Genomic DNA, 54224 nt, shown 5'->3' on the forward strand with positions numbered 1-54224 from the left:
AGGACTCCAGGCCGCCCTGACCCTCGGACGGATGCACCGCTCGACTCTGCTCCTGGATTCGGGCGAGTACCGCAACGGCACCGTCCTGCACATGCACAACATGATCGGCGCGGACGGGATGCCACCGTCGGAGCTGCGCGCGACCGCCCGCGCCGAGCTCGCGGAGTACGACGACGTGGAGATCCGCGACGCGGCGGCGACGAGCATCTCGGGCGTCGAGGGCGCGTTCGTCGTGGGCGTGTCCGACGGCACCGTCGCGGAGGGCCGTCGGGTCGTCCTCGCCACGGGCGTCGCCGACGATCTTCCCGATGTCCCGGGGCTGCACGACCTGTGGGGCACATTCGCCTTCAGCTGCCCGTTCTGCGACGGACACGAGCATGCCGGCAGGGACATCGCCATCATCGGCGCCGCACCTCGGGCCGAGCACCTCATCGGCCTGTTGGGTCGGATCGCCGGGAACATCACCGTCGTACCCGTCGGGGAGGAGTTCGCAGACGACGAGATCCGAACTCTCGAGGCGAAAGGCGCGCAGGTGCGCCGCACGCCGGTCACCTCCGTCGAGAAGGTCGACGGAGGTGTCCGCGTTCACACGGACACCGACGAGAGCGTCGTCGACGGCGTCTTCATCTCCGCCGGGGAGATGCGCCAGCGGTCGCCGTTCGCCGCCCAGCTCGGACTGGGAATGCTCGACTCCGGGTGCATCGAGATCGACGAGTTCGGACGCACCTCACGCCCCGGCGTCTTCGCTGCAGGCGACCTCGCGCACCGCGCGACCCTTCCCGGGCCCATGGCCTCAGTGCTGCTGGCCGCGGCTGCCGGTCAGCTCGCAGCGGTCGGCATCATCCAGTCGCTGCTGGCCGCTGAGCATTGATCACGCCCGAATCGCGGATCAGACCGCCCCGACATCGACGGCGCCGCCGGTCGCCGCAGGCTCGGCATACGCGACCTCACGCCAGACATCGCCGACGCGCTCGAACGAGGTGACGCTCGACAGGGCGCAGCGTCGGGTGCGCGGATCGTGCCGGAGCGGAAGCCCCGCGACGCGGAGGTGGGTGATCCAGATCGGCGCCTGGTGCGACACCATCACGACGTCGCCGTCGGGCGCCGCGTCCCAGGCTTCGTCCATGACACCGAGCATCCGCTCCGCGATGGACGAGTAGGGCTCGCCCCAGCTGGGCAGCGAAGGCTGCCGCAGGTGCCACCAGTTCATGGGATTCATCAGCGAGCGACGCATCTGCGTCCCCTCGAACACGTTCGTCGGCTCGATCAGACGGATGTCGATCTCCGGCACGAGGTCGAAGCGCTCGGCGAACGGCTCTGCCGACTCCTGCGCGCGTTCGAGCGGCGACGCGTAGAGCGCGGAGACGGGACGGTCGAGCGCCGCCACATGGTCGGCGGCCGCTGCGGCCATCCCCCGGCCCGCGTCGCTCAGGTGGTAGTCGGGAAGACGACCGTAGAGCACGCGGGCCGGATTGTGCACCTCGCCGTGTCGGACGAGGTGCAGCCGGGACGCCGTCATCTCACGCCTTGCTGTAGCGCGAATCCCCGAAGCCGAGGATCAGGTACCCGATGTACGGGAAGAGGAACAGCAGGAAGAACGAGAAGACCCCGCCCTTGTTGAAGCGCTCGCCGAGCTTGAACGCGACGATGATCGCAAGGATCAGGTTCGCGATCGGGATGAGGTACAGCAGTGCGAACCAGCCGGACAGGCCGGCGATCTTCACCAGGAAGACGAGGTTCACGATCGGGATGATCGCGAGGATGCCGGGGTATCCGGCCTTCGTGAACACCTTCCACAGCCCGATGGCGACGAGGATGTAGAAGACGAGCGCGATCAGGCCCGTGGTACCGGAGAAGATCGATGCGTAGAGATCGGAGATGCCGTTGTTGTCCACGTGCACCCTTTCTGTGTATGAGCTGTGTCGTGGTGATCCTACTGACATGCCGGCCCGGGGGCGGGTGACCGGGCCGAAGACCTCCCGACCGCCCCCGTAGAATGGGCGGGTTCCCCATTTCCCAGATCAGAAGGAATACTCCGTGCTTCGCACCCACTCGGCAGGCTCTCTGCGAGCCGAGCACATCGGTCAGACCGTCACCCTCTCGGGTTGGGTCGATCGCCGTCGTGACCACGGAGGAGTCGCTTTCATCGATCTGCGGGACGCCTCCGGCATCGCCCAGGTCGTCATCCGCGACGAGGAGATCGCCCACCCGCTGCGCAACGAGTTCGTGCTGAAGGTGACCGGCGAGGTCTCTCTGCGCCCCGAGGGCAACGCGAACCCGAACCTGCCCACGGGCGAGGTCGAACTCATCGCGACCGACGTCGAGGTGCTGAACGAGTCCGCGCCTCTGCCCTTCCAGGTCTCCACGGCCCTCGCCGAGACCGAGACCGTGGGCGAGGAAGCCCGCCTCAAGTACCGCTACCTCGACCTGCGCCGCCCGGCCCCGGCCGCTGCCCTGCGTCTGCGCTCGAACGTGTACAAGGCGATCCGCGACGTGCTGCACGCCGACGACTTCACCGAGGTCGAGACCCCGACCCTCACCCGCTCGACGCCTGAGGGCGCCCGTGACTTCCTGGTGCCCGCTCGTCTGAGCCCCGGCAGCTGGTACGCCCTGCCGCAGTCCCCCCAGCTGTTCAAGCAGCTGTTGATGGTCGGCGGCGTCGAGAAGTACTTCCAGATCGCGCGCTGCTACCGCGACGAAGACTTCCGCGCCGACCGGCAGCCGGAGTTCACGCAGCTCGACATCGAGATGAGCTTCGTCGACCAGGAAGACGTGATCACCCTCATGGAGTCGCTCATCGTGGCGATGTGGGCGACGATCGGCGTCGAGGTGGCCACGCCCCTGCCGCGCATGACCTACGCCGACGCCATGGCCAAGTACGGCTCCGACAAGCCCGACCTGCGCTTCGGCCTCGAGCTCGTCGACGCGACCGAGTACTTCCAGAACACCCCGTTCCGCGTCTTCCAGGCCGAGTACGTCGGTGCGGTGCGTATGCCCGGCGGCGCCTCGCAGCCGCGCAAGCAGCTCGACGCCTGGCAGGACTGGGCCAAGCAGCGCGGCGCACGCGGCCTCGCCTACGTCCTGTTCAACGAGGACGGCACGCTCGGTGGCCCCGCCGCGAAGAACCTGTCCGAGGCCGAGCAGGCCGGCCTCGCCGCGCTCGTCGGTGCCGAAGCCGGAGACTGCGTCTTCTTCGCCGCCGGTTCGACCAAGGAGAGCCGTGCGCTGCTCGGCGCCGCGCGCGTCGAGATCGGCCGTCGGCTCGGCTACCTGAACCCCGACGAGTTCGCGTTCACCTGGGTCGTCGACGCTCCGATGTTCGAGCCGGCAGCCGACGCCGTGGCCTCCGGCGATGTCGCCGTTGGCGCGGGGGCCTGGACGGCCGTGCACCACGCGTTCACCGGCCCGAAGCCCGAGTTCCAGGACACGTTCGACACCGACCCCGGCTCCGCTCTCGCCTACGCGTATGACATCGTCTGCAACGGCTCGGAGCTCGGTGGCGGCTCGATCCGCATCCACCGCGAAGACGTGCAGAAGCGTGTGTTCGAGGTCATGGGCATCAGCGACGAGCAGGCCGACGAGCAGTTCGGCTTCCTGCTCGACGCGTTCAAGTTCGGCGCACCGCCCCACGGCGGGATCGCACTCGGCATGGACCGCGTGCTGCAGCACCTGACCAAGACCGAGTCGATCCGCGAGGTCATCGCGTTCCCGAAGTCGGGCAACGGCTTTGACCCGCTGACCTCCGCCCCGGCACCGATCACCGACGCGCAGCGCGCCGAGGCCGGTGTCGACTACGAGCCCGAGGACGACGAGGCCTGACGCCCACCGCCTCGCGCGAGCTCAGGCACACACGCCGGATCCCCCAGGCCGCGCGCCGCAGAGCATCTCGAGCCTAGGACGAGAGCGCCGCGAACGCGGGAACGATGTTCTCGTTCCACACGTCGACGCCGAGCTTCGCGATCAGCGCGATGACGACGACGAGGAAGACCACGCGGATGAAGGTGGTCCCGCGCGAGATCGCCATCCGCGAGCCGAGGTAGCTGCCGGCGACGTTCGCGACTGCGAGGATGCCACCGAGCAGCCACAGCACGGCGCCGTGCGGGATGAACAGCATGAGCGCACCCGCGTTCGTCGCGAGGTTGACGATCTTGGCCTTGGCGCTCGCCTGCAGGAAGTCGTAGCCGAGCAGCGCGACCAGGGTGATCACGAGGAAGGTCCCGGTCCCCGGTCCGATCATGCCGTCGTAGAAGCCGATGCCGAGCCCCGCGGCACCCGCCATGATGTGGTGCTTGTGGCCGTGGAACCGCAACTGGGTCGCGGCGCCCATCTGCGGACGGAACGCGGTGAACAGTGCCACGGCGAGCAGCGCGATCACGATGATCGGCTTGAACGCGGCCGGCGGTAGCACCGTCGCGACGGCTGCTCCGCCGAAGGACCCGATCAACGCGATGATCGCCATCGGCACGGCGGTGCGCAGGTCGGGTCTGGCTCGTCGGTAGTAGGTCACACTGCTGGTCGCGGTGCCGAACACCGAGGCGAGCTTGTTGGTGGCGAGCGCCTGCACCGGGGAGATGCCGGGGATCAGCAGCAGCGCCGGAAGCTGCAGCAGCCCTCCCCCGCCGACGACCGCGTCGATCCAGCCGGCGCAGAACGCGGCGATCACCACGAGCAGCAGCACCCCCCACGTGAGCTGCTCGAGTCCGAGCACGGCGCCGATATCCACCTCGCCATGATTCCAGAGAGTCGGCACGACCCCCGCATCCGCGCTCGCACCGGACGCGGGCGCTGGCAGACTGGAGGCATGCTCGACGCCCTCCCGCTGCCCCAGCCGCTCGAATCGCGTATCGGAACCGCGCTCCTGCGCCGTGCGACGGTCGACGACACGGATGCCGTGATCACACTGCTCGCCGACGACCCGATCAGCGCGGCCCGCGGCGATGTCGCGTCCGACGAGGATCGTCCCGCGTACGCACGCGGGCTCGTCGAGATCCTGGCAGAGCCGTCGAACGATCTGCTCGTGGTCGAGCTCGACGGCGCGATCGTCGGCACGCTGCAGCTCACCTCGATCCCCGGGATGGCGCGCCGCGGCGCGCGGCGGCTGCTCGTCGAGGCCGTGCGCGTGCAGAGCAGTCTGCGCTCGTCGGGCATCGGCTCCGCCGTGATGCGCTGGGTGGGCGAATCCGCGGCTCCCGCGGTCGGCGCGACGATGGTGCAGCTCACCTCCGATGCCGCCCGCACCGACGCGCACCGCTTCTACGAGCGGCTCGGCTACGTCGGCTCGCACCGCGGCTTCAAGTACAGCGTGCCGCAGGGCTGAGCTCCGCGGCCCTGTTCGGCCACCGGCTCGCCACCGTCCGTTCACCAGACCCGCGACGGGCGGCAACCTGCGCCTCATAGTGTCCTCTCGCAACCCGAAACCGGCTCACAGCGCCGGACACCGAGAGGACACTCATGGCTCGCTTCACCCGCCGCGCGCGCATCGGCGCCGGCATCGCCCTGGCCACCACGGCCGCACTCGCACTCACGGCCTGCTCCGGCGCAGCTGACGCGACCGGCGGAGGCAGCTCCGACGTCGACGCCTCCGCCGCGACCTCTGTCACCGACTTCGGCACCTTCGCCGACCTCGAGGCTGCAGCCAAGGCCGAAGGCTCGCTCAACGTCATCGCGCTCCCCCGCGACTGGGCGAACTACGGCGAGATCCTCGACCTGTTCGCCGAGAAGTACCCCGAGATCACCATCAACGAGGCCTCCCCCGACGTCTCGAGCGCCGAGGAGATCCAGGCCGCGAAGACCAACGAGGGACTCGACACCGCGCCCGACGTGTTCGACATCGGCCTCACGGTCGCCCTGCAGAACACCGACGTCTTCGCGCCGTACAAGGTGCAGACGTGGGATGACATCCCCGAGGAGCTGAAGGAGCCCACCGGCCTCTTCGTCGGCGACTACGGCGGGTACATGTCGATCGGCTACGACTCGTCGAAGTTCGACGCTCCGGCCGAACTCTCCGACCTGCTCTCGGCCGACTACAAGGGCGCCGTCGCGATCAACGGCGACCCGACCCAGGCCGGTGCGGCCTTCGCCGCCGTCGGCCTCGCCACCGTGCAGTCCGACGGCACGCTCGACGACTTCCAGCCGGGCATCGACTTCTTCTCCGAGCTGCAGAAGGCCGGAAACCTGCTCAAGGTCGACGTGACCACCGCGACGATCGCGAGCGGCGAGACCCCCGTCGTGTTCGACTGGGACTACCTGAACGCCTCGCACACGGCCGACAACAAGGACTGGAAGGTCGTCGTGTTCGACGGCACCGGTTACGCCGGGTACTACAACCAGGCCATCAACGCCGACGCCCCGCACCCGGCTGCTGCCCGCCTGTGGCAGGAGTTCCTCTACAGCGACGAGGTGCAGAACCTCTGGCTGAAGGGCGGCGCCCGTCCGGTGCGCATGGAGGCCATGACCGACGCCGGCACGATCGACGCCGACCTCGCTGCGGCACTCCCCGAGGCACCGGAGGAGACGGTCGTCCCGACCGAGGAGCAGTCGACGAACGCCGGCACGCTGCTCGGCGAGAAGTGGGCCTCGGCGGTCCAGTGACCACCCTCACCGCAACGGGGGCGGACGCCGCGGCATCCGCCCCCACCACCTCCGCCGGGTCCTCGCCGCACGCGAGGGCCCGGCGGTCCGCTCCGTCCTTCGCCTGGCTCGGGCTCGTCCCGTTCGCCGCATACGTCGTGCTCTTCCTGGCGGTGCCGACGATCCTGTCGATCGGCTCCGGCTTCTTCACGAAGGACGGCTCCTTCACCTGGTCGAACATGTCGGCCCTCGCCGATCCCGTCGTGCTGAACACCTTCGCGAACTCCGCCGGGCTCTCGCTGCTCACCGCCGTGGTGGGTGCACTCGTCGGTGCGCTCGTCTGCTACGCCCTGCTCGGCATGGACCCCGAAGGCCGAACGCGCTCGGCTGTGGACGCGGCGGCCGGCGTGCTGGCCCAGTTCGGTGGCGTCATGCTGGCGTTCGCCTTCATCGCGACCATCGGCATCCAGGGTGTCGTCACGGTCTTCCTGAAGGACTCGTTCGACGTCAACATCTTCGAGAACGGCACCTGGCTGTACGAGCTGCCCGGACTCGTCCTCCCCTACTTCTACTTCCAGATCCCGCTCATGGTCATCACCTTCATGCCCGCCCTCGCCGCGCTCAAGCCGCAGTGGGCCGAGGCCAACCTCACGCTCGGCGGCACCCGCGCGAGCTTCTGGCTGCGCATCGGCATCCCGGTGCTCGCGCCGTCGTTCCTCGCCAGCCTGCTGCTGCTGTTCGCGAACTCGTTCTCGTCGTACGCCACCGCCGCCGCCCTCGCCAGTCAGGGAGCGCAGATCGTGCCGCTGCAGATTCGCACTGCCCTCACGAGTGAGACGGTCCTCGGCCGCGAGAACCTCGCCGGCGCCCTCGCGCTCGGCATGATCGTGATCGTCGGGATCGTCATGGCCCTGTACTCCCTCGTGCAACGACGCGCGGCCAGGTGGCAGTCGTGAACCGGCTCGGTCCCTCCCTCGCGACCCGCGGGGTCATCGGCATCCTCGTCGGTGCGTTCTTCGCCGTTCCCCTGGTGTCGACGTTCCTCTTCACGCTGCGCGACCCCGAGGGCGGGCTGTCGTTCGCCCGCTGGATCGCGCTGTTCGACCCCGCGGCAGCCGCTACCCTGAGGCCGATCTGGGCGGGTCTGGGCAACTCCCTGATCCTGGCCGTCGTCACGGTGGCCATCGTGCTGCTCCTGCTCGCCCCCACCATGATCCTGGTGAACCTGCGCTTCCCCAAGCTCAAACCCGCCTTCGAGTTCGCGGTGCTGCTGCCCATCTCCATCCCCGCCATCGTGCTCGTGGTCGGCCTCGCTCCCATCTACCTGCAGATCGGTCGCGCCTTCGGCACCGGCACCTGGACGCTCGCCTTCGCCTACGGGATCACCGTGCTGCCGTTCGCGTTCCGCTCGATCCAGGCGTCGATCGATGCCGCCGACCTGCGCACCCTCTCCGAGGCCGCACGGTCGCTCGGCGCCAGCTGGCCGACGGTCGTCCTCCGGGTGCTCGCTCCGAACCTCCGCCAGGGGCTGCTCGCCGCGTCGCTCATCTCCATCGCGGTGGTGCTCGGCGAGTTCACGATCGCCTCGCTCCTGAACCGCCAGGTGTTCCAGACCGCCATGGTCGTCGTGAACAAACAGGATCCCTATGCGCCGGCGATCTTCACGCTGCTCGCGCTGGTGTTCGTCTTCCTCCTGCTCCTCGTCATCGGCCGCGTCGCCCGCGGTACCGGAAAGGCCCGCTCATGACCCTCGACCACGCGCTGCCGCGCACCAAGGACAACCTGCTGCTCTCGCAGGCGGGCGAGGGAACGCGCGTCGAGCTGCAGGGCATCGTCAAGAGCTACGGCGGCAATCGGGTGCTGCACGGTGTGGACCTGGACATCGCCCCCGGGGAGTTCGTCTCGCTCCTCGGCCCCTCCGGCTGCGGCAAGACCACGCTGCTGCGTGTGCTCGCCGGTCTCGAGGGTGGGGATGAGGGCGCCGTGCTCCTGGGCGGCGGAGACGTCTCTCGAGTGCCCACGAACAAGCGCGACATCGGGATGGTCTTCCAGTCGTACTCGCTCTTCCCGCACCTGCGGGTCGCCGAGAACACCGCCTTCGGCCTGCGCCGGCGCGGGATCGCGAAGGCGGAGGCTTCGCGCCGCGCCGTGGATGCCCTCGCGCTGGTCGGACTCGCCGACTTCGCCGACCGCTTTCCGCACCAGCTCTCCGGCGGACAGCAGCAGCGGGTGGCGCTCGCCCGTGCGCTGGTGACCGAGCCCAAGGTGCTGCTTCTCGACGAGCCGCTCTCCGCGCTCGACGCGAAGGTGCGCGTGCAGCTGCGCGACGAGATCCGCCGCATCCAGCTGCGACTCGGCATCACGACCGTGTTCGTCACCCACGACCAGGAGGAGGCGCTGGCCGTCTCCGACCGGATCGCCGTGATGAACGACGGTCGCATCGAGCAGATCGGTTCCCCCGAGCAGCTCTACACGATGCCCTCGACCGCCGGAGTCGCGGCTTTCGTCGGCCTGTCCAGCGTCGTATCCGGGGTCGCCGAGGGCGATCATGTGATGGTCTGGGGGCAGCGGCTTCCTCTGCAGTCACGGGCGGACGGGCCGGTCGATGTGTATCTGCGACCGGAAAACGTCTACTTCGCATCCGAGGCCGACGCCGCAGCCGATGCCCTGGTCGAGGAGAGCACCTTCCTCGGCAGCATGCGTCGTACGCTCGTCCGCACCGAATCTGGTGAGCTCGTCCGGGTGCAGCATGCGCCGGGCACCCACCCCGCGTTCGGGGATCGGGTGCGCATCGCGATCGCTCCCGAGCCTGTCGCCGTGCACCCGCGCGGCTGAACCCATCGCTCTTCCCCCGGGCCCGCCCCGAACGCTAGCGTGAGGCGCGAGGGGCGGGGCTCCCTCCATCCGAGAGAGAAAGGACGCCTCCTGGCAGGCAAATTCGAGCTGTACACCGACAAGTCCGGCGAGTACCGGTTCCGCCTGAAGGCCGGCAACGGCGAGGTCATCGCCATAAGCGAGGGCTACTCGTCGAAGTCCGCCGCTCTGAACGGCATCGACTCCGTGCGCCGCAACGCCGCGGACGCCGAGGTCGTCGAAGCCGACTGAGCTCGATACCCACGCTTCACGCCGAGACCCCCTGTCGCAGATGTCTGCGACAGGGGGTCTCGGTGATTTCGATGGGTCTCGGCGACGCGGGATCTCGGATCAGAGCACGCGCGAGAGGAAGTCCTTCGTGCGCTGATGCTGCGGGTTGCCCAGCACCTCGCGCGGGTCGCCTTCCTCGACGATGTGCCCACCGTCCATGAAGATGAGGCGGGATCCGACTTCGCGCGCGAATCCCATCTCGTGCGTGACGACGAGCATCGTCATCCCCTCGTCGGCCAATGAGCGCATCACCTGCAGCACCTCGCCGACCAGCTCGGGGTCGAGCGCCGAAGTGGGCTCGTCGAACAGCATCATGTCGGGGTTCATGCACAGCGCGCGGGCGATCGCCACGCGCTGCTGCTGCCCTCCCGACAGGTGCCCGGGGTAGGCGTCGGCCTTCTCGGCCAGGCCGACCCGGGTGAGCATGGCGTGCGCGATCAGCTCGGCTTCCTTCTTCGACCGCTTCTTCACGCGCTGCTGGGCGATCGTGAGATTGCCCAGCACATCGAGGTGCGGGAAGAGGTTGAAGCTCTGGAACACCATGCCGATGCGGGTGCGAACGCGGTCGATGTCGACGTCGGGGTCGGTGATGTCGATCCCCTCGATCAGCACCTTGCCGCCGGTCGGCTCCTCGAGCAGGTTCACCGAACGCAGCAGCGTCGACTTGCCCGAGCCCGAGGGTCCGATCACGCACACGACCTCGCCCTTGGTGACGGTGAGGTCGATGCCCTTGAGCACCTCGTTGTCGCCGAACGACTTCACGAGCCCCTGCACGTCGATCGCGGGGGCGTGGACATCAATCAGGTCGGTGATCATCGCTGCCTCGACATCCGTCGCTCCAGCCACGCGCTGAAGCGCGTGAGCGGAATCGTCACGATCAGGTACAGGATCGCCGCCATGATCAGCGGCGTTCCGTTCGCGTTCTGCGTGCTCGCATCGCGGGCGAAGGTCGTGAGCTCCTTCGACCAGATGAACGAACCCGCCACGAAGAGCAGCGACGTGTCCTTCAGCAGCAGCACGAACTCGTTGGTCAGGGGCGGGATGATGATCCGGAACCCCTGCGGCACGATGATCCAGAACGTCGTCTTCATGGGCGACATGCCGAGGGAGCGCGCCGCCTCGGTCTGGCCCTTCGGAACGGCCTGGATGCCCGCACGGATCGTCTCGGCCATGTATGCCGAGGCGACGAGGACGAGACCGATGAGACCGAGCACGACCGGTCCGCCCAGCTTCGTGCCGGGCACGCCCAGCGCGATCGGCAGGATGAACGCGATGCCGAAGATCGTGAGGATCGCGGGGAGCCCCCGGAACAACTCGATCCAGCACGTCGCGATCCACCGGAACGGCGCGATGGTCGACAGCTTCATCAGTGCCAGCACGACTCCGAGCAGCAGCCCCCCGGCGAAGGCAACGGCCGTGAACCACAGCGTGTTGACCAACGCGGTCGTGATGATCCCGGGGAACATCTTCGCCGCGACTTCAGGATTGAAGAACAGCGGGCCGATCTTCGCCCAGTCGGTGCTCACGATCGCCCAGACGGCGATCGCGATCAGCACCACGTAGACCGTGTAGCGATACAGCTTGCTCTTGGTGGTACGCCTCAACGCCATCGTCGAGGACCTCCCGCTCTACCGACCCCGCCGGTCACTTGGCCGCGAGGTACTCGTCGTAGATCTTCTGGTATCCGCCGTCGTCCTGGAGCTCCTTGAGCGCCTTGTTGACCGCGTCGCGCAGCTCGTCCTTCTCGCCCTTGGCGAAGGCGAAGCCGTACGACTCGTCGGTCGGGTACGTCTCGACGATCTTGTAGTCGGGGTCGTCCTGCTCGTGCACGTAGTTGACGGGCTGGTCCTGCAGGATGGCGTCGATCTGACCCGCCTGCATGGCCGGCCACAGCTCACCGTCCGAGGGGTACTGCACCAGCTGCGCACCCGGAGCGTTCTCGCCCGCGTAGGTCTCGCCGGTGGTGCCCTGCTGCACGCCGACGTTCTTGCCGTCGAGGTCGTCGATCGACTTGATGTCCGAGTCGGCGCGCACGAGGAGCGACTGCAGCGAGTCGACGTACGGGTCGGAGAAGTCGATGTTCGCCTTGCGCTCGTCGGTGATGGTCATCGCAGAGGCACCGATGTCGCACGTGCCGGCGGCGAGCGTGGTGCCGGACTGGAGCGCGTCGAAGCCCACGTCCTGCACGGCGAGCTTCAGGTCGATCTTCTCGGCGATCGCACTGAGCAGGTCGATGTCGAAGCCGGAGTAGCCGGTCTCGCTGGAGGGGTCCTCGACCTCGAACGGCGGGTAGGGGACGTCGGAGCACACGGTGAGCGTTCCGGCCTCGACGAGACCGTACTTGTCGTCGGCGGCGGGAGCGTCACTGCTTCCCGCGTCGGATGATCCGGTGGCGCAGCCGGCGAGCGCGAGGGTGGCCGTCGCCACGAGGGCGAGGCCGGCGATGAGGTTGCGACGAGGCATGTCGGCTCCTGTGAGTCGAGGGCACGGAGGCCCGCTGACGGGTAGGAGTTCATCTAAACATGCGGCTCGTCGCGTGACCAATGACATCGGCATCCGCGCGCATTACGTTTGTGTTGCAAGTACGCCCCGATCACACGTGGAAACCGAGTTCCTGGGTCGGTGCGACGCGGTGTCAGACCTCGAAGTCGACGGCGACGCGCGAGGCGACGACCGATCGGATGTACGCGGCGACCTCGGCGTGCGCGGGGTGCACCTGGTACTCGTCGATCGCCGCGACCGAGGCGAAGTCCGCGACGAGCGTGACGTCCCAGTTCGCCTCCGGATAGGCGACGTTCGCGCCGGCGGAGATGGAGAGGAGCTGCGGGACGACACCGTCGAGAGCGTTCAGCCGGCGAGCGACCTCGGCAGCCTGGGCACCACGCTCGGCGGCGTCTTCGGCGGCGAGCTTCCAGGTCACGACATGGCGGATGGTCACAGGGCTTCCTTCAGTTCGGTCGGGGATTCACCACGGAGTGCGTCTTCGAGCGCCTCTCGCAGCCGGTCGGGCGAGACGCGCCAATGCGCGTGCAGCTCGCCGTCGATCAGCACGACCGGGATCTTCTCCCACCACAGCTCGTACAGCGCGGGATCGTCCTGGATTGACGCCTCGACGATCTCGATCTGCTCGGCGGCGGCGTCGGGCAGCTCGGCGACGACGGCATCGATGACGTCGGAGGCGACGTCGCACAGATGGCAGTCGGGCTTGCCGATCAGAGTCAGCGTGGTCACGCCGACGGCACCTCGACCGCGCGGCCCTGGGCAATCCACTCGCCGGTGCCGCCCTCGACGTTCGTGGCGTCGTAACCGCGCGACTCCAGAGCCTCGACCACACGAGCCGAGCGCCCGCCTGCCTGGCAGATGACGTCGAACGCCTCGGCAGGCAGCTCTTCCAGCCGGTTGCCGATCTCGGACATCGGGATGTTGACGGCCCCCGGCACATGGCCGGCAGCGAACTCGTCCACCTCCCGCACATCGATGAGCGGGATACCGGTGCGCTCGGCGAGCTCGGTGACGGTGATCGACTTCATGACATCCTCTCGGCGGGACGGAGATGCGGCCGGAGACACAAAGCGCCCGTCCGAAGACAGGCGCTCGTGTCTGGTCGCTTACTTCTTGTTGCGACGCTGGTGGCGAGTCTTACGAAGCAGCTTGCGGTGCTTCTTCTTCGCCATGCGCTTGCGGCGCTTCTTGATGACAGAACCCACGGAAACCTCACTAAGTCAGTGGCTGGGTGTCGCCGAAATCGGACACCCGGGTACGGGCACGGAAAATGCCTCGGGTCAGTCTAGCAAACCCGAAGGCGTCGCCTGTCACACGCATCGACCGCCCGCAGGCGGCGGAGCACGAGAAGGCGATCGACGTCAGCCGACGTCGGCGATCGGGCGCTGCAGCGCATCAGCCACAGCGGACTCGGGTACGCGATAGCTGCGCCCGAAACGGACGGCCGGCAACTCCCCCGCATGGACCAGCCGATACACGGTCATCTTGGACACGCGCATGAGCTCTGCGACCTCAGCAACCGTGAGGAATCGGACGTCAGGAACCTCGGGCATCCCACGTACCCCTTTCTCGATGTGCACACTCTATGTGGTAGCTGGGACGCGTGTAAACCTCTGTGACTCGTGTGATCAGTGAGGTGCGACCGACCGCGAGAGCTCAGGTTCAGCCGGACTTCTTCGCCTTCGCCGACCGCTCCCTGGCCTCCCGCCATGTCTGACGCTCGATCTTGCGGGCCGACCGCAGAGCCTTCTCAGCCTCGCGCACCGCCTTCTGCGCCTCTTTGAGCCGACGATCCCCGGACACCTCGGCCGGGTCGATGTCGATCCACTCCGCCGCCTCGGCGTGCAGCTCTCCGCGGTCGAGGCCCGCGATGTACGCCGTGACCCCGTCGAGGGTCCGCTCGACGGCGAACCGGAACGGATCGGCCGTCGAGGTGAACACATCGTCTTCGATCGCGCGACGGAGCGCGGGGAACTCCTCGGCCGTGATCACCCGATCGAAGAGAGCGGCTTCGTTCGCGGCCACCTCATCGGGGGTGAGTCCCGTGCCGCGGGACTGCTCGGTGTAGCCGGCCTGCACGATCCCGCACCAGCGGGCATGCCCGGTCACCGCGAGCGCGACGGCCATGCGCTCTTCCGTCGTCAGCGCGGTGCCGTCGAGAGCGGCGAGCCCGGCATCCAGCCAGGCCGAGCTGTTCGGGGTGATCGGCGATCCGGTGATCGGCAGGGACAGCATCCAGGGATGGCGCAGGTAGAGCTTGACCTGCTCTTCATACAGGGCGATCAGTCGTCCGCGCCAGCCGTCGGCCTCGAGGTGGCTCTGCGGCGGCAGCCCTGTCGCCTCTTCCTGCATCAGCAGCAGCAGATCGTCCTTCGCCGTCACGTATCGGTACAGCGACATCGGCGTGAATCCGAGCCGCGCCGCGACCGCGGCCATCGACACGGCGCCGATCCCCTCGGCATCCGCCAGTTCGACGGCGGCGTCGACGATCTTCTCGACGCTCATCTCGCGCTTGGGACCACGCTGCGGGTTCGCGGCGACACCCCACGCCAGCGCGATCCCGCGTGGCAGCTCCGGCGGCTCCGTCTCAGTCATGCGCTCATCTTACTTCTGTTTATTATCTAAACAGTGTGTTACGGTCATACACAGTTGCGTTGGTGATACACAGTTTTCTACATACACAGAAAGGAGCGCCTGATGGAGACAGCCATCGAGGTGCAGGGGCTGCGCAAGGCCTTCGGGAACAAGACCGTCGTCGACGGACTGGATTTCGCGGTCGCCCGCGGCGAGGTCTTCGCCCTGCTCGGGCCGAACGGCGCCGGCAAGACCACGACGATCAACATCCTCACCACCCTCACCGCGGCAGACGCCGGCTCGGCGCGGGTCGCCGGCTGGGACATCGGGACGCAGGCGATCGAGGTCCGGCGACGGATCAGCCTCACCGGCCAGGCGGCAGCCGTCGACGATGCACTGAGCGCGTCCGAGAACGTCGTCATGTTCGCGCGGCTCGCCGGGCTCGGACGGGCAGCCGCGCGACGACGTGCCGCCGACCTGATCGACCAGTTCGATCTCACGGATGCCGCCTCCCGCATGGTGCGCACGTTCTCCGGCGGAATGCGACGTCGCCTCGACCTCGCCCTGAGCTTCGTGGTGACGCCGGAGGTGCTGTTCCTCGACGAGCCCACCACGGGTCTGGACACCCGCAGCCGTCGCAGGCTGTGGGACATCATCCGCATGCTGGCGAACGCGGGGACGACGGTCTTCCTCACCACCCAGTACCTGGAGGAGGCCGATCAGCTGGCAGACCGCATCGCCGTGCTGCACGACGGCAGGGTCGCCGCCCTCGGCACGCCTGCCGCCTTGAAGGCGCGCGTCGGCGGAGACACCGTCGAACTCCACGACCGCCGCGGCGAGCTTCACCGGCAGATCCCCACCGATGGCACGGTCGCCGACCTCCGGCGAGCGCTCGACCTGCTCGACGAAGACGGAGAGGACGGCACCGTGACCCTGCGCCGCCCCACCCTCGACGACGTGTTCCTCGCCGTCACCGCGGCCGCCCCCATCGACCACCCCGCGAAGGAGCTCGCATGAACATCACCCTCGCCGCCCCTCGCTCCGCGGCACCTGCCCTCCCCGCCCCTTCACCGCGCCCGCGCCTGCGAGGCCTCACCGCCGAGGCGGTGTTCGTCGGTCGCAGCCTGCGCCACTCGCTGAGGGACGGCGAATCGCTGCTCATGGCGATCATGCTGCCCGTCATGCTCATGCTCATGTTCACGTGGGTGTTCGGCGGAGCGATCGATCCGTCCGGCGCCTACGTCGACTACGTGGTGCCCGGCATCATCCTCACCTGCGCGGGGTTCGGAGCCTCCTCCACCGCCGTGTATGTCGCGAACGACATGCGCACCGGCATCATCGACCGGTTCTGCACGATGCCGCTGCGAGCGGGGGCGGTGCTGACCGGGCACGTCGTCGCGAGCGTGCTGCGCAACCTCATCGCCACGGCGATCGTGATCGGCGTAGGAGTGCTCGTCGGCTTCCGTCCGAGCGCGAACGCAGGGGAGTGGGTGGGGCTCGCCGCCCTGATCGCGCTGTACATCCTCGCGATCACGTATCTGTTCGCCGCCATCGGTCTTGCCGCAGGAAGCCCGGAAGGGGCGAACGGCTACGGCTTCGTGCTGCTCTTCCTCCCCTACCTGTCCAGTGCGTTCGTCCCGGTGGCGAGCATGCCGGAGTGGTTGCAGCCGGTTGCCGCGACTCAACCGATCACACCCATCGTGGAGACGATCCGCGGGCTGCTCACGGACGCTCCCGTGCAGGGCGAGGCATGGTGGGCGATCGGCTGGTGCGTCGTCATCCTCGCGATCGCGGTCGCCTGGGGCGCGTGGCTCTTCCGCCGCAAAGCCGGGCGACGCTGAGCGGACCGGCGGCAGCGGGCATCCCCCGCGAAGACATATCCCCGCGGAGCCCACATCCCAGCGGAGACATAGGCGTTCTGCGGCTTTCGCTCATCTGCCGCTGGGACTGTTGACGCAGGGCTCGTGCCGGCACCGCCGAGTCCGCCCCGGGTGTGGGGACCCGCACCTCGCCCCTGACGACAAGCCCCCTGTCGTCAGGGGCGAGTCGTTGCGGGTCTCCGCCAGCTGACGGGGAGATCGCGCATCACCAGAACGCTGTCGATCTGCGCGGCGCCCTGCGGAAGACCGTCGAAGAACGACGACCTGACCTCGTTCACGCGGCCCGCCTCCACGGCCCAGCGCGCCGCGGACAGTTCCACGGCCTCCGCTCCCCTGCCGTCGCGTCGCGGCGACCAGCCGGTGGCGCCCGCCCGGTAGAACCGTGAAGCGTCGCCCACTGTCGGGAAGAGCGAGCTCTCCCATTCCTCCGACACCTCGATGTCTGCGGAGACGCTCGCGTCGGACGCCTGCATCCGGACCTGGATTCGCGAGTCGGTCTCGTCGATGTCGAACCGCGCGCGCCGCTGCACGCCGGGGAAGAACCGACCCCCGCCGATGACGGGCACGATGTCCGAGGAGTGCCGCTCGATCACGTAGACGCCCGTGCGCGTGGTCCCGCCCTCGTCCCACTCGACCGCGAACCGGTGCGCGGCGTTCTCCGTGGAGATGCCCCACCGCGGTCGCAGCCATCCGGGACGCAGCTCCGTCAGCGCGATCAGGCACACCCCGCCGACCGCGCTCCCGTCGATGAGCTGCGGGCGGAAGGGGGCGGGGATCATCTCGCCGGCCACCGACGGATCGACCCGATACGTCAGCAGCAGACGGCGCCGCATACGGCCGCGAAGTGTGCGCATGAGGAGGTTCATGCCTAGAATTTAACAGCTTTGCTAAATAGCTACAAGCCTTTGATGCGGTCGTTCGGCGTCGCTCGAACCGTCACGCTCCGAGCCGCTTGAGCGCGTTCGCGACGACGTGCTTCGCGGAGGCGGCCGCCCGTCCGACGACCTCGGCGGCATGCGCCGCGCTTTCGGGAACCGCGTGGTAATCGATGTCGGGTGCGCTGTCGCCGTAGGCGTCGACCAGGAACGGCACCAGCCAGTCGTCCACGACTTCGAGCGGCTCGACCGCGAGGCTGTAGAAACGGCGCTGACCGTCTTCGCGCACGGTGACCAGCTCGGCGTCGCGCAGCACCTTCAGGTGCTTCGACACGGTGGGCTGGCTGATGCCCAGATCGGCGACGATCTGGCTGACGCTGGTGCCGGACTCCCCTTCGGTCGTGCGCCGCAGCAGGAGCTGGAGGATGTCTCGCCTCGTACCGTCTGCGATCACGTCGAAGATGTCCGTCATGAGTTCAGGGTAGTCGTCCCCGGCACGGAGTACCATGACGAAGGCTCGGCGACAGGCGCCGTGCGGTCGCTCGGCGCGACCGAAGGAGAAACCAGAGGGGGCAGCGATGTCGGGCATCGTTTCGGCGTCGTCCCCGCGGCAGAGCCTGAAGAGTGCGGCCGGATGGGTCAAGCACCTCGTCACCTCGTCGCCGTCGCGCTTCGCGATCGTCGTCTTCGCGCTGCTGATCCTCGTGTTCACGGTTCTCCTCTCCCTGCCGATCGCCTCCGCGAGCGGCACGGTCACGCCGCTGAGCGACGCCCTCTTCACCGCTGTCTCCACCATCTGCGTCACCGGACTCGCAACGGTCGACATGGCCAACTACTGGTCCCCCTTCGGACACGTCGTGGTGTTCCTCGGCGTGAACATCGGCGCCCTGGGTGTCCTCACCCTCGCGTCTCTCATGGGCATGCTGATCTCGAAGCGCCTCGGCCTGCGTGCCAAGCTGATGGCCGCCGGCGACACGAATCCGATGCGCGCGCACGGCGGCGTGGTCAACGAGAGCCAGACCGTGCGGCTCGGCGAAGTCGGCCAGCTGCTGACCACCGTCGCCGTCTCGGCGCTCATCATCGAAGCGTCGCTCGCGATCCTCCTCTATCCCGCGCTCGTGATGGCCGGGGTCGACCCGATCGCGGCGCTCTGGGAGGCGCCCTACTTCGCGGCGATGGCGTTCACGAACACCGGCTTCGCTCCCAACGACGGCGGCGTCGCGGTGTTCGCCGACGACTACCTGGTGCTCTCACTCCTCATGGTGGGCGTCTTCCTCGGCAGCATCGGCTTCCCCGTCATCTACACGCTCGCCAAGCACGTCTGGCACGTGAAGCGCTGGTCCCTGCACACCAAGCTCACCCTCGTCACGACCATCCTCCTGTTCATCCTGGGCGCGGCCGTCTTCGTCATCCTCGAGTTCAACAACCCGAAGACCTTCGGCTCCATGGACGCCACCGACACCACCTTCCAGGCGTTCTTCCTCTCGGCGATGACCAGATCCGGCGGTTTCAACGTGATCGAGATGGACGACCTGAACGGGTCCTCCCTGCTCGCGGCCAGCATGCTGATGTTCGTCGGCGGCGGCTCGGCGTCGACGGCCGGCGGCATCAAGGTGACCACCCTCGCCGTGCTCGCCATCGCCGTGTGGTCCGAGGCCAAGGGCCGTCAGTCCGTCGAGGCGTTCGGCCGCCGCATCCCGAGCGACGTGCAGCGCGTGGCCCTCAGCGTCGTCGCGTGGGGGGCCACGATCGTTGCGCTGTCGACGATCGTCATCGCCCAGATCACCAAGGCCGATATCAGCCACGTGCTGTTCGACGTGATCTCGGCGTTCGGCACGGTCGGCCTGTCGACGGGGCTCACCGCGGAACTTCCCGATTCGGCCTCGTACGTGATGGCCGCGACCATCTTCATGGGCCGCGTTGGTACAGTGACACTCGCCGCGGCGGTCGCCGCGACATCGCGAACGCAGTACTACTCACTGCCCGTGGAAAGGCCGATCGTTGGTTGAAGTCCTGCGGGGCGACGCTCCCGTCCTCGTCATCGGTCTCGGCAGGTTCGGCGCTGCCTGCGCCGGCGAGCTCGATCGCCTCGACCGCGAGGTGCTCGCGATCGACGACAACCTCGAACTCGTGCAGAAGTGGTCCGACCGGGTCACGCACACCGTGCAGGCCGACGCGAAGAACATCGACGCGCTGCGTCAGATCGGCGCCCAGGACTTCCAGGTCGCGGTCGTCGCCGTCGGATCCTCGATCGAGGCGTCGGTGCTGATCACCGCGAACCTCGTCGACCTTAAGGTGCCGCAGATCTGGGCCAAGGCCGTCTCCCAGTCGCACGGCAAGATCCTCGCCCGTGTCGGCGCCAACCACGTCATCTACCCCGAGCGCGAAGCGGGTGAGCGCGTGGCGCACCTCGTGAGCGGACGGATGCTCGACTTCATCCGCTTCGACGACGACTTCGTCCTCGCCAAGATGTACCCGCCGAAGTTCATCCGCGGCGTCGGACTGAACGAGTCCGGCGTGCGATCCAAGTACAAGGTCACCGTCGTCGGGGTGAAGAGTCCGGGCAAGCCGTTCCGCTATGCCGAGGCGAACACGATCGTGACGAACCACGACCTCATCATCGTCTCGGGCACCAACAGCGACATCGAGCGCTTCGCCGGCCTCGACCGCTGACGACGCGTCGTCCGGTCTGCCGACTCCCCCTCGCGGCGGATGTGAGGGTCCCCGTCGTCGTGATGGGATGGGACCCATGACCGACCACACCGCGGCTCCTCCCGTCCTCGCCCTTCGCGGGCTTCGCAAGCAGTTCGGGCAGAAGGTCGCCGTCGACAGTCTCTCCCTCGACGTGCCGGCCGGATCCATGCTGGGGCTGCTCGGCCCGAACGGGGCGGGCAAGACCACCACCCTCGCGATGGCCACGGGCCTGCTGCGTCCCGATGCGGGAACCGCCTGGGTGCTCGGTGCGGACGTGTGGCAGAACCCCGCCGAGGCGAAGGCGCGTATGGGCGTGCTGCCCGACGGCATCCGCATGCTCGACCGACTGACCGGCGCCGAGTTGCTGCGATACACCGGGCTCCTGCGCGGCATGGCCGAGGCGGACGTCGTCTCCCGGACCGTCGACCTGCTCGTGGCCCTCGGGCTCGCCGACGCCCGCGACACGCTCGTCGTCGACTACTCCGCGGGCATGCGCAAGAAGATCGGACTCGCCTGCGCGCTGATCCACGCTCCGCGCCTGCTCATCCTCGACGAGCCGCTCGAGGCCGTGGACCCGGTGTCGGGCGAGACGATCCGGCAGATCCTGCGATCGTTCGTCGACGGCGGCGGCACGGTCGTGCTTTCCAGCCACGTGATGGAACTCGTCGAATCGATGTGCGACAGAGTCGCCATCGTCGCCGAGGGACGCCTGCTCGCGCACGGCCCGCTCGACGAGGTGCGAGCCGGCCTCTCGCTGCAGCAGCGCTTCCTCACGCTCGTGGGCGCGCACGACCTCGGAACGGAGACGCTCGCATGGTTGCGCTCCTCGTAAGTCTGCGCTGGCGGCAGCTCCGCCATCAGTTGTCCCGCAATCCCTGGATGATCGTCACCTTGATCATCACGGGCATGGTCGCGCTCGGGCTCCTCGCCGGACTCACCGCCGGACTCGTCGCGCTGCGCTTCGCCGCGCCCGACGGCGCCGTCACCGCCATCGTGCTCACCGGCTCGGTGATCGTGCTCGGGTGGTGGATCGGGTCGATCCTGGTCAGCGCCGACGACTCGCTCGCTCCCGAGCGCTTCGCTCTGCTGCCCGTGACCGCAACCGCACTGCTGCCGGGTTTCGTCGTCGCCGGCGCCACGACCATCGGTGGCATCGGCACCACGGTCGCCCTGCTGCTGACGCTGCTCGGCTGGTCGGTCAGCATGCCCGCTCTGTTGAGCGCCGTGATCATGATCCCGGTGGCCGTCGTCACCTGTGTGCTCGGTGCCCGCGTGGTGAGCGGCCTCCTCGCCGGCTGGCTGGCGCGCCGCAGCACACGCGACCTGGTGCTGACCCTCGGCGTGCTGCTCGCCGCCTCGTCCGGCCTCATCCTCAACCTGGGGATCGGGGCCTTGACCAGGGTCGGTGACGTCGGAGAGGCGTTCACCACCATCGCCGACATCGCCGCCTGGACACCGGTGGGTGCCGTATTCGGGGTGTCCGCCTCGGCCGCACAGGGTGACATCCTCACCGCCGCGCTCCGCCTGCTGATCGCCCTCGCGACGGTGGTCGTGCTGTGGTTCGCGTCGCAGCGGCTGCTGGCCGCGCGACTCGTCTCGCCGATCCAGAGCAGCGGGGGCGGACGGGTGCGTTCCGGCGGTCTGCTCGACCGGGTGCTGCCGGCGAACTCGATGGGGGCGATCGCCGCACGGTCGCTGCGCTACTTCCGTCGTGATCCGCGCCAACTGGTCAACATCGTGATGCTCCTGCTGCTGCCGGCGATCTTCATCGGCATCGCGCTGATGAACGGTCTGCAGGAGGAGGCGATCGGCTTCGCCCCGGCCATCACCCTGATCCCCGCGATCAACGCCCTGCTCGCCGGAACAATCGTGCAGATGGCGATCGCCTACGACAACGATGCCGTCGCCATCCATATCCTCACCGGGGTCAGCGGTGCCGCCGACCGCGCGGGACGCCTGCTCGGCTTCGGGCTGATCGCGGTTCCGGTGACGATCGTGCTGTGCGTGGCGACCTGCCTCCTCGCCGGACGTCCCGACCTGCTGCCGGGCAGTCTCGGCGCCGCTCTCGGCCTGACGGCGATCGCCGGCGGCGCCGGCGCATGGGTGGGGAGCTTCCTCCCCGGACGCGCACCCGCCCCGGAGGCGAATCCCTTCGGACGCGGCTCGTCCGGAGGAGTGCAGTCGTTGCTCGCGATGATCATCATCGGTCCGATCACGCTCGCCCTCGGTGCCCCCGCACTCGGATTCGCGATCGCGGCGATCTGGAACCCCGCCCTTGGCTGGGTCAGCCTCGCATGCGGCATCGCGTTCGGCGGACTGGCGATCTGGGGTGGAACCGTGCTCGGCGGGAGGGTCCTGGATCGTCGCTGGCCCGAGGTGCTCGCCGACGTGTCCAGCGAGAGCTGAGCGAGACCGGAACCCGTCAGGCGTCGATGTCGAGGATGACCTCGATCACGTCGTCCACGCCGAGGCCCTCGCGGTCCTGGAGCGCCTTCTTGATCGGCACGATGTATCCGCCGTCCTTCGGCCACAGGGCGGTGGTCACCGTGGTCTCACCGACAGTGACCGATGCGGGGATCATGCCCCACCCGTACGTGACGACGGAAGCGATCTCGTGGATCAGCTCGCTCTCGGCGGCTGGCACCGTGACGAAATGGAACGGCGCGGGACCGCGCCAGTACCAGATCGCGCCCTCGATCCGCAGTCGCATCACTCACGCCCCGGCGGCGAGTTCCCTGGCACGCGCGAGAGCCGCAGCGGCGGCATCGGCGAAGGTGCGCTCGAGATGCGCGTCCTGCAGCACAGCGACCGCACGCTCGGTCGTCCCCTTCGGACTGGTGACCCGACGACGAAGTTCCGTCGGGTCCTCGCCCGAGGCGTCGAGCAGCGCCGTCGCGCCGATGAACGTCTGCTCGACCATCAGGCGGGCATCGGCGTCGTCGAACCCCATGCCGACGGCGGCCTTCGTGAACTCCTCGATCAGCAGGTAGACGTACGCCGGACCGGAACCCGAGATCGTCGACAGCGCATCGATCTGAGACTCGGGCACCTCGACCACGGCTCCGACGGTCTGGAAGAGGCGACGCACCAGAGCCAGGTCATCATCCGAGACCGCGGCGCCTGCCGCGATTCCCGTGACCCCCTTGCGGACGGTCGACGGGGTGTTGGGCATGGAGCGGATGACGCGGGCATCCGCACCGAGCACGTCGGCGAAGGTCTGCAGCGTGACGCCGGCGGCGACGCTCACCACGATCGTGTCGGCGGCGAGGTGCGGGGCGATCTCGCGGAGCAGGTCGGGCACCATGGCCGGCTTCACGCCGACCAGCACGATGCGGGCGCCCTCCACCGCCTCGGCGTTGCCGTCCGGCCGCTCGGCGAGCGCGATGCTCGTGACGCCGTCGAGCCCGGCGAAGGCCTCCGCCTTCTCCGCGGTGCGGTTCGTCGCGGCGATGCCGCCGTCGATGGGGATACCCGAGGCGACCACCCCACGGAGGATCGCACCACCCATCGAGCCGGCACCGAGGAAAGCGAGCGAAGGAAGCGAGTCAGCCATGTCGTCATCCTACGGCGGGCACTCCGACATCCTCGGGCGGGCGGTTCTAGACTCGTCCCATGAGTGCATCCGGAGGCAACAAGGCCATCGTCGCGGCGTTCCTGGCGAACATGGGCATCGCCCTCGCGAAGTTCATCGCCTGGGCCCTCTCCGGGTCTGCCTCGATGCTCGCGGAGGCGATCCACTCCGTCGCCGACTCCGGAAACCAGCTGCTGCTGCTGCTGGGAGGGCGCAAGGCCCGACGCGAGGCCGACCGTGCGCACCCGTTCGGGTACGGGCGAGAGCGCTACGTCTACGCCTTCGTCGTCTCGATCATCCTCTTCTCGGTCGGTGGTCTCTTCGCGATCTACGAAGGCGTCGAGAAGCTCACGAATCCGCACGAGCTCGACAAGACGTGGTGGTGGCTGCCGCTCGTCGTGCTCGTCGTCGCGATCGGGCTCGAATCCTTCTCGCTGCGCACCGCCGTGCGCGAGAGCAACCTCGTGCGGGAGAAGGGCCAGTCGTGGGTGTCGTTCGTGCGTCGTTCGAAGGCACCTGAGCTCCCGGTCGTGCTGCTCGAAGACGTGGGAGCGCTGACCGGCCTCACGTTCGCCCTTCTCGGCGTCGGCCTCACCCTCATCACGGGCAACCCGATGTTCGATGCACTCGGCACCGTGATGATCGGTGTGCTGCTGGTGCTGATCGCGATCGTGCTGGGCGTCGAGACGAAGAGCCTCCTGGTCGGTGAAGGCGCGACGCAGGCGGACCACGACCGTATCGTGGACGCGATCAACGCGGGCGACGAGATCGAGAAGATCATCCACATGAAGACGCTCTACCTCGGCCCGGACGAGCTGATGGTCGCCGCGAAGATCGCGCTGAACGCCGACAAGCCGCTGCGCGAGGCCGCCGACGACATCAACGCGATCGAGGCCCGTATCCGCGAGGCTGTTCCGGTGGCGCGGATCGTCTACATCGAGCCCGACGTGTACCGCCCGGCGATCGACCCCGAGCCCTCCACCGACGTCTTTGTACTGAAGTCGTCCGACTGAGCGGGGCTCGACTCAGCGACGCTGCTCGAAGAACGAACGCAGCACCGCTGTGGCCGCGTCGGCCTGGACGCCACCGATGACCTCGGCCCGGTAGGGCAGCCGGCGATCGCGCAGCACGTCGTACATGGACCCGGCCGCTCCGGCCTTGTCGTCCCAGGCTCCGAACACCACACGGCCGACGCGGGACTGCAGGATGGCACCGGCACACATGATGCACGGCTCGAGGGTGACCACGAGCGTGTGCCCGTCGAGGTTCCAGGAACCGACGGACGCCGCCGCGCGCCGCAGCGCCTCGATCTCGGCGTGACCGGTCGGATCGTGGGTCTCCTCGCGGGTGTTGCGCCCTTCGGCGATGATCCGCCCTCCCCCGTCGATCACGACGGCGCCGACGGGGATCTCGGATGCCGCGGCCGCCTCGGCGGCGAGCACGAGGGCGCGCTGCATCGCGAGGTCGTCTGCAGCGGTCATGCGTCGAGCCTACGACAGCCGCCGAGCGCGGGCGGAGCTTCGATGTCGTGCCCGACCGCGCGGCGCATTACCCTGTATCCATGCGTGTTCACGTGGCCGACCACCCTCTCATCACTCACAAGCTCTCGGTACTGCGCGATGCGCGCACGCCGTCGCCGGTCTTCCGGCAGCTCACGGAGGAGCTCGTCACGCTGCTCGCGTACGAGGCGACACGCAACGTGAAGGTCAGCCCGATCGAGATCACGACCCCGGTGACCACCACGACGGGCGTGAAGATCTCGGAACCGCGACCGATCGTCGTGCCGATCCTGCGTGCCGGTCTCGGCATGCTCGAAGGCCTCGTGAAGCTGCTCCCGACCGCCGAGGTCGGCTTTCTCGGCATGGTGCGCGACGAGACCACGTTCGAGCCGACGACCTACGCCGAGCGTCTGCCCGATGATCTGAGCGACCGTCAGTGCTTCGCGATCGACCCGATGCTGGCGACCGGGGGTTCGCTGGCCGCCGCGATCCAGTTCCTGTTCGACCGCGGTGCGAAGGACGTCACGGCGATCTGCCTGCTCGGCACCCCGGAGGGCGTCGCCGCGATCGAGGCGATGGCGGGCGACCGCGATGTGACCCTCGTGCTCGGCGCGCTCGACGAGCGCCTCGACGAGAAGGGGTACATCGTGCCCGGACTCGGCGACGCCGGCGATCGGCTCTACGGCACGGTCTGACGCTGACCTGCCCCGACGGGTCAGGCCTCGAGAGTCAGGCGGTAGGCGCGCTCATCGCCGAAGTGGGTGAAGCCGGCGCGCGCCAGGATCGGCGCCGACGTCGAGATGCGCCCCTTGACGAGCGCCGTCGTCGCTCCCCAGGCTGCGCTTTCTCGGAGGCGTTCGGCGAGGACCGCGCGGTACGCGCCGCGACCACGGTACTCCGGCAGTGTCGAAGCACCCCAGAGCCGGACGAATCCACCGTCGATCGTGCACCCGCCGGTGCTGACCGCCCGGCCGCCGATCCGCGCGAGGATCCGGAAGCCTTCGCGAGTCTCGAGCGCCGTCGTCACCTCGGCGAGCTCCGCCCGCAGTCCCTGCGGGTCGAGGGGCTCCTGCTGCCACACGGGCACGTTGACCGCGTCGACGTCGCGCACCTGCTCCAGCGTGCGCACGACCTCGACGGTGATGTCGTCCGGCACATCGACTGCTGCGGCTCCATCGACCGGTCGAGCGAACACCGCCACCATGTCGATATGCTCCGCTCCCCGCCGACGAAGCTCCTCCTCGATGTCCGGACGGTCGGAGGGGTTCGTCCAGAAGGTGAATCTCGACGCGTCCCACGCTCTCGTCCGCTCCAGAGCGTGGTCGACGATCTCCGTGGGCTCGAGGACGGAGCTCACCTGGGAACCGCGGACTCCGCCGCCGAATCTCGACGGATCCCGCACGAGGAGCAACTCAGTGCGCTCGTGCTCGCTGTCGCGCGGGAACCACACCCAGGCCGCAGCCGCGCGCAGGATCTCGTCTGTCGAGTGCGCGTGCGTCGGCTCGCTCATTCCGCCGCACCGACCAAGCGGGCGAAGGCGCTGAGCCGAGCCACTCCCTCCGGCGTGTACGGCAGATCGTCGAGCAACGCGGGCGAGTGGATCAGATAGGCGACGACCTGCGCGCGGGAGATCGCCACGTTGAGCCGATTCTGGAGCAGCAGGAACTCGGGTCCGCGGGGAGCGTCCCGTCCGCTCGAGGCGGCGAGCGACGTGATGGAGACGACAGCCTCCTTGCCTTGGAAGTTATCGACAGTGCCCACCGGAACGTCGGGGAAGCCGGCGTCGGAAAGCGCGTCGAGCACCAGCTGACGCTGCGCGTTGTAAGGCGTGACGACGATGATGTCGGACGGCGTGAGCGGCCTCGTCGAGGCGTCGGGGTCGTTGTCGGTGAACGTTCTCCCGACCAGATCGCGCACGAGTCGTACGACCTCGGCGGCTTCCTCCGGTGACTGCGTCGCGTTGCCGCGGTGGCGCAGCGGCACGACGTGCAGCCCCGGATCGACTCCGTCGAGTGAGCGGCGCTCGGTTCCCGGCGCCGAGGCGAGTTGTCCGGCGTAGGCGAGCTTCGACACCGGCGCAGCCACGAACGGATGCATCCGCCACGACCGTGCGAGGAAGTACCCGTATTCGGGCCGCACCACGGGGTCGCCGTCCATCACCCAGCCGAGGGCCGAGGTGTCGACCGGCTCCGGATGCGCGCCCTGGCTCACCTGCGGGAGCTGTTGCGGATCACCGAGGAGCAGCAGCCGCTTCGCCCCAGCCGCGACGGCGATCGTCGAGGCGAGCGAGAACTGACCCGCCTCGTCGATCACGAGAAGATCGAGGCCGGCACGATCGACACGCTGGGTGTTGCTGAAATCCCAGGCCGTGCCACCGACGACGGCCCCCTCGCCCGCGTGCTCGGCGAGGAACGATGCCATGCCGTTCTTCGGGATCACGGTGTACGGCGGCTCTGCCTCGGGATCTTTCGGCGCCTTCGCGACCTGCGCCGGCGCGACGCCGTCGGCGACGATGCGCGCGAGAAGGGTCTCGATGATCGCATGCGACTGCGCCACGACGCCGACTTTGAAACCGTGTTCGTTCACCAGGCGCGCGATCACACGCGATCCCGTATAGGTCTTCCCTGTCCCCGGAGGGCCCTGCACCGCCAGGTAGCTGCGGTCGAGGTCGAGCACACCACGCACGATCGCATCGATCGTGTCGTCGCGGGCCGGGGGCAGTGCTTCGCCCGATGTCGTGCGCGGGGGAATTCGACGCAGGATGTCGGTCGCCGCGTCGTGCGGGAAGCCGGGGGCGGCCGCGTGCACGGCATCGGCCCACTCGTCGATCGCTCCCTGCAGTGAGACCACTCGCGGAGGCGCCGCCGGGGTGAGAGCGAGCGGCAGCTCGTCCCAGGTCTGACCCTGCACTGCCGACTCGGAGACGAGGTAGCCGTCGTCGAGCACCTCGACCACCGTGACGGTGTGCGGCACGTGGACGGCGCGTGAAGGCACCTCGGTGTCGAAGGGGGCCGGGACCTCGTAGAGCGCGAACGGCTGCGCACCCGGGCCGAGCGTCGTGCCGGGCGACACCTCGCCGCGGATCTCGATGTCACGCGACATCACACGTCGTCCCTCGCCGATGCTCCACTCGCGGCGCACGACCGACGACGGGCGATCGACCTTCACCACATCACGCGTGCCGTCCCACATCGTCACCGGCTCTCGCAGCCGCTGGAAATGCGACACCCAGAAGCTCTTCGCCTCGCGGGGGAAGTAGTCGATGGCCGCGGCGGCGATACGGTGCACGAGCCCGTCGCCGCCGTCTTCCACGGCGCGTTCCGCATCGGCGAGCAGCGCGACGGAACGGGGGGACGGCTCGTAGATGACCTCGTCGGCATCGTCGGGCGGCGCGGGCGTCACGCCCTTCCGGCGTGCGATGTCGATGAGCCAGTTGCGCAGGCGTCGTGTCGACACGCAGTCATAGCGGTTGTAATCGGCGAGGTCGGCCAGCACTGCGTCGGCCTCGGCTTTCTCCCCCGCCGCCGCGAGCTCACGAGCGGCGACGTACTGCACGATCGAGTCGTCGCCCTTCTGCACGTCGCTGGTGCGCACGTCGTCGCCCATGTAGAGCGGTTCGAGTTTCTTGATCGAGTACGACCGGGAGCCGACCCGGACGGTCCTCAGCACGAGCGGGTAGAGATCGACGAACACGCCCTCGCGCAGCAGCCGATCGACCTCGCCCTCGCGCACGCCGTGCCGCGCGGCCATCGCCACGAGGTGCGAGGTCTCGTACGGCGCGTAGTGGTAGATATGCATGCCGGGATGCGCCAGCCTGCGCGCATTGACGAAGTCGAGGAACGTCTCGAGAGCCCGCCTCTCGTCGGCGAATGTATGAGCCCACAACGCCGAGTACTGGTCAGCGTTGTCGACCCAGCCGAAGAGGTAGTCGATCCCCCACTGCGCCTCGCCGTCGGGAGCGGGTTCGGTGTAGAGCGGGTCGCCCTCGAAGTCGAAGAAGATATCGCCGTGGCTGGGCAGCGGGAGTGTGTGGATCGCCTGCGCGTAGTGGACGTCGAATGTCGGTGCTCCCTCGGCGTCAGCACGCAGCTGCAGACGCGCCTGGGCTCGGAGAGTCTCGAACGTGTCGACGTTCATGCCCGCGGGAGCGTCGGGTGCCACGGCCAACTCGTCGATCGTCTCGATGCCGGATGCCCGCAGACGTGCTCGCTGCACCGGACGCATCCGCGCCACCATCAGGAGGTCGCGATGCGCGAGCACCTGCTCCTCGCAGGTGGCGCAGCGGCCACAGGCCACGATCTGGAGGTCGCCGCGATCATCGCCCCATGCGAGCGGCGCGCCCGTCGCACCCTCGGCGATGCGTCGATCGGCGATGAGGGCGCGCAGTCGCGCCCGCCGCACCTGGAACAGCGGAAGGAGATCGTCGACGGTGTGCGTGCTGAGCGTGCCGTCGCCGAGGATGAGGTCGACCTCGTCGGAGCGCGGGATGCCGAGGCGATCGAGCTGGTCGACATATGCCGCCAGCTGCATGAGCGCCGTGACGCGGGCCTTGCGGGCGAGCTTGGAGTCCTGCACCCGCCAGCGGCCGTCGTGATCCGTGCGGAGGAAGTCGGCGAAACCGACGAACTCCTCGGTCGCGAAAGCCGCCTGGAAGACGACCTCCGCATCCGAGCGGAGGGCGGCAATGGTCTCGTCGACCGCATCCGCCAATGCATCGGCATCGACGGAAGAGACCTTCTCGATGCGGTGGACCTTCTCGTCACCGAGGTCGTCGATGTAGCGGGCCAGCACGTTCTGCTCGTGCACATCGCCCAACTCGGCGGCCCGCTTCAGGGTCGCGTCTTCCGGCTCTTCGACCGCCGGCACTCTTCCGAGCTTCGCGTCGATCGCCCGACACCACGCGAACTCGCACTCCGCGGCCGCCTTGAGGTCGCTCGCGCTCCAGATGACGCGCTGCGCCTGAGTGTCGATCCGCACGATGCTCCCGTTCTGTCGGATGCTTCGACACTATCCGCGGCATCCGACACGGGCGAAAGCGTGGACCTCCCGGGAAAGCGGGTCAGCGCCACCAGGTGTCGTCGGGCGTCACCGGAAGATGGCGCTTGTGCTGCGTCGCGAGGTACCTCGCCTCGATGCGGCCGGCGACCTCGGGCTCGACGTCGCGCCCTTCCAGGAAGTCGTCGATCTGCTCGTAGGTGAGACCCAGCTCGTCCTCGTCGGCACGGCCGGGTTGGCCGTCGAGCAGGTCGGCGGTCGGCACCTTGAACGCGAGGCGGTCCGGAGCACCGAGGAACTGCAGCAGCGAACGCCCCTGCCGTTTGCTCAGCCCCGACAACGGCAGGACGTCAGCCGCACCGTCGCCGAACTTCGTGTAGAAGCCGGTCACGGCCTCGGCGGCGTGATCGGTGCCGATGACGAGCATCCCGTCGTGGCCGGCGAGGGCGTACTGCGTGACCATGCGGACGCGGGCCTTGATGTTGCCGCGGTTGAAGTCGCTGATGTCGCTCGTGACCGCGAACTCGATGTCCTCCTCGACCCCGTCGACACCGTTCTGGATGTTGACCTCGACCGAGGAGTCGGGTGCGATGAACTCGAGGGCGGCCTCGGCGTCTGCCGCGTCGTGCTGCACGCGGTAGGGCAGACGCACGGCAAGGAACTTCGCCTCGCCTCCTTCGGACCGCACCCGTTCGACCGCGAGCTGTGCGAGGCGTCCGGCCAGCGTGGAGTCCTGCCCACCGGAGATGCCGAGCACGAAGCCCTTCGCGCCGGTCGAGCGAAGGTACTCGACGAGGAACCCGACCCGGCGCTCGACCTCGGCTTCCGGGTCGATCTCCGGCCGGACGCCGAGGTCTTCAGAGATCTGCTGCTGCAACGACATGTCATCCTCCGTCTTGTCCTCGAATCAGTATCGCCCCTCTGTGTTACGCACGGGTGACGCCGCGGCGTTCGCACGTTCCTGCCAGTGAAGTCCTGAGAGAATGGGGCGGTGAAGCTCCTCGTCGCTGCCCTTGATTCCGAACTGTCCGCCTTCCCGGAAGAGCTGGACGGCTTCGACCGACTCGTGACCGGCCCCGGCAAGCTGCCGGCGACGTATGCGCTCACCCGCGCGCTCGATGCCCGGGTCTACGACGAGATCGTGGTCGTGGGCACGGCGGGCGCGATCGACCCCGCTCTCGAGGCGACCGTGCATGAGGTCGGAACCGCATTCCAGCACGACGTGACCGACCTCGACGGCGTCCGTGGCCAGCACGTCTCCCTTCCGGCGCGCGTCAGCACCGGAAGGGAAGGTGTTCTGATCGCCACCGGTGACCACTTCGTGGAGGACGCCGAGGTCACCGCCGTGATCCGTCCGTCGGGGGCGGCCCTGGTCGACATGGAGACGTACGCCTTCATCTGGGTCGCCGCACAGTTCGATGTGCCGATCCGCGTGTTCCGCGCCGTCTCCGATCAGGCTGAGGACGGTGCGCTGACGGATTGGCGCGAGGCCGTCGCACGATGCAGCGTGCAGCTGCGCGACTTCATCCGCAGCGAGTACGGCGTCTGACGAAGGGGGCGCCCTCCCGCGCTCGCGTCAGCCTCGATCTCGGTCTCGGTCTCGGGTCAGCGCGCCTCGATGACGCTGGGTCCGTTCGGCAGTGCGCGCACCGTGAGCTGGGCGGGGATCTGCTCCTGCATGGCCTCGACGTGACTGATCACTCCGACGGTGCGGCCCCCCTGCCGTAGTTCGTCGAGAGTGCGCATGGCGACATCGAGCGTGTCGCCGTCGAGGGAACCGAATCCTTCGTCGATGAAGAGCGTGTCGAGGCGGATGCCGCCCGCGCGCGCGGTCACGACCTCGGCCAGTCCGAGGGCGAGAGCGAGCGATGTGAGGAACGTCTCGCCCCCTGACAGCGACTGCGGCGGCCTGGTCTGCCCGGTGAAGGCGTCGAAAACCACGATGCCGAGTCCGGATGCCGCCCCGCGGGCAGCGAGCGCATCGGAGTGCTGCAGCTGATACCGACCGGCGGACATGTCGTGCAGTCGACGGTTGGCCGCCTCGACGATCTCCTCGAGCTCCGCGGCCAGCACGAACGTCTCCAGCGTCATCTTGCGGGTGTTGGCACCTCGCCCCGCGATCGTGTCGGCGAGGTTCTGCAGCACCTCGAACTCCGCGGCATCGTCGGCGGTGCGAGCCTGCTCGTCCGAAGCCGAGTCGATCAGCCCTCCGAGCCGCTCTGCGGTTGCCGCGGCTCTGGCGGCTTCGTCGACCGCGCGCGTCCAGACGCTGCGTGCGTCCGCCGATGCCTGCTCGGCCGGCGCGAGGTCTATCGGCTCTTCCGGCAGCGTGCGCAACTCGAGGTCGAACAGGATGGCCCGTTCCTTCTCTCGTTGCACCGCATGCTGCGCGATCCGCGTGTCGAGCGCCTCCTGCTCTGTGGCCGAGCGTAGAGCGTCTTCCGCCGCCGCCTCGTCATCGAACACGGAGTCTGCGAGCGCCGCCTCGCGCTCCGCCTCGGCTTCGGCGAGAGCTTCGACCCTGCGTGCCCGCTCCGAGATCGCATGGATCACGGCGCGGGCCGCGGCGATCTTCGCCTCGGTGACGGACATCCGTGCGGCAACTGTGTCGAAACCGCCCCGCGCCTCGGCGATCAGCTCGTGTGCCTCCGCGCTGCGCTGGCGGAGGAGCGCATGCCGTTCGCGCAGTTCTGCGAGAGCCCTGGCATCGTCTTCCCGCTCGGCGTCGAGGAGTTCGACACGGGCGACGAGTTCGTCCATGCGACCGTCGAGCGTCTTCAGCGCCTCGGCGGCGGCACGGCTGCTCGAGAGTGCCGCAGCGGCCTCGGCGTACTCGCTCTCGGCCTGTTCGACATCCCGACCGTCGGCGCGGGCGGTGACGGCGGCGAGTTCGGCGCGCAACGTCGAGGAGCTCGACGCCAGATCACGCTCCTTCTGCGATGCGGCATCTCGCGCGCCCTCTGCGGCGGCGATGTCTTCGGGCGAGACCGGATCCGAATGCGTGGCCGGCGCCGGATGATCGAGCGAGCCGCAGACCGGACAGGGGTGCTCGTCGCGGAGCGTCGAGGCGAGCTCTCCGGCCATGCCGTCGGCTCGTCGCTGACGCAGTCGCGCCAGAGCTGACTGCGTATCCGCGTGCAGCGCGGTGGCCTGCGAGAGCTCCTGCTCGAGGGAGATCTCGGCGATTCGCAGCCGTTCCACCTCGTGCGCCGCCGTGAGGCGTAGCTCTGCCGCCTGCTGCGCGGCCTGCCGGTCTTCCCCCCGATCGGCGAGGCGACGGGTCTCGTCGCGCAGCGTGTGCAACGCGGCGATCTCGTCGGGAAGCGCGGCACGCCTCACGTTCGCAGCTTCGATGCGCGCGGTCGCTGCCACGACCGCCTCCTCCGCTGCGCGGACTTCGGCGTCGAGCGTCGGCGCGCTCTCCTCGAGTTCTCGCGCGCGTTGCCAGGCACCGCTCTCTCTGGTCGCCGCCGCCGTCCAGGCCTCGAGGTCGCCGTCCACGTCGAGACCGAGCGCCTCGCCCGCCGCGTGGGCGTCCTGTTCGTCTCGGGAGGCGACCGCGAGCGCGGAATGCGCGCGCGCCACTGCGGCGATCGTCGACCGCAGCGCCTCCGCGGCTCGGGCCGCAGCGAGCTCTGCGCGGGCATCGTCGATCAGGGGCGCTTCGGCCTCGAGTCGTTCGAGCGCCGACCTCGCGCGGTCGCGCTCGCGCTGCGCCCGCTGCTCGTCCCGCGCCACTGCGAGAGACTCGTCGGCTGCGGCCGACCGCTTCTCCGCGTCGACCTGCTCGGATGCTCGACGCTCTGCGCGGTAGTCGGCGCGGGCCTTCGCACGTCGGAGGGCGTCGAGCCGATCTTCGATCGAAGACGGGGCGCGAACCGTCTCGGGCGGGGTCTCATCGCCCTCTCCTGACAGGCCATCGGCGGACACCAGCCGCTCAGCCTCCTCGACGCGGGCCTCGACCGTCGCGAGCCGGGCGCCCAGAGCGTGCTCGGCCACACGACGACGCTCATCGAACCGCGCCTGCACATCTTCGAACCGCTGGGTGCCGAACAGGCGGCGCAGAAGCGCCTGGCGGTCTCGACTGCCCGCGAGGAGGAACTCCGAGAACCGGTTCTGCGCGAGCAGGATCACCTGCAGGAACTGCTCACGGCTGAGCTGCAGGATCTCGTCGAGCTCTCCGGCGACATCGACGGCCCGCGCCGCACGACCGATCCACCCGACATCCGTCCACTCGTCGAGGGCGACGGCCGAGGCCTGCTTGGTCATCCCTCCCCCGCGCTTGGCCGGGCGCAGGTACTCGGGCGACCGGGTCACCCGGAAGCGGCCGGTCGGCGTGCTGAATTCGACGACGACCTCGGAGGGATCGTCGGGCTCGCAGTGGTCGCTCCGCAGCCGCTTCTCGCCACCGTCGTAGCGCGGCACTCCGCCGTAGAGCCCGAAGCAGACGGCGTCGAGGATGCTGGATTTGCCCGCCCCCGTCCGTCCGGCGATCAGGAAGATGCCGTCGTCGGCGAACGCGTCGAAGTCGACGATCTGACGTGACCGGAAGGGGCCGAACCCCTCGACCTCCAGGCGATGAAGACGCATCTAGACGAGAGCCTCGGCACGAACTCGCTCGTCGAGCACCGCGCGGATCAGCTCGCCCTCCGCCTCCGTCGCTCCGTGCCCCGCCCTGACGTGCTCGAGGAAGGCCTCGATGCGGTCGGCATCGGTGACCGCGGTGCGCAGACGCTGCACATAGGAGCGCTCGCCCGCCTCGGCGGTGACCGAGGGCTGGTGCTGCACCATGGCGCAGTACGGGTAGCTCTCGCGAAGACGCCGCATCGGCTCTGTCTGCGGCACGGCGTCGGTGTAGACGGCACAGACCCAGTCGCCCGCGTGTTCTGCGACCAGTTCGGTCGACAGGAGATCGTCGAGCGCGCCCGTGAGTGTGACGAGGCGGCGCGGCACCGGCAGCTCCAACCATTCGACTCCGGAGAGACCCTCGGCATCGATGTCGACGAGCCAGGAACCGCGGGGCTTGTGCTGCTCGCCGAAGCTGTAGTGCAGAGGAGCGCCCGCGTAGCGCACCCGATCGCTGAGCTGCTGACGCCCGTGGATGTGGCCGAGCGCCACGTAGTCAGGACCGTCGAAGACGCTCAGCGGCACGACGTCGAGGCCGCCCTGACGCACCTCGCGTTCGAGCCCGGCGGTGGCGTCGACACCGGCGGCGAAGCAGTGCGCGATCGCGACCGAGCGCCCCGGGTGCTGTTCCATGCCGGCGCGGACCAGGTGCATCGCGTGAGCCATGGTCTGCGCTTGCGTGCGCAACGGGCGCCCGGAGCTGTCACCATCGGGCCAGTGCTGTCGCACGATGGCGGGTTCGAGGTAGGGAATGCCGAAGAAGTGCACGGGCCCGTGCGCATCGTTGACGGTCACAGGCGCTCCCACCGCGAGCGGGTCGGTCAGCACGTGGATGCCCTCGCGGAGCAGCCGCGCCTGGAAGCCGAGGCGCGCGGCCGAATCGTGGTTGCCGCTGGTCACGATCACCCGCGCCCCTGTCTCATGCAGCGCCACCAGCGCATCGCCGAGCAGGGTGTATGCGGTTCCGGAGGGCGTGGCGGAGTCGAAGACGTCTCCCGCGACGACGACGACGTCGACCGCGTTCTCGCGAACCTGCGCGGTGAGCGCCCCGAGCACCTCGGCGAGGGCGTCCATGGTCGAGTTGCCATGGAACGTCCGGCCGATGTGCCAGTCGGAGGTGTGCAGGATGCGCATACTCACACCGTACGAACCCCCTCCGACATTTCATCCGAGGCGTGCCGCAGCACCGCTCTCACGCCCTGCGGAGGAGGAAGCGGAAGGTCCCCTGACCCACCCTCGTCACGATGATCGGCACGCGGTGATGCGAGATGCCGTGTGCACCTTCACCTGTGCGGCGTGCGGGGCTGCGCGATGCGATATCTGGGCTGCCCTCCGCCCGACAGGTGCCGGCTTGCCCCGCCGGCTGAGGGTTGTGCCCGCCTCGTCGTGACTACCGACTTCCGCTCTCCTCCTCGAGGTCGTTCGACCAGTTCGCCTGCTGGATCCGATTGTCGAGCTCGCGCAGCTCCTGAGCCACGGCGTCGGCACGGGAGCGCAGCGGCGCGACGGGCAGCGCGGAGACCTGACGCAGCTCCGACCTCATCTGGCGGAGGAACTGGTCGTTGGCCCCCGAGGCGGCGGTCGCGGCATCGGTCAGCACCGAATGCCGCAGGCGCAGGACATCACGGGCGGCGAGCGCATCGGTCATGGTGCCGTCCGCCCCCAGGTCGAGGCGCGCGTTGGTGGCGTTGATGCGGCGGATGAGATCGCGCAGCTGCGTGAGCGCGGCATCGGCCTCGACGATCAGCGCGGCCGCGTCCTCCGCCGGTTCCTCGCCCTCCTGGTAGCGGGCGTTCGCGACGATACGCGCCCGCAGCTGCTCGATGCGGCGCTGCAGGTCGGCGCGTGCGGTGAGGGCCTCGGCGAGTTTCATGAGCTCATCCTCGCAGGGAGCGACCGTAACAGTTCGTCATATGACCGGGGAGTCAGCGGGAGCGCAGCAGACCCGAGTGCTCCGGGTGCGCGGTGAACCAGTCGGCCACGTACCAGCACACGGCATCGACCTTGCGATCACCGCGCTCCTCGATGTCGGCCACCGCACCCTCGACGACCTTTCCCGCGTAGCCGTTGCCCCGGAAAGTCGGGATCGTGAAGGCTCGGGTGAGCGCGATGGTGCGCCCGTCGTCCCGGTAGTCCAGAACACTCACGAGCGTCCCGTCGCGCATGAGCGTGTAGCGCGAAGCGTCCTTCTCGTCGGTCAGGATGAAGCCTCCGACGGTGTGCGAGATCGTCATTCGAACCACGTTACGCCCGCCCGGAGCCGCCGGGCGTTTTGACATGGGGCGTCACGATCGGACATAATCCCCCCATGACCACCAACGCACGCCCTTTGTCCGCCCAGGAGGCGAACAGGACTGCCGGGATGATGATGCCCGGTCGCGTTGGCATGTGTTGCCGAATGTGTCGCTGAACGAACAGCCACCCCGCCTGACCTGAACTCCTCGCGATCTGCGAGGTCAGCGTCTCCGAGCATCCACCCTTGCTCGCTTCCCGGCTCCGCCGGTCATTCATGCAACGCATCAGAGCCCCGCTCGATCCGGGCTCACGTCCTGAGGACTTCATCATCATGTCGAACACCGCACTTCTCGAGCGTCCCGCCACCACCGCCGCGATCCGCACGCAGCACGAAACCGCCGCGCCCCTGTCCGCCGCAGGAGCCGATCTTCCCGCCGTGCGCTCACCCCGTGGCTTCGCCCTCTACGTCGGGCTGGATGAGATCAAGGCCGCCGAAGCCGGCGTCAGCCTCCCCCTTCTCGTCGACGCGCTGCGCCGCACCCTCGCCGAGCTCGCCCCGGGAGCCGAGACGCACGCCACGGTGGCCCTCGCCCCGCACGGATCGGGCGGCCGCGACCTCGACGTGGTCCGTCTCGCTCTGCAGGAGCCCGGTGCCATCGCGCGCACCAAGGCCGCTGCGGAAGAGGACACCACGGACGAGGAGACGGGCGTCACCGTCGACATCTCCCGCAAGCGCGTGCTGATCGACGGCGAGTCCGCCGCCTTCACATACAAGGAGTTCGAACTGCTGCAGTACCTCGTGCTCCGCGAGGGGCGCACGATCGAACGCAGCGAGCTGGTCTCCGCGCTCTGGCAGGCCCAGGACGACGAGACGCCCGGTGAGCGCACGATCGACGTGCACGTGCGCCGCCTGCGCGCGAAGCTGGGTCGCTATGAGGACATCGTCCGCACCGTGCGCGGCATCGGCTACCGCTTCGACCGCCACGCCGACGTCGTCATCCGCTACGGCCACGGAACCCCCTCGCCCGACCGCTTCTGAGTCGCCGGGAGCCGGTGTCAGCAGCTGCGCGTAGGGTGGGCGCATGACCCTGACAGCGCGCTCCGCCTCGGCGGACGCCGCCCCCGCGGACACTGCTCAGGAGACCGTCTACCGCCCGCCGCACGAGCTCGATCTCCACCGAACGGTCGGCATGCTCCGCCGCGGTCGCAACGACCCGACGATGGTCATCGACGGAACCGTCATCTGGCGCGCGTTGCGCACACCCCTCGGACCGACGACCCTCGCTCTGCGCATGCTCGGCGGCGAGGTCCACGCGACCGCGTGGGGCCCCGGATCGGGCATCGCCCTCGATCTGGTGCCCGCGCTCTGCGGTGCCCACGACGACGCCACCGACTTCGATCCTTCCCTGCACCCGCTCATCGCCGACACCGCACGACGCCACCCGGGGCTGCGTCTGACGCGTACCGACGAGGTGTTCGATGCGCTCGCGTGTGCGATCATCGAGCAGAAGGTGACCGGCATGCAGGCTTTCGGCGCGTGGCGCTGGCTGATCTCGCGGTTCGGAGCACCCGCTCCCGGTCCCACCCCGCGGCCGATGTTCGCCGCGCCGTCCCCCGACCAGTGGCATCGCATCCCGTCCTGGGCCTGGCATCGTGCCGGCGTCGAGCCGCCCCAGTCGCGCACCATCGTGCGTGCGGCCGAGCGCGGAGATCGCATCTCCCGAGCCGTCAGAGCCGCCGCCTCGGGAGATGACCGAGACCGCGTGCTCACGAGCCTTCCCGGCGTGGGGGTCTGGACGTCGGCGGAGACGCGCATCCGCGCGCTCGGGGATCCGGACGCGGTCAGTATCGGCGACTACCACCTCGCCCATGAGGTCGGCCACGCGCTGACGGGCGCACGCACCGATGACGCCGGGATGATCGAGCTCCTCGCGCCGTGGGCCGGACAACGACAACGCGTCGTCCGCCTCATCCATGCGAGTGGTGTGCAGGAACCGCGCCGGGGGCCCCGTCTCGCACCCGAAGACCATCGCCGCCGCTGACGTCGGCACCTAAGCTGGTGCCATGTCCCGTTCCATGCTGCGCATCCTCGTCACCGTCGGCCTGCTGATCGTCGGCGTCGTGATCGGGCTGATCTTCCAGAACGTCTGGCTCGGCGTCCTGCTCGCGGCCATCGTGTGGCTCGGCTGGTTCCTCGGATACGAATCGCGCCGAGGGAACAACGCCGGCGTCAACGACGAGGACCACGGCATCGAGCTCTGAGTGGTCGCCCCGACTCAGTAGTAGACGGCGAGCGGGCCCGACGGTCCGTCGACCACGCGCACCGGGGTGTCGAACACCCGCGTGAGCACGTCGTCCGTCATGATCGCCGCCGGCGAGCCGAACTCCACGACCGCACCGTCTTTCATCGCGCAGATGTGGTCCGCGTAGTGCCCGGCGAAGTTGATGTCGTGCAGCACGATCACGATGGTGCGCCCGAGTTCCTCCGCGGCCCGGCGCAGATGCTTCATCATCTGCACGGCGTGCCGCATGTCGAGGTTGTTCAGTGGCTCGTCCAGCAGCACGAACTCGGTGTCCTGGGCGAGGACCATGGCGACATAGGCGCGCTGACGCTGCCCGCCGGAGAGCTCGTCCAGGTAGCGCCCCTCCAGAGCGCCGAGGTCGAGGAAGTCGATCGCCTGACTGATGATCTCCTCGTCGGCCCGGTTCAGCCTGCCCTTCGAGTGCGGGAAGCGCCCGAAACCGACCAGCTGGCGAACGGTGAGGCGGGTGACGAAGTGATTCTCCTGACGGAGGATCGACACCACCTTCGCCAGATCCTTCGATCTCGTCGAGGCCACGTCGAGCCCCGCGATCTCGATGGCACCGGCATCCATCCCGGTCAGACGCCCGATCATCGTGAGCAGCGTCGACTTGCCCGCGCCGTTCGGACCGATCAGGGCGGTGATTCCGCCGGCGGGGATCTCGAGGTCGACGGGGCCGATCGCGACCTCGCTGCTGTATTCGCGGCGGACGCCGTCGAGAGCGATCACAGTCTGCCCTTTCTGAGGATGACGATGAGGAACACGGTGCCCCCGACGAGCTCGATCAGGATCGACACCATCCCCTGCGCGTAGAAGATGTTCTTCATCACGAAGTAGGCCCCGGCCAGGATCGTGAAGGCCGTGAGCACCGCGACGGGGAAGATCAGCCGATGGTCGTGCGTATCGGCGAACTGGTAGGCGAGCGTCGCCACCAGGAAGCCGAGGAACGTCATCGGTCCCACCAGCGCCGTGGAGGTGGCCATCAACACGGCGACGAGGAACAGCACGATGAACAGTTCGCGGCGATGATCGACGCCGAGGGAGCGCGCAGCGTCCGGGCCGAGTGCCATGAGGTTGAGCCGGCGCGAACGGAGCCACAGCAACGCAGACGCCGCGACGACCAGCGGGATCGCCAGCGGGAGGTACGAGGGGTCGGCATTGGACACGTTGCCGAACAGACGCGCGGCGAGCACGTCGAACTCACTGGGTGTGAGCAGGCGCTGCATGAACGTCGCGATCGCCCCGAGGCCGCCTCCGATCACGATGCCCACCAGGAGCATGATCTGCAGATTGCCGTAGCGTCCGGACAACAGCCAACCGTAGAGGGCGACGGCGAGACCGACCATGATCGCGACCTGGATCGCGAACTGCCCGATTCCCTGGATCGCCACGATCCCTGCCACTCCGAACAGGTACACGGTCGAGGTCTGCACGACTCGATAGAGCGATTCGAACCCCATGATCGACGGCGTGATGATGCGGTTGTTGGTGACGGTCTGGAAGCTCACCGTGGCGACGGCCTGAGCGACCGCGACGAGGGCCATCACCGTGACGTCGGTGGCGCGATGCTGCGCGATCCGCCAGAACCCGGTGGAGCCGACCGGCATCGGATTCGCCCAGGCGAGCAGACCGAAGCCCGACCCTGCCGCGAGGACCAGGAGGATCCCGAGCACCACGGCGTAACGCCGGCGCGCACCTGGGGTCGTGAACGAGCCCGCCGACCGGAGCGCACCGGCGGTCGCCACGTCGCCCGTCCCCCCGCTAGCCACGTCGACGCTGCCTGAGCAGGAGAAGGACGAACACCACGGCGCCGACCACCCCGAGGATCAGCGACACCGGCACTTCGAACGGCATGATGATCGTGCGTCCGATGATGTCGCACACGGTGACGATCGCTATGCCGAGCAGGCACACCCACGGAAGATTGCTGCGCAGATCGTCGCCGCGCACCATCGAGACGATGTTCGGCACGATCAGCCCCAGGAAGGGCAGATTGCCGACGACGACGGTGACGACGCCGGTGGTGACCGCGATCAGCACCGTCCCGAGCAGGATGATCCTGTTGTAGTTCACGCCGACGTTGGTGGCCACTTCCTCGCCGAGCCCCGCGATGGTCAGCCGATCGGCGACGATGAAGACGATCACCCCGATGACAGCCACGATCCAGAGCATCTCGTACTGACCTCGCATCACCGAGGTGAAGCTGCCCGCGAACCAGACGCCGATGATCTGCAGCGAGTTGGTGGCCAGCGCGAGGTACGTCGACAATGCGCCGACCACGGCCCCGAGCATGATGCCGACGATCGGGACGATCAGGGACGACTTGAGTGCCACCCGGCGCAGGAACGCGAAGAACACCATCGTGCCGATGAACGCTGCGAGCACCGCGCCGGCCATCCGGAGGGGAAGCGACGGCTGCGGCACGAGGATCATGACCATCAGGAGCCCGAGGCCGGCCCATTCGGTGGTGCCGGTGGTCGTCGGTTCGACGAAGCGGTTCTGGGTGAGCAGCTGCATGACGAGGCCCGCCATGGCCATCGAGGCGCCGGCGAGGACCAGGGCGATCGTGCGGGGCACTCGGGTGATCTGGAACATCTGCGCGCCGTCGTCCGCGCCGGTGACGTCGTACACACCCGTGAAGAGCGAGATCGCGAGCAGGGCGACGACGATGAGCACGCCGATGAGCAGTTTCACGTCGAAGAGCCGCCCGGCGTAACGGGGCGGTGGAGCGATGTCGGTGGAGACCATGATGATGGGGCGACGGCACCCGGATCGTCCGGATGCCGCCGCCGTACCTCAGTTCTTCGCGCTCTTCTCGAGGGCGTCGGCGAGGTCGTCGAGGAACGTCGTGTACGTCTGGATGCTCTCGTTCAGGTACGTGTCGGTGGGCATGTACACGATCTGCTTCTGCTTCACGGCGGTGACGCCGGCGAGCGCCTCGGAGCTCTCCAGGATCTCCGCGGCCTGCACGTAGTCGGGGGTGTCGGCCGCGAAGACGGCGTCACGGTCGAGCACGAGGATCCAGTCGGGGTTCGAGGCGGCGATCGCCTCGACCGAGATGTCATCGCCCTGGTGGTCGTCGGTCGCGTCGTCGACCTCGAGCGCGGGGGTCAGGCCGAGCATGTCGTAGATCGGTCCGAGCGAGCGTCCGACGGTCGGGGCGAGGTAGCCGATCTGTCCGCCGGAGGTGTTCACGGCCATGACGGTGTCGGCATCGTCGTACGCCGCCTTGGCGCGCTCGACAGCGGCGTCGAAGTCGTCCACGAGCTTCTTGGCTTCGTCCTGCTTGCCGAAGATCTCGCCGAGGACGGTGACCTGGCGCTTGAGCTCGTCTCCGAAGGGCTCACCTTCGCGCGGCTCGAGGTCGACGATCGTGGCGTCGGGGACCAGATCGGCGATCGCGGCGTTGTGCTGAGTGAACCGCTGGCCGCTGATGATCAGGTCAGGCTCGACGGCGACGACCGCTTCGAGGTCGGGCTCGCTGTGCAGTCCGATGTCGACGATCGCGTCGTCGTTCACGTACGACACGGTCTCCGGCATGAGCGCGACGGCCCCGGCTGAGAGCTCGACGTCCCAGTCGGAAAGCGTCTGGAAGGTGCGGTTGTCGAGCGCGACGACGGATGTGGGAGGCGTCGCGATCTCGTGCGTGCCGGTGTTGTCCTCGATCGTGACGGTCGCTGCTGCGGGTTCGGTCTTCTCCGGTTCCGCCGAGCCGCCGGAGGTGCAGCCGGCGAGGGCGAGGAGGCCGACGAGAGCGGCGCTCGTGGCGGTGAGGGTTCTGGGCACGGACATGGAGAGACTCCTGTTCTGCGGGATCGATGCGCACGCTGCGGCGCCGGAAGCCGAGAGTGGAGGGCGACTCCCCTCGGCACATTTAGGTTAGCCTTACTTTATGAGCGATACGAAATCCGGTTTCTCGATCGAGCGTCGCGGCCTCGAGCTGCGCTTCCGCAACGTCACCTTGAGCGCCCGCGAGTGGCTGGCCCCCGACTTCGTGCGTGTGCGCCTGACGGGCTCCGATCTCGCCGGCTTCGACTCTCCCGGCTCCGACGACCACATGCGCCTGTTCTTCCCCGCGGGCCCCACCGAATCCGTCGAGGAGCTCCGAGCGTCACCCAGCCGCGAATACACACCGCTCGCCTGGGGCGAGGACTGGCTCGACGTCGAGTTCGCCGTGCACGGTGACCAGGGCGTCGCCGCGCCGTGGGCGGCGACGGCACCGCTCGGATCGACGATCGGTGTCGGCGGTCCCCGCGGAGCGGCCGTTCTGTCCGGTGAGCCCGGCTCGTGGCTGCTCGTGGGCGACGAAACCGCTATTCCGGCGATCCGTCGCTTCGCCGCACTGATCCCCGACGGCACGCCCGCACGCATCGTGATCGAGACCGTGAACCCCGGCCGAGAGGTCGACATCGACGCGCCCGTCGACATCGAGTGGCTGCATCGTGGCGAGGCGCCCTCCGGTTCCGCCCTCATCGCCTTCCTCGAGGGGCTGACCGCCGAGCACGCGATCGGTGCCGACCCGTTCGTCTTCATCGCCGCCGAGCAGTCGATCGTGAAGCCCGGCCGAGCGCTGCTCGAGCGCTGGAGCGTCGACACCGCGAAAGCCGTCGTGAAGGGTTACTGGAAGCGCGGCGAAGCCGAATACCACGCCCCGCACTAGTACGACGTCGGCGGTTGCTGGAAGACTCGACCCATGGCTCTTCTGGATCATCTGGGCATCACCGTCGCCGACCTCGAGCGCGGACGGGCGCAGTTCCACCCCGTGCTCACCGCTCTCGGATATCAGAGCGGGGGCGCGAACGATCATTCGATCTCATGGAACAACGGCGACGAGACCGAGATCATCCTCTACACCTGGGATGAGGACTCCGCTCCGCATCAGCATGGCCGCATCGGCTGGCAGCACATCGCCTTCGCGGTACCGACGCGCGAGCAGGTCGACCGCCTGCACGCGGTCGCGGTCGACGCCGGCTGGACAGCCGTCCGCGAGCCCAAGGAGTACCCGCGCTACTCGGAGAGCTACTACGCCGCGTTCGTCGAGGACGCGGACGGCATCCGGGTCGAGTTCATGCACAACCCGCCCCGTGAGACAACTTGACTCCCGGGCGTGTCGCGCCCTAGTGTGGCAAAGCTGTGCCGATCGGCGCAGCACACCAGCCGAGGAGCACGACGGATGACCGCGCAGCGGAACCTTCCCCAGGCAGCGGTGTTGCCGCTTCAGCAGAAGCGCAATGACCGCTACGAGTCGTACCCTCCGGCACGCGCCGTGTGACAGCATCCGCTCTCGCAACGCCCCGTACCGTCAGGTCCGGGGCGTTTTCCGTTGGAGACTCCTCTGACCTGTGGCTGAACATCACCACAAGGAAAGGAATCATGGAGAGGCTCTCCGCACGGCTGCTGTCGTGGGCGTCCCTGATCGACGAGAAGACACTCGCTCAGGCGCACACCACGGCCCGCATGCCGTTCATCCACCCGCACCTGGCACTGATGCCGGACGCGCACCTCGGCAAGGGGGCGACGGTCGGCTCGGTCATCCCGACGCTCGGCGCGATCATCCCCGCCGCCGTCGGCGTCGACATCGGCTGCGGGATGATCGCCGTTCGTACGCCGTTCACGAGGAGCGACGTCGACGGTCGTCGGCTCGCCGACCTCCGGGAGCAGATCGAGCGCGCCATCCCCCTGTCGGCCGGCCGGTACAACCGCAAGGTCGTGGCCACCGCGGAACCGCGCATCACCGAGCTGGAGCAGCTCGCCGAGAAGAACGGCTTCGACCCGGCGCAGTACGCCGGGAACTGGCGTCTGCAGTTGGGCACGCTCGGTTCAGGCAACCACTTCATCGAGGTGTCGGTCGATGAGCTCGATCGGGTCTGGCTGTTCCTGCACTCGGGCTCGCGAGGCGTCGGCAACAAGATCGCCGGGCACCACATCGCCGTCGCCCAGCGGCTGGCGAGGCAGTGGTGGATCGACCTTCCCGACCCCGACCTGGCATACCTGGTCGAGGGCACACCGGAGTTCACCCGCTACATCCGGGAGCTGCGGTGGGCCCAGCACTTCGCGCTGCTGAACCGGGAGGAGATGATGGATCGCGTCATCCGGCAGGTGTCGGAGTTCCTCGGAACCCCAGTCGACGAACAGGAGCGCATCAACTGCCACCACAACTTCACCGAGTCGGAGAAGCACTACGGGAAGCAGGTGTGGGTGTCACGGAAGGGAGCCATCCAGGCGGACGCCGGTCGACCGGGCCTCATCCCCGGGTCGATGGGGACCGCCTCTTACGTGGTGGAAGGGCTCGGCGACCCGCAGTCGCTGAACTCCTCCCCGCACGGTGCCGGACGGGAGTACTCCCGCTCGGCGGCGCGGCGGACCTTCACGCACGACCAGCTGCGAGAGGCGATGACGGGCATCGAGTTCCGTGACACCGATGCCTTCATCGACGAGATCCCGCAGGCGTACAAGCCGATCGACCAGGTGATGGCGGATGCCGCCGGACTCGTATCGATCCGGCACACGCTGCGGCAGATCGTCAACGTGAAGGGCGACTGAGCAGGACCGGGCGGTGGGATCCCACCGCCCGGTCTCCTCTCCACCTCTTCCCCGCGAGTTCCCCGCGAGATCCGCGGGCGGATCGTCTTCTCCTGCTCCGACACGTCAGAGGCCGGGTTATCCCCCTCTCGTGCGCGACCGATATCTTCGGCTCCCGTGCTCTGGCAGGCTTGCCGAATCGATGCGACGATGAGGAAGTGGGATTCATGAATGACGCGCAGATCTGGACGATGATCGGATCGTTCACCGTGCTGATGTTCAGCACGCTCACGGTCGTCTCGACCCTGTTCGTCCGGATCATCCGCAGTGAGATCGGCGGTCTGCGCACCGAGATGAACGCGCAGATCGGCGGTCTGCGCACCGAGATGAACGGGCAGATCGGCGGTCTGCGCACCGAGATGAACGCACGATTCGATGCCGTGAACAACCGCATCGATGGGCTCGACCGCGACGTGCAGGCGATCGTGAAGCGCACGTTCGGTCTCGACCGCGACGGATGACGACGCTTCGAGACCACGCTTCGGTCGCCCCACCCGACCGGTATGACGCCTATCCGGAAGTACCCAACGGCACCGCGATCCTGCTCCTCGCGGGGTCGAGTGGGCGCGTGGAGGCAGAACGGGCCGACCTGTTCGCACGGCACGGGGCCCGGGTCCGCGCCATCCGCTGGTTCGGGGGTGCGGGTCAGCGCCCCTCACCCCACGAAGTGCCGATCGAGCTGTTCACGGATCAGCTGGACCTCCTGCGGCACGATGCCGACCGCGTCGCGATCTTCGGAACGTCGTTCGGTGCGGAGGCTGCCCTGGTCACCGCGTCCCTTCACCCGGTCGACGCGACGGTCGCGGTCGCACCGTCATCCGTCGTCTGGGCGGGGTTCGCCGACGGGGACTGGTCGTCGCACTGGACCTGGCAGGGGGCTCCGCTCCCGGCTGTCCCGTTCGACTCGTCGTGGTCGCCGTCGACCGAACCGCCCGAGTACCGGTCCCTGTACCAGTCGAGCCTCGATCGCGCTCCTGACGCCACTGCAGCCGCCACGATCCGCTCAGAGAGCATCCGCGGCGTCGTCGTGCTCATCGCGGGAGGCGACGACCGTGTCTGGCCGAGCGACCGGTTCGCCGCCGAGGTCGTCGAGCGCCGCAGAGCGAACGGACGGGAGACGACGCTGATCACGCACTCCCCCGCCGGGCACCGGATGATCCTGCCCGGCGAGTCGATCGCCACCGGTGGAGTGACGATGGCACGAGGAGGCTCACCGTCGGCTGACGCGGAACTCGGTTCCCTCGCGTGGCCGCAGATCGTGCACGCACTCGGGCTGCGCGCCTGAGCGTCAGAGGGCCGAGGCCGCCTCGGTCTCGACAGATCGGTCGGTGAACGCGGTCTTCGGGACGAACACGAGGATCACCGCGGCCACGAGGGCGGTCACCCCGCAGACGATCCACACCGTGAAGTAGCCCGCGAGCGAGCCGGCCGTTCCCTCGGTCGCACCTGCCGTGCTCGCGACCCCATGCAGGAGCGCGATGCCGAACACGCACGAGGCGATCGCGCCGCCGACGGTCTTCACCGAGTTGGTGAGCCCCGTCGCGACACCGGTCTGCGTGGCCGGAGCGGCCGATGCGGCAGCGGCGGGGAGCGCGGCGACCAGCGCTCCCGAGCCGAGTCCGACAACGACCATGTTCGTGATGACCTGCGCGTACGTGTCGTGGAACGGAAGGAAGAGGAGGAACCCGATGCCGACCAGCACGGACGCACCCATCAGCGTCAGGCGCGGCGTGGCCCGCCGGGCGACGGTCGGGAACAGGAGAGCCCCCGCGATCATGGCGATCAGATACACGCCGATGATCAGCGAGGTCGCGAAGCCGCTCGTGCCGAGACCGTAGCCGTAGACCGTCGGATCGGTACGCGCGAACGTCGACAGCGGAGCCTGCGCGCCGAGCACGCTGACGCCGAAGAGCCCGGCGGTCAGGAAGACGGGGCCGAGCGCCGGCGAACGGAACATCTGCACATCGATCAGCGGATCGTCGGCGCGGAGCTCCCAGAGGACGAACGGGATCACCAGCAGGACGCCGAGCACCACCACCGCCCAGGACCAGGGGTTGGTCAGGCCGCCCTCCAGCCGAAGCAGACTGAGACCCCCGGTGAAGCAGACGAGGGCGAGGGAGATGAGCACGAGGCCGACCGTGTCGAAGAGACCGCCCGTCGGCTCCGGCGACTCCTTGACCCCGAACAGGATCACGAAGAAGCAGACCACGATCAGCACGGCAGGCACCAGCAGCACCACGGTGAGCGGCAGGACATCGATGAGTGCGCCACCCACGAGCGCGCCGATGATCGCCCCTCCTTCGAGCGCCGCAACGAGGAGGCCCGCTGCCTTCGCCGTGATCGAGGAACGCCCCTCCATGCGCCGCGAGCGCGACCAGATCAGAGCGATCTCCAGCGGAAGCCAGACCACGTAGAACCCCATCAGCGCCCACGCCGCGAGGAACACCGGGAAAGAGTCGGTGAAAGGCAGCACCAGAGCGGCGGCGGCGGTGACAGCGGTCGAGATCAGCAGCATCCGCTTGTGGCCGACCATGTCACCGAGCTTCGCGAACGCCGGGACCACGAGTGCCGACAGCATCAGCTGCGCTCCCTCGAGCCAGTTCACATCGGCGTCGTGGATCCCCAGATGGCGCGCGATGTCGGTGAGCATCGGGGTGTAGTACCCCTGCAGCACACCGCTCGTGAACTCCACGAAGGCGAGGAAGCCCACGACGATGGCGAGGGTGCCCAGGGTGCGGGTGCGCGTCATCGCGTCTCCTGCTTCTGCTTCGGGTTCCCCGGCACACTCCGGGGGAAGGGTGAGATCACCCTAGCCGTTCGAGCAGCGCCCGGTGGAATCGCTCCCCCCGCTCCAGGGCGGCGATCTCGACGCTCTCGTCGACGCCGTGGATCGAGGCACGCTGGGCGTTCGACATGTCCAGCGGTGCGAAGCGGTAGACCGCCGGCGAGAACCGGTGGAAGTGTCGCGAATCGGTGGCGGCCATCATCACATACGGCACCGCGGGCACCCCGGGGAAAGCGACGTCGAGGGCTTCGGCGAGGAGCGCGAACTGGGCGTTGTCCGTCGGTGACTCCGGCGACGGCTCGCTCGCTTCGACGACCTCGACCGTGACGAGCGGGTCACGGATGCGCCGACGTACCCGGAACACCGTCTGCTGCGTCGTCTCGCCGAGCGCGATGCGCAGGTTGACGGTGGCGGATGCCTGAGACGGCAGCACGTTCGCCGCAGTACCGCCCGACTGCATCGTCGGCGCGACCGTGGTGCGCACGAGAGCTGCGGGTTCACCGCCGAGGGCGGCGAAGACCTGCGCGGTGAGCAGCGGGGCAGAACTCAGCAACCGCAGCAGGTGCCGAGCCGGGCCCGGAGTCTGCCCGGCCAGCTGCGACAGCATCCGCAGGATCGCCTTCGACGCCCGCGGGCGGAAGGTGGTGGGTCCGAGTCGGTCCACGGCCGTGGCGATGCGCCGGACGGCGGTCGACGACGGCGGAGCGGAGGCGTGGCCGCCGTCGCCGCGGGCCGTCAGCCGGAGTGTCATCACGCCCTTCTCCCCGACACCGATCATCGCGGCACGGCCGGGAACGAAGGGCAGGGGCGCGTCGACCACGGCACCGCCCTCGTCGACCACGAGCCACGGGACCACCCCGCGTTCGCGCAGCACCCGTGCGATCTCCTCGGCGGCGCGCCCGTACGTCTCCTCGTTGCCCCCGAAGGAGAGGTACACGTCACGGGGCGGCACGAACCCGTCGGCGAGAAGATTCTCGACCGCCTCGAGGACCACGATCAGCGGGCCCTTGTCATCCAGCGCTCCGCGGCCGTACACCGATCCGTCGGCGATCACGCCGGCGAACGGCGGATGGGTCCAGTCGTCGCTCTCGTCGACCGGGACGACGTCGTAGTGGGCCATCAGCACGACGGGCTCGTCGGAGGTCGCACCGTTCCCCTCCCAGTGGAACAGGAGGCCGAAGTCGGTGTGCCGTTCCAGACCCAGCTTCTCGTGCGTCAACGGGTAGAGCTCCGCGATCAGCGCGACGAACTCCTCGAAGGGCGCAGGTCCGCGTTCCTCGAGCTCGGCCGAGACCGTCGGTATCCGGATCATCTGCGAAAGTCGCTCGGCGATGCCCGGGCGCACGGTCGGTGTGGTCACAGTCGCCATCGTACCCAGCAGCGGGGCCGCGTTCCGGCGCGATCCGACATCACGCGTTTCGGTCGCCTGCATCGTCGATTCCGGAGAAGATGTACCGAGACGAAGGAGAACACGGATGAGGATCGCCGTCGCAGGAGGAACCGGGACCGTCGGACGGCACACCGTCGAGGCGGTGCGCACAGCGGGACACGACGCGGTCGTCCTCAGCCGGTCGCAGGGAGTCGACCTGGTGACCGGGCGGGGGCTGGACGACGCCCTGGCAGGCGCTGACGCAGTGGTCGACGTCGCGAGCATCGAGACGCTCAAGGCGAGCGCGGCCATCGAGTTCTTCACCGCCGCGACCGGAAACCTGGTCTCAGCGGCGTCGAATGCGGGAGTCGGACAGGTCGTGCTGCTGTCGATCGTCGGGATCGACCGCATTCCCTACGACTATTACGCCGGCAAGATCGCCCAGGAGAAGATCGTCGAGGCGTCGCGCGTACCGTGGACGATCCTGCGGGCCACGCAGTTCCATGAGTTCGCGGAGCAGATGTTCGCGCGGGCGAAGTTGGGACCCGTGCACATCGCCCCGAACGCCCGCACACAGCCCGTGGCTGCGAGCGAAGTGGGCGCGCGTCTCGCAGCACTCGCCGCTGCCGATCCGCAGGGACGCGTGCGTGACCTCGCCGGCCCTCGGGAAGAGCAGTTGTCTGACATGGTGCGTGCGTTCGCGCGGCGGACGGGATTCCGCGGATGGATACCGAGACTCAACGTGCCGGGGCCGCAGATGGCCGGCATGAGAGCGGGGCATGCTCTCCCCGGTCCTGACGCAGATCTCGGACGTCAGAGCTTCGCCGAATGGCTCGCCGCCCGCTAGCGGTGCCCTTGATCCAGTCCCTCTCCACATATTGCTCCGGAACAGGCTTCTCCCCACTCGCCGCATCCAGGTTCGTGGTCTTGGCAGGATGAGATCATCCGACCAGAATGAGAGCGTGATCACGATGACCGAGCCGCAGATCTGGACCATGATCGGTGCCGTCATCGCGCTGATGTTCGGAATGGTCACGGTGGTCTCGACGCTGTTCATCCGAGTGTTGCGAGCCGAGATCGGCGGCGTGAGGTCAGAGATCGGCGGGCTCCGCACCGAGATGGTCGCGCGGTTCGAGGCCGTCGATGCGCGGTTCGAGGCCGTCGATGCGCGATTCGTCTCGGTGAACACTCGCATCGACGCCGTGGGGAGCCGTATCGAAGGCCTCGACCGTGACGTGCGCGCGCTCGTGAAGCACACCTTCGGCCTCGACCGCGGATGACCTCTCGAGGCTGATCCGACCGAGCGTGCGGCGTTCCGTCGCCTGAGCACCTCCGCTGTCTCACGGGAACACCACGAAACAGGTGACGGTTGCATCCATGGTGGCGCGCGGCGCCCCCTGGAGGTGCACATGGAACTGACCCTGGTGTCATCGTCGTTCTGCGGCGCCTGTGCGCGGACCCGGGCCGTTCTCGCCGAGGCCGCACGATTCCTCCCCGACGCGACCGTGACCGAGATCGACGTCGCACAGGATCCGGATACTGCCGAGAAGCTGGATATCGGGTTCACACCGACCGTGATCATCCACGATTCCACCGGCACCGAAGTCTTCCGGGCCACCGGTGTGCCGACGGTCCCGCAGGTGCTCACCGCCGCGGTCAAGGCGCTCCCGGCCTAGGGCCGCCGTCGCTCCGGATCCCTCTTGCGGACCCTCTCGATACGAGCGCAGACTGAGTTCCAGCGGTGCCGGTCATGACACCGTTCACACACTCCTGGAGTCTTCATGCCCGCTCTCAACCCGTATCTCTCGTTCCGCACCGAGGCCCGCACGGCGATGGAGTTCTATCAGAGCGTCCTCGGCGGTGACCTGGTGATCAACACCTTCGGAGAGTTCCCCGACATGGTGCAGGATCCGAGCCAGAAGGACCTCGTCATGCACGCACAACTCGATGCTCCGGGCGGTCTGGTGCTCATGGCCTCCGACTCCCCCGACGGCATGCCCTACGAGAAGCCGCAGGGGTTCTCGGTGTCACTGAGCGGCAACTCCCAGGACACCACCCGCGCCGTGTGGGAGAAGCTCGCCGACGGCGCGACGATCACGATGCCGCTGGACGTGCCCCCGTGGGGCGGCCTCTTCGGCATGCTCGTCGATCGCTTCGGCATCCCGTGGATGCTGCACGGCGACTCGGAGGAGTGAGACCGCTCCGCGTCAGCGCGGCTGCACCGCCCGACAGGCGAGATGCAGCGCCAAGCGCGCTTCCGGGTCGGTCAGGTCGATGCCGAGGAGTTCCTGCACACGCCGGATCCGCACGGTCACGGTGTTGCGGTGCAGACCGAGCGCCGTCGCGGTCGCAGCGATGCCCGATTCGTGGTCGAGGTACGACGAAAGGGTGGTGAGCAGCTCTCCCCCTCCCTCCCGCAACGGTGCGAGCAGGGATTCCGCAGCGGGGACGAACGTGTCGTTCCCGGTCCAGGCGAGCAGGAGCTGCTCGAGTCCGAGGCTGTCGACGCGCACGAACCACCCTGTCGCCGATCGCGACGCCGCGATGCGCGCCGCATCCCCCGCCTCGTCGAGGGTCGTGGCGAGTCCTTCCGGTCCTCCCTGGAGCGAGCCGATGCCGGTGGCGACGGCGAAATCGCGCAGGGCACTCAGATGGAGCTCTCGCAGAGACGCGACCGCCCGCTCCACCCGATCAGGATCCGGCGACTCCGGAAAGGTCAGCCACCCGCTCAGTCCTCGACCGGCCGTCGTCGCGTGCGCATCGCCGTCGATGGCGCTGAGCCCGGCACTGACCGTCCGCAGCAGCGAGAAGGAATCGAGTCGTCCCCTCGCCACCATCCGGAAGCCGAGGTGATGTCCACCGGTGCGCCAGCCGCGCTCGGCCATGCGCCGCTCGACATCGGCGTCGGCCGCCCCATGCAGATCGACGAAGTCGCGCAGCAGCCCGGAGGACACGGCGACGTCGTTCACCGCCGCCACCTCGTCGATCAAGATGCGTGCGGCGACCGCCGGCATCGCCACCTCGGCGGCGACGGAGAGCGACTGCACCTGTGCCTCCCCGAGTCCTCGACCGAAGAGCACGAGCCGCAACCCGGTGCGACCCGGGCTGTCCACACGCACCGACGCGGCCGCCGCATCGCCGACACCGGCCCGATCGAGCCAGGATTCGAAACCGATCGCGGCGTGCAGTCGCTCGTCGAGATGCGCACCTGCCTCCTGCAGCACTCCCGACGAGTCGATCAGCGCGGCACCGACACCGAGGTTCGCGGCGATGTGCCCCAGCAGATCGGCCAGGTCATCGGCGGCATACTCGAACGACTGCGCGACCTTGCGCACCTGGCTGAGCGTCAGCGCATCCCGCGCCTCGATCAGCATCCAGCACGCTTTCGCGAGTTGGATGGGACGTTCGACATCGAGCAGGCACAGACCGATCCGATCCGCGAGGCGGAAAGCACCGGCATCGAACGAGGCCGCTCCCGAGAGCGCCAGTCCCGTGTATCCGCGATCACGCAGCCGCCGCAACAGCGCGTCCTGCTGCCAGGTCGACGTCGGGGCGGTCGCCGTCAGGACCGCGAGCCGATCGGGCCCGCTCGCGCTCAGCTCGGACTCCCCCGCCCCTACCGTCACCGCTTCCCACGCGGCGTCCTCGGGGCCCGCGACTCTCCGAAGCCCGCCGTTCTCGCCGTGGGCGAGCAGCGCGCTCAACTGCAGTCTCTCGTTCACGCCGCGTCCAGATCGTCGAGTCCGTATGCCGAGGGCAGCACTTTCGCCCGCCGATCCGGTCGGGCGTTCCACCATTCCGGCGCGGGGATGGCGAGCACCGCGACGTTCCGCGCGAGTCGAAGCTCGGTGACCTCCAGGATCTCCCGCGAGATCGCATCGATGACCACGATGATCGTCGGCGCGGATGCGACCAGACGGCCGTCGGTCAGCACGGCGAGGGTCTCGGAGCGACTGACCACCCGGTGCACGGCCCCGGCGAGCCCGCTGATCTCCACCGCGTTCACGTGGGGATCGTGCG

At 68.5% G+C, this 54224-nt stretch carries 61 protein-coding genes (2 of these 61 cut by a window edge); 29 read left to right on the forward strand and 32 right to left on the reverse strand.

The annotated features are described in order from the left end of the window. On the forward strand, window positions 1-871 hold the 3' portion of the coding sequence (locus ACLFA2_RS04410; protein WP_426622101.1) for an NAD(P)/FAD-dependent oxidoreductase. Its footprint begins 35 nt before the window's first position; the window shows 871 of its 906 coding nt (coding positions 36-906); its start codon lies beyond the left edge, outside the window; the stop codon is at window positions 869-871. A gap of 18 nt (window positions 872-889) precedes the next feature. On the opposite strand, the gene ACLFA2_RS04415 is transcribed toward ACLFA2_RS04410, so the two are convergent. Beyond that, window positions 890-1519: a histidine phosphatase family protein gene (locus tag ACLFA2_RS04415; RefSeq protein ID WP_136025343.1), complete on the reverse strand. Its 630-nt coding sequence runs from the start codon at window positions 1517-1519 to the stop codon at window positions 890-892. 1 nt (window position 1520) lies between these two features. Next, window positions 1521-1901 carry a DUF5684 domain-containing protein gene (locus tag ACLFA2_RS04420; protein WP_021198042.1) on the reverse strand — a complete coding sequence of 127 codons (381 nt, stop codon included), beginning with the start codon at window positions 1899-1901 and terminating at the stop codon, window positions 1521-1523. Window positions 1902-2037: 136 nt separating this feature from the next. On the opposite strand from ACLFA2_RS04420, the gene aspS reads away from it, so the two are divergent. Next, on the forward strand, window positions 2038-3819 hold the full coding sequence (gene aspS / locus ACLFA2_RS04425; RefSeq protein WP_297556876.1) for an aspartate--tRNA ligase: 1782 nt from the start codon (window positions 2038-2040) through the stop codon (window positions 3817-3819). Window positions 3820-3892: 73 nt separating this feature from the next. Here aspS and ACLFA2_RS04430 read toward each other — a convergent pair whose 3' ends face one another. After that, window positions 3893-4723 (reverse strand): sulfite exporter TauE/SafE family protein, encoded by an 831-nt coding sequence (locus ACLFA2_RS04430; RefSeq protein WP_021198044.1) that lies wholly within the window; start codon window positions 4721-4723, stop codon window positions 3893-3895. Between the two features lie 78 nt (window positions 4724-4801). Between ACLFA2_RS04430 and ACLFA2_RS04435 the strand changes: the two genes are divergently transcribed. From ACLFA2_RS04435 to ACLFA2_RS04460, 6 genes are all read left to right on the forward strand, one after another. Then, the gene (locus ACLFA2_RS04435; RefSeq protein ID WP_297556878.1) at window positions 4802-5317 is read left to right on the forward strand and encodes a GNAT family N-acetyltransferase; all 516 of its coding nucleotides are present in this window, start codon (window positions 4802-4804) and stop codon (window positions 5315-5317) included. A 134-nt stretch (window positions 5318-5451) separates the two neighbouring features. Then, entirely contained in the window at window positions 5452-6591 is a 1140-nt protein-coding gene (locus ACLFA2_RS04440; RefSeq protein ID WP_021198046.1) for an ABC transporter substrate-binding protein, read from the forward strand. After that, complete coding sequence (locus ACLFA2_RS04445) at window positions 6588-7526, forward strand: ABC transporter permease (RefSeq protein WP_426622102.1); 939 nt, start codon at window positions 6588-6590, stop codon at window positions 7524-7526. Before ACLFA2_RS04440 ends, ACLFA2_RS04445 begins: the two co-directional genes overlap by 4 nt. Further along, window positions 7523-8317: an ABC transporter permease gene (locus ACLFA2_RS04450; RefSeq protein WP_136025370.1), complete on the forward strand. Its 795-nt coding sequence runs from the start codon at window positions 7523-7525 to the stop codon at window positions 8315-8317. Before ACLFA2_RS04445 ends, ACLFA2_RS04450 begins: the two co-directional genes overlap by 4 nt. Then, window positions 8314-9405, forward strand: coding sequence for an ABC transporter ATP-binding protein (locus ACLFA2_RS04455; protein ID WP_347124927.1), 1092 nt, complete (start codon window positions 8314-8316; stop codon window positions 9403-9405). The genes ACLFA2_RS04450 and ACLFA2_RS04455 overlap by 4 nt, the downstream gene beginning before the upstream one ends. 39 nt (window positions 9406-9444) lie before the next feature. Further along, window positions 9445-9675, forward strand: coding sequence for a YegP family protein (locus tag ACLFA2_RS04460; RefSeq protein ID WP_426622103.1), 231 nt, complete (start codon window positions 9445-9447; stop codon window positions 9673-9675). A 99-nt stretch (window positions 9676-9774) separates the two neighbouring features. On the opposite strand, the gene ACLFA2_RS04465 is transcribed toward ACLFA2_RS04460, so the two are convergent. The 9 genes from ACLFA2_RS04465 to ACLFA2_RS04505 form a co-directional block, all read right to left on the reverse strand. Next, complete coding sequence (locus ACLFA2_RS04465) at window positions 9775-10530, reverse strand: amino acid ABC transporter ATP-binding protein (RefSeq protein WP_021198052.1); 756 nt, start codon at window positions 10528-10530, stop codon at window positions 9775-9777. Further along, window positions 10527-11324, reverse strand: a complete 798-nt coding sequence (locus ACLFA2_RS04470) for an amino acid ABC transporter permease (protein WP_136025337.1) — start codon at window positions 11322-11324, stop codon at window positions 10527-10529. Before ACLFA2_RS04470 ends, ACLFA2_RS04465 begins: the two co-directional genes overlap by 4 nt. A gap of 34 nt (window positions 11325-11358) precedes the next feature. Then, window positions 11359-12177 carry a basic amino acid ABC transporter substrate-binding protein gene (locus tag ACLFA2_RS04475; protein ID WP_021198054.1) on the reverse strand — a complete coding sequence of 273 codons (819 nt, stop codon included), beginning with the start codon at window positions 12175-12177 and terminating at the stop codon, window positions 11359-11361. 172 nt (window positions 12178-12349) lie between these two features. Continuing rightward, window positions 12350-12652, reverse strand: coding sequence for a Dabb family protein (locus ACLFA2_RS04480; protein WP_029259769.1), 303 nt, complete (start codon window positions 12650-12652; stop codon window positions 12350-12352). Beyond that, entirely contained in the window at window positions 12649-12945 is a 297-nt protein-coding gene (locus ACLFA2_RS04485) for a glutaredoxin family protein (protein ID WP_167253097.1), read from the reverse strand. Before ACLFA2_RS04485 ends, ACLFA2_RS04480 begins: the two co-directional genes overlap by 4 nt. After that, complete coding sequence (locus ACLFA2_RS04490) at window positions 12942-13244, reverse strand: rhodanese-like domain-containing protein (protein WP_029259767.1); 303 nt, start codon at window positions 13242-13244, stop codon at window positions 12942-12944. Before ACLFA2_RS04490 ends, ACLFA2_RS04485 begins: the two co-directional genes overlap by 4 nt. A gap of 78 nt (window positions 13245-13322) precedes the next feature. Then, complete coding sequence (locus tag ACLFA2_RS04495) at window positions 13323-13421, reverse strand: 30S ribosomal protein bS22 (protein WP_003792170.1); 99 nt, start codon at window positions 13419-13421, stop codon at window positions 13323-13325. A gap of 156 nt (window positions 13422-13577) precedes the next feature. Further along, a complete protein-coding gene (locus ACLFA2_RS04500; RefSeq protein ID WP_017204627.1) occupies window positions 13578-13769 on the reverse strand; it encodes a helix-turn-helix domain-containing protein in 192 nt (63 codons plus the stop codon). Between the two features lie 109 nt (window positions 13770-13878). Beyond that, entirely contained in the window at window positions 13879-14811 is a 933-nt protein-coding gene (locus tag ACLFA2_RS04505; RefSeq protein WP_426622104.1) for a TetR/AcrR family transcriptional regulator, read from the reverse strand. A 102-nt stretch (window positions 14812-14913) separates the two neighbouring features. On the opposite strand from ACLFA2_RS04505, the gene ACLFA2_RS04510 reads away from it, so the two are divergent. Both ACLFA2_RS04510 and ACLFA2_RS04515 read left to right on the forward strand, forming a co-directional pair. Then, on the forward strand, window positions 14914-15807 hold the full coding sequence (locus tag ACLFA2_RS04510; RefSeq protein ID WP_401125114.1) for an ATP-binding cassette domain-containing protein: 894 nt from the start codon (window positions 14914-14916) through the stop codon (window positions 15805-15807). Further along, a complete protein-coding gene (locus tag ACLFA2_RS04515; RefSeq protein ID WP_426622105.1) occupies window positions 15804-16631 on the forward strand; it encodes an ABC transporter permease in 828 nt (275 codons plus the stop codon). The genes ACLFA2_RS04510 and ACLFA2_RS04515 overlap by 4 nt, the downstream gene beginning before the upstream one ends. A gap of 194 nt (window positions 16632-16825) precedes the next feature. Here ACLFA2_RS04515 and ACLFA2_RS04520 read toward each other — a convergent pair whose 3' ends face one another. Then, window positions 16826-17536 (reverse strand): DUF2071 domain-containing protein, encoded by a 711-nt coding sequence (locus tag ACLFA2_RS04520; protein WP_167253103.1) that lies wholly within the window; start codon window positions 17534-17536, stop codon window positions 16826-16828. A gap of 70 nt (window positions 17537-17606) precedes the next feature. Then, entirely contained in the window at window positions 17607-18017 is a 411-nt protein-coding gene (locus ACLFA2_RS04525; protein ID WP_426622106.1) for an ArsR/SmtB family transcription factor, read from the reverse strand. Between the two features lie 106 nt (window positions 18018-18123). Between ACLFA2_RS04525 and ACLFA2_RS04530 the strand changes: the two genes are divergently transcribed. From ACLFA2_RS04530 to ACLFA2_RS04545, 4 genes are all read left to right on the forward strand, one after another. Further along, on the forward strand, window positions 18124-19554 hold the full coding sequence (locus ACLFA2_RS04530; RefSeq protein ID WP_021198063.1) for a TrkH family potassium uptake protein: 1431 nt from the start codon (window positions 18124-18126) through the stop codon (window positions 19552-19554). Then, window positions 19547-20218 carry a potassium channel family protein gene (locus tag ACLFA2_RS04535; protein WP_021198064.1) on the forward strand — a complete coding sequence of 224 codons (672 nt, stop codon included), beginning with the start codon at window positions 19547-19549 and terminating at the stop codon, window positions 20216-20218. The genes ACLFA2_RS04530 and ACLFA2_RS04535 overlap by 8 nt, the downstream gene beginning before the upstream one ends. 76 nt (window positions 20219-20294) lie before the next feature. After that, window positions 20295-21071 carry an ABC transporter ATP-binding protein gene (locus ACLFA2_RS04540; protein ID WP_021198065.1) on the forward strand — a complete coding sequence of 259 codons (777 nt, stop codon included), beginning with the start codon at window positions 20295-20297 and terminating at the stop codon, window positions 21069-21071. A gap of 47 nt (window positions 21072-21118) precedes the next feature. Continuing rightward, window positions 21119-22645, forward strand: coding sequence for a hypothetical protein (locus tag ACLFA2_RS04545; protein WP_426622107.1), 1527 nt, complete (start codon window positions 21119-21121; stop codon window positions 22643-22645). 16 nt (window positions 22646-22661) lie between these two features. Here the strand turns inward: ACLFA2_RS04545 and ACLFA2_RS04550 are convergent, their stop codons facing one another. Next, window positions 22662-22949, reverse strand: a complete 288-nt coding sequence (locus tag ACLFA2_RS04550) for a DUF1905 domain-containing protein (RefSeq protein WP_031206638.1) — start codon at window positions 22947-22949, stop codon at window positions 22662-22664. A 3-nt stretch (window positions 22950-22952) separates the two neighbouring features. Next, the gene (proC, locus tag ACLFA2_RS04555; protein WP_021198068.1) at window positions 22953-23792 is read right to left on the reverse strand and encodes a pyrroline-5-carboxylate reductase; all 840 of its coding nucleotides are present in this window, start codon (window positions 23790-23792) and stop codon (window positions 22953-22955) included. Between the two features lie 59 nt (window positions 23793-23851). Between proC and ACLFA2_RS04560 the strand changes: the two genes are divergently transcribed. Next, window positions 23852-24823, forward strand: a complete 972-nt coding sequence (locus ACLFA2_RS04560; protein WP_426622108.1) for a cation diffusion facilitator family transporter — start codon at window positions 23852-23854, stop codon at window positions 24821-24823. 12 nt (window positions 24824-24835) lie between these two features. Here the strand turns inward: ACLFA2_RS04560 and tadA are convergent, their stop codons facing one another. Continuing rightward, window positions 24836-25291, reverse strand: coding sequence for a tRNA adenosine(34) deaminase TadA (gene tadA / locus ACLFA2_RS04565; protein WP_021198070.1), 456 nt, complete (start codon window positions 25289-25291; stop codon window positions 24836-24838). Window positions 25292-25371: 80 nt separating this feature from the next. Between tadA and upp the strand changes: the two genes are divergently transcribed. Further along, window positions 25372-26004 carry a uracil phosphoribosyltransferase gene (gene upp / locus ACLFA2_RS04570; protein WP_021198071.1) on the forward strand — a complete coding sequence of 211 codons (633 nt, stop codon included), beginning with the start codon at window positions 25372-25374 and terminating at the stop codon, window positions 26002-26004. A gap of 20 nt (window positions 26005-26024) precedes the next feature. On the opposite strand, the gene ACLFA2_RS04575 is transcribed toward upp, so the two are convergent. The 3 genes from ACLFA2_RS04575 to nadE form a co-directional block, all read right to left on the reverse strand. After that, the gene (locus tag ACLFA2_RS04575; protein ID WP_426622109.1) at window positions 26025-26819 is read right to left on the reverse strand and encodes a GNAT family N-acetyltransferase; all 795 of its coding nucleotides are present in this window, start codon (window positions 26817-26819) and stop codon (window positions 26025-26027) included. After that, window positions 26816-30286, reverse strand: a complete 3471-nt coding sequence (locus ACLFA2_RS04580; RefSeq protein ID WP_426622110.1) for a TM0106 family RecB-like putative nuclease — start codon at window positions 30284-30286, stop codon at window positions 26816-26818. The genes ACLFA2_RS04575 and ACLFA2_RS04580 overlap by 4 nt, the downstream gene beginning before the upstream one ends. Window positions 30287-30368: 82 nt before the next feature. Then, window positions 30369-31187 carry an ammonia-dependent NAD(+) synthetase gene (gene nadE / locus ACLFA2_RS04585; protein ID WP_029259755.1) on the reverse strand — a complete coding sequence of 273 codons (819 nt, stop codon included), beginning with the start codon at window positions 31185-31187 and terminating at the stop codon, window positions 30369-30371. 108 nt (window positions 31188-31295) lie between these two features. Here nadE and ACLFA2_RS04590 point away from each other — a divergent pair, with 108 nt between their 5' ends. Further along, window positions 31296-31853, forward strand: coding sequence for a hypothetical protein (locus ACLFA2_RS04590; protein ID WP_021198075.1), 558 nt, complete (start codon window positions 31296-31298; stop codon window positions 31851-31853). Window positions 31854-31909: 56 nt separating this feature from the next. Here the strand turns inward: ACLFA2_RS04590 and ACLFA2_RS04595 are convergent, their stop codons facing one another. The 4 genes from ACLFA2_RS04595 to ACLFA2_RS04610 form a co-directional block, all read right to left on the reverse strand. Next, window positions 31910-34894, reverse strand: a complete 2985-nt coding sequence (locus ACLFA2_RS04595) for an SMC family ATPase (RefSeq protein ID WP_347124908.1) — start codon at window positions 34892-34894, stop codon at window positions 31910-31912. Continuing rightward, window positions 34895-36064: an exonuclease SbcCD subunit D gene (locus tag ACLFA2_RS04600; protein WP_426622111.1), complete on the reverse strand. Its 1170-nt coding sequence runs from the start codon at window positions 36062-36064 to the stop codon at window positions 34895-34897. A gap of 256 nt (window positions 36065-36320) precedes the next feature. Next, window positions 36321-36803 (reverse strand): DIP1984 family protein, encoded by a 483-nt coding sequence (locus ACLFA2_RS04605; protein ID WP_021198078.1) that lies wholly within the window; start codon window positions 36801-36803, stop codon window positions 36321-36323. 52 nt (window positions 36804-36855) lie between these two features. Next, window positions 36856-37164, reverse strand: coding sequence for a GNAT family N-acetyltransferase (locus ACLFA2_RS04610; RefSeq protein WP_021198079.1), 309 nt, complete (start codon window positions 37162-37164; stop codon window positions 36856-36858). Between the two features lie 332 nt (window positions 37165-37496). Here ACLFA2_RS04610 and ACLFA2_RS04615 point away from each other — a divergent pair, with 332 nt between their 5' ends. From ACLFA2_RS04615 to ACLFA2_RS04625, 3 genes are read left to right on the forward strand one after another with little or no spacing between them, the layout of a single operon-like run. Continuing rightward, window positions 37497-38204: a winged helix-turn-helix domain-containing protein gene (locus ACLFA2_RS04615; RefSeq protein WP_347124906.1), complete on the forward strand. Its 708-nt coding sequence runs from the start codon at window positions 37497-37499 to the stop codon at window positions 38202-38204. Between the two features lie 43 nt (window positions 38205-38247). Continuing rightward, complete coding sequence (locus ACLFA2_RS04620; protein ID WP_167253115.1) at window positions 38248-39207, forward strand: DNA-3-methyladenine glycosylase family protein; 960 nt, start codon at window positions 38248-38250, stop codon at window positions 39205-39207. 22 nt (window positions 39208-39229) lie between these two features. After that, window positions 39230-39427: a hypothetical protein gene (locus tag ACLFA2_RS04625; protein ID WP_021198082.1), complete on the forward strand. Its 198-nt coding sequence runs from the start codon at window positions 39230-39232 to the stop codon at window positions 39425-39427. A 14-nt stretch (window positions 39428-39441) separates the two neighbouring features. On the opposite strand, the gene ACLFA2_RS04630 is transcribed toward ACLFA2_RS04625, so the two are convergent. The 4 genes from ACLFA2_RS04630 to ACLFA2_RS04645 are packed head-to-tail and all read right to left on the reverse strand — an operon-like array spanning window position 39442 to window position 43260. Further along, window positions 39442-40197, reverse strand: coding sequence for an ABC transporter ATP-binding protein (locus tag ACLFA2_RS04630; RefSeq protein WP_021198083.1), 756 nt, complete (start codon window positions 40195-40197; stop codon window positions 39442-39444). Then, window positions 40194-41237: an iron chelate uptake ABC transporter family permease subunit gene (locus tag ACLFA2_RS04635; protein ID WP_197024852.1), complete on the reverse strand. Its 1044-nt coding sequence runs from the start codon at window positions 41235-41237 to the stop codon at window positions 40194-40196. Before ACLFA2_RS04635 ends, ACLFA2_RS04630 begins: the two co-directional genes overlap by 4 nt. Then, window positions 41230-42216, reverse strand: a complete 987-nt coding sequence (locus tag ACLFA2_RS04640) for an ABC transporter permease (RefSeq protein WP_021198085.1) — start codon at window positions 42214-42216, stop codon at window positions 41230-41232. The genes ACLFA2_RS04635 and ACLFA2_RS04640 overlap by 8 nt, the downstream gene beginning before the upstream one ends. 48 nt (window positions 42217-42264) lie before the next feature. Continuing rightward, window positions 42265-43260: a siderophore ABC transporter substrate-binding protein gene (locus ACLFA2_RS04645; protein WP_021198086.1), complete on the reverse strand. Its 996-nt coding sequence runs from the start codon at window positions 43258-43260 to the stop codon at window positions 42265-42267. A gap of 100 nt (window positions 43261-43360) precedes the next feature. Between ACLFA2_RS04645 and ACLFA2_RS04650 the strand changes: the two genes are divergently transcribed. The 5 genes from ACLFA2_RS04650 (at window position 43361) to ACLFA2_RS04670 (ending at window position 47335) form a co-directional block, all read left to right on the forward strand. Beyond that, window positions 43361-44128 carry a siderophore-interacting protein gene (locus ACLFA2_RS04650; RefSeq protein WP_021198087.1) on the forward strand — a complete coding sequence of 256 codons (768 nt, stop codon included), beginning with the start codon at window positions 43361-43363 and terminating at the stop codon, window positions 44126-44128. A 33-nt stretch (window positions 44129-44161) separates the two neighbouring features. After that, window positions 44162-44566 (forward strand): VOC family protein, encoded by a 405-nt coding sequence (locus ACLFA2_RS04655; protein ID WP_021198088.1) that lies wholly within the window; start codon window positions 44162-44164, stop codon window positions 44564-44566. Window positions 44567-44841: 275 nt separating this feature from the next. Continuing rightward, on the forward strand, window positions 44842-46011 hold the full coding sequence (locus ACLFA2_RS04660) for an RtcB family protein (RefSeq protein WP_021198090.1): 1170 nt from the start codon (window positions 44842-44844) through the stop codon (window positions 46009-46011). Between the two features lie 206 nt (window positions 46012-46217). Next, window positions 46218-46511 carry a hypothetical protein gene (locus ACLFA2_RS04665; protein WP_208323443.1) on the forward strand — a complete coding sequence of 98 codons (294 nt, stop codon included), beginning with the start codon at window positions 46218-46220 and terminating at the stop codon, window positions 46509-46511. Continuing rightward, window positions 46508-47335: an acyl-CoA thioester hydrolase/BAAT C-terminal domain-containing protein gene (locus ACLFA2_RS04670; RefSeq protein WP_021198092.1), complete on the forward strand. Its 828-nt coding sequence runs from the start codon at window positions 46508-46510 to the stop codon at window positions 47333-47335. Before ACLFA2_RS04665 ends, ACLFA2_RS04670 begins: the two co-directional genes overlap by 4 nt. Window positions 47336-47338: 3 nt before the next feature. On the opposite strand, the gene ACLFA2_RS04675 is transcribed toward ACLFA2_RS04670, so the two are convergent. Then, the gene (locus ACLFA2_RS04675) at window positions 47339-48799 is read right to left on the reverse strand and encodes an MFS transporter (protein ID WP_426622112.1); all 1461 of its coding nucleotides are present in this window, start codon (window positions 48797-48799) and stop codon (window positions 47339-47341) included. Between the two features lie 55 nt (window positions 48800-48854). Then, the gene (locus ACLFA2_RS04680; protein WP_167253123.1) at window positions 48855-50204 is read right to left on the reverse strand and encodes a M20/M25/M40 family metallo-hydrolase; all 1350 of its coding nucleotides are present in this window, start codon (window positions 50202-50204) and stop codon (window positions 48855-48857) included. Between the two features lie 106 nt (window positions 50205-50310). Here ACLFA2_RS04680 and ACLFA2_RS04685 point away from each other — a divergent pair, with 106 nt between their 5' ends. From ACLFA2_RS04685 to ACLFA2_RS04700, 4 genes are all read left to right on the forward strand, one after another. Further along, window positions 50311-51051, forward strand: coding sequence for an SDR family oxidoreductase (locus ACLFA2_RS04685; protein WP_347124886.1), 741 nt, complete (start codon window positions 50311-50313; stop codon window positions 51049-51051). 124 nt (window positions 51052-51175) lie between these two features. Continuing rightward, entirely contained in the window at window positions 51176-51484 is a 309-nt protein-coding gene (locus ACLFA2_RS04690) for a hypothetical protein (protein ID WP_031206640.1), read from the forward strand. Between the two features lie 129 nt (window positions 51485-51613). Continuing rightward, window positions 51614-51880, forward strand: coding sequence for a glutaredoxin family protein (locus tag ACLFA2_RS04695; RefSeq protein ID WP_021198097.1), 267 nt, complete (start codon window positions 51614-51616; stop codon window positions 51878-51880). Window positions 51881-51985: 105 nt separating this feature from the next. After that, complete coding sequence (locus ACLFA2_RS04700) at window positions 51986-52399, forward strand: VOC family protein (protein WP_426622113.1); 414 nt, start codon at window positions 51986-51988, stop codon at window positions 52397-52399. 12 nt (window positions 52400-52411) lie between these two features. Here ACLFA2_RS04700 and ACLFA2_RS04705 read toward each other — a convergent pair whose 3' ends face one another. Both ACLFA2_RS04705 and ACLFA2_RS04710 read right to left on the reverse strand, forming a co-directional pair. Then, the gene (locus ACLFA2_RS04705; RefSeq protein WP_426622114.1) at window positions 52412-53926 is read right to left on the reverse strand and encodes a PucR family transcriptional regulator; all 1515 of its coding nucleotides are present in this window, start codon (window positions 53924-53926) and stop codon (window positions 52412-52414) included. Further along, a protein-coding gene (locus ACLFA2_RS04710) for a DUF917 family protein (protein WP_029259729.1) crosses the window boundary here: on the reverse strand, window positions 53923-54224 show its end. It continues 727 nt past the right edge of the window; 302 of the gene's 1029 nt are visible here — the last part of the coding sequence; its start codon lies beyond the right edge, outside the window; it ends in the stop codon at window positions 53923-53925. The genes ACLFA2_RS04705 and ACLFA2_RS04710 overlap by 4 nt, the downstream gene beginning before the upstream one ends.

Origin of the sequence: Microbacterium sp. As-52 (genome assembly GCF_049949185.1) — a bacterium.
GTDB lineage: Bacteria > Actinomycetota > Actinomycetes > Actinomycetales > Microbacteriaceae > Microbacterium > Microbacterium maritypicum_A.

Excerpts from the sequence above, each read along its gene's own strand:
- ACLFA2_RS04415 (WP_136025343.1), bottom strand. The coding sequence starts at position 1,519 with ATGACGGCGTCCCGGCTGCACCTCGTCCGACACGGCGAGGTGCACAAT.
- ACLFA2_RS04435 (WP_297556878.1), top strand. The coding sequence starts at position 4,802 with ATGCTCGACGCCCTCCCGCTGCCCCAGCCGCTCGAATCGCGTATCGGA.
- ACLFA2_RS04440 (WP_021198046.1), top strand. The coding sequence starts at position 5,452 with ATGGCTCGCTTCACCCGCCGCGCGCGCATCGGCGCCGGCATCGCCCTG.
- ACLFA2_RS04455 (WP_347124927.1), top strand. The coding sequence starts at position 8,314 with ATGACCCTCGACCACGCGCTGCCGCGCACCAAGGACAACCTGCTGCTC.
- ACLFA2_RS04465 (WP_021198052.1), bottom strand. The coding sequence starts at position 10,530 with ATGATCACCGACCTGATTGATGTCCACGCCCCCGCGATCGACGTGCAG.
- ACLFA2_RS04470 (WP_136025337.1), bottom strand. The coding sequence starts at position 11,324 with ATGGCGTTGAGGCGTACCACCAAGAGCAAGCTGTATCGCTACACGGTC.
- ACLFA2_RS04475 (WP_021198054.1), bottom strand. The coding sequence starts at position 12,177 with ATGCCTCGTCGCAACCTCATCGCCGGCCTCGCCCTCGTGGCGACGGCC.
- ACLFA2_RS04490 (WP_029259767.1), bottom strand. The coding sequence starts at position 13,244 with ATGAAGTCGATCACCGTCACCGAGCTCGCCGAGCGCACCGGTATCCCG.
- ACLFA2_RS04500 (WP_017204627.1), bottom strand. The coding sequence starts at position 13,769 with ATGCCCGAGGTTCCTGACGTCCGATTCCTCACGGTTGCTGAGGTCGCA.
- ACLFA2_RS04505 (WP_426622104.1), bottom strand. The coding sequence starts at position 14,811 with ATGACTGAGACGGAGCCGCCGGAGCTGCCACGCGGGATCGCGCTGGCG.
- ACLFA2_RS04510 (WP_401125114.1), top strand. The coding sequence starts at position 14,914 with ATGGAGACAGCCATCGAGGTGCAGGGGCTGCGCAAGGCCTTCGGGAAC.
- ACLFA2_RS04515 (WP_426622105.1), top strand. The coding sequence starts at position 15,804 with ATGAACATCACCCTCGCCGCCCCTCGCTCCGCGGCACCTGCCCTCCCC.
- ACLFA2_RS04520 (WP_167253103.1), bottom strand. The coding sequence starts at position 17,536 with ATGAACCTCCTCATGCGCACACTTCGCGGCCGTATGCGGCGCCGTCTG.
- ACLFA2_RS04525 (WP_426622106.1), bottom strand. The coding sequence starts at position 18,017 with ATGACGGACATCTTCGACGTGATCGCAGACGGTACGAGGCGAGACATC.
- ACLFA2_RS04530 (WP_021198063.1), top strand. The coding sequence starts at position 18,124 with ATGTCGGGCATCGTTTCGGCGTCGTCCCCGCGGCAGAGCCTGAAGAGT.
- ACLFA2_RS04540 (WP_021198065.1), top strand. The coding sequence starts at position 20,295 with ATGACCGACCACACCGCGGCTCCTCCCGTCCTCGCCCTTCGCGGGCTT.
- ACLFA2_RS04545 (WP_426622107.1), top strand. The coding sequence starts at position 21,119 with ATGATCGTCACCTTGATCATCACGGGCATGGTCGCGCTCGGGCTCCTC.
- ACLFA2_RS04550 (WP_031206638.1), bottom strand. The coding sequence starts at position 22,949 with ATGCGACTGCGGATCGAGGGCGCGATCTGGTACTGGCGCGGTCCCGCG.
- proC (WP_021198068.1), bottom strand. The coding sequence starts at position 23,792 with ATGGCTGACTCGCTTCCTTCGCTCGCTTTCCTCGGTGCCGGCTCGATG.
- ACLFA2_RS04560 (WP_426622108.1), top strand. The coding sequence starts at position 23,852 with ATGAGTGCATCCGGAGGCAACAAGGCCATCGTCGCGGCGTTCCTGGCG.
- tadA (WP_021198070.1), bottom strand. The coding sequence starts at position 25,291 with ATGACCGCTGCAGACGACCTCGCGATGCAGCGCGCCCTCGTGCTCGCC.
- upp (WP_021198071.1), top strand. The coding sequence starts at position 25,372 with ATGCGTGTTCACGTGGCCGACCACCCTCTCATCACTCACAAGCTCTCG.
- ACLFA2_RS04575 (WP_426622109.1), bottom strand. The coding sequence starts at position 26,819 with ATGAGCGAGCCGACGCACGCGCACTCGACAGACGAGATCCTGCGCGCG.
- nadE (WP_029259755.1), bottom strand. The coding sequence starts at position 31,187 with ATGTCGTTGCAGCAGCAGATCTCTGAAGACCTCGGCGTCCGGCCGGAG.
- ACLFA2_RS04595 (WP_347124908.1), bottom strand. The coding sequence starts at position 34,894 with ATGCGTCTTCATCGCCTGGAGGTCGAGGGGTTCGGCCCCTTCCGGTCA.
- ACLFA2_RS04600 (WP_426622111.1), bottom strand. The coding sequence starts at position 36,064 with ATGCGCATCCTGCACACCTCCGACTGGCACATCGGCCGGACGTTCCAT.
- ACLFA2_RS04605 (WP_021198078.1), bottom strand. The coding sequence starts at position 36,803 with ATGAAACTCGCCGAGGCCCTCACCGCACGCGCCGACCTGCAGCGCCGC.
- ACLFA2_RS04610 (WP_021198079.1), bottom strand. The coding sequence starts at position 37,164 with ATGACGATCTCGCACACCGTCGGAGGCTTCATCCTGACCGACGAGAAG.
- ACLFA2_RS04615 (WP_347124906.1), top strand. The coding sequence starts at position 37,497 with ATGTCGAACACCGCACTTCTCGAGCGTCCCGCCACCACCGCCGCGATC.
- ACLFA2_RS04620 (WP_167253115.1), top strand. The coding sequence starts at position 38,248 with ATGACCCTGACAGCGCGCTCCGCCTCGGCGGACGCCGCCCCCGCGGAC.
- ACLFA2_RS04625 (WP_021198082.1), top strand. The coding sequence starts at position 39,230 with ATGTCCCGTTCCATGCTGCGCATCCTCGTCACCGTCGGCCTGCTGATC.
- ACLFA2_RS04640 (WP_021198085.1), bottom strand. The coding sequence starts at position 42,216 with ATGGTCTCCACCGACATCGCTCCACCGCCCCGTTACGCCGGGCGGCTC.
- ACLFA2_RS04645 (WP_021198086.1), bottom strand. The coding sequence starts at position 43,260 with ATGTCCGTGCCCAGAACCCTCACCGCCACGAGCGCCGCTCTCGTCGGC.
- ACLFA2_RS04650 (WP_021198087.1), top strand. The coding sequence starts at position 43,361 with ATGAGCGATACGAAATCCGGTTTCTCGATCGAGCGTCGCGGCCTCGAG.
- ACLFA2_RS04655 (WP_021198088.1), top strand. The coding sequence starts at position 44,162 with ATGGCTCTTCTGGATCATCTGGGCATCACCGTCGCCGACCTCGAGCGC.
- ACLFA2_RS04660 (WP_021198090.1), top strand. The coding sequence starts at position 44,842 with ATGGAGAGGCTCTCCGCACGGCTGCTGTCGTGGGCGTCCCTGATCGAC.
- ACLFA2_RS04665 (WP_208323443.1), top strand. The coding sequence starts at position 46,218 with ATGAATGACGCGCAGATCTGGACGATGATCGGATCGTTCACCGTGCTG.
- ACLFA2_RS04670 (WP_021198092.1), top strand. The coding sequence starts at position 46,508 with ATGACGACGCTTCGAGACCACGCTTCGGTCGCCCCACCCGACCGGTAT.
- ACLFA2_RS04675 (WP_426622112.1), bottom strand. The coding sequence starts at position 48,799 with ATGACGCGCACCCGCACCCTGGGCACCCTCGCCATCGTCGTGGGCTTC.
- ACLFA2_RS04680 (WP_167253123.1), bottom strand. The coding sequence starts at position 50,204 with ATGGCGACTGTGACCACACCGACCGTGCGCCCGGGCATCGCCGAGCGA.
- ACLFA2_RS04685 (WP_347124886.1), top strand. The coding sequence starts at position 50,311 with ATGAGGATCGCCGTCGCAGGAGGAACCGGGACCGTCGGACGGCACACC.
- ACLFA2_RS04690 (WP_031206640.1), top strand. The coding sequence starts at position 51,176 with ATGACCGAGCCGCAGATCTGGACCATGATCGGTGCCGTCATCGCGCTG.
- ACLFA2_RS04695 (WP_021198097.1), top strand. The coding sequence starts at position 51,614 with ATGGAACTGACCCTGGTGTCATCGTCGTTCTGCGGCGCCTGTGCGCGG.
- ACLFA2_RS04700 (WP_426622113.1), top strand. The coding sequence starts at position 51,986 with ATGCCCGCTCTCAACCCGTATCTCTCGTTCCGCACCGAGGCCCGCACG.